Consider the following 57,671-nt stretch of genomic DNA (forward strand, 5'->3'; position numbering starts at 1 on the left):
GCCAAATTTGCCGATTGGAAAGCAGCCAACCCGGCCCTGCTGAGCAACCAGGAAGCCGTGCTCGACTTCATTTTTGAGCACTGCCAGCGCTTTGCCGAGCCCGAGTGGCGGAGATATCCTGTCATTGCCCTGATGTAAATCAAGGCTGTAGCGACTGCAACATCCTGGCGCCGCATCGGAGACCCCGGTGCGGCGCCTCTTTCTGTGCCCTACCCACAAGGTAATCCCATGCACTACGCACTGAACCTGCGCACCTTTATTTACAGCCATTATTTTTACCTGGGCTTGCGCGTGGCCATCGGCCTGGTCGGCCTCGCCTTGCTGGTCCAGGAAATCAGCGACAGCGCCACCGCCATGACGGTATGCATCGGCGCCCTGTGCACGACCCTGATGGACATGCCCAGCCCCCTGCGCCACAAGTTCAACGAAATGCTGGCTTCGGTGCTGCTGTGCAGCGCCGTCACCTTGTTGATCAGCCTGTGCGGGCCCGTGCAATGGCTGTTGATGACGGTGCTGGTCCTCGTCAGTTTTCTTGCCAGCATGATGGTGGTGTACGGCAAGAAATCCATGCCTTTGCAGCTGGCCGCCCTGTTCATCATGACCATGTCGATGGAACACCAGATGACGTGGCAGCAATCGTTCCACCATGCAGGCCTGTTCATGCTGGGGGGCTTGATCTATCTGGCCTACGCCATGGCCATCGCCTGGGTCTTGCGCCACCGCATCAAACAGCAAGTGCTGGCAGAAGCCCTGTTCGAACTGGCCGCCTACATCGACATCAAGGCCGATTTCTACGACACGCGTTTCAATTTGACGGAGCAGTTCAACAAGCTGGTGCGCCATCAAAGCATCCTGGCCGACCGCCAGCAAGCGTCGCGTGATTTGATCTTGCGCAGCCACAAGAACAGCAAGGATGCTATCGTGGTGCAGGTGCATGTGTGCATGCTCGATTTATATGAACTGATCCTGTCCACGCACACGGATTACGCGCTGCTGCGCCAGCACCTGGCCGACTCGGACGTGCTCAAATCCTTGCACGACCTGGCCTACAAGGCGGCGCGCGACATCGAGTCCGTGGCGTATGCCGTCACGCGCAAGCGCGCCTCGTATGCGCAGATCAGCTATGACAAGGAATGGGCCGCCATCGAAGCGGAGATCGCCTGCCTGCACGCACAAGGAAACAATGCGCAGGAAGCGCTGGCGACCCTGCGCGCGCAGCGCAACAAGATCCGCGCCATTCTGAAAATGATCGCCGAGCTGCACCTGGCCACGCAAAAAGTCTATGCCGACGTGCCATTCTGGAGCGGCGCCGACATGGCGCCGTTTTTATCGCAGCAGAAATACGAACTGAAGACCCTGCTGGCGAATCTGCGCCTGGATTCGCCCGTGTTCCGCTTCGCCCTGCGCGTGTCGATGGCCATCTCGGTCGGGTTGCTGATCGGCCACTGGCTGCCGTATGCGGCCCACAGCTACTGGATCGTCTTGACCATCGTCATCATCCTGCGCCCCACGTTCAGCATGACGCGCCAGCGCCGCGCCGACCGCATCATTGGCACCATCATCGGCTGCGTGGTCACGGCCATCGTGATCCGCTTCGTGCACAGCAATATCGTGCTGATGGGCATTTTATTTCTCTCCATCGTGGCCACGCCCACCTTTATTTACTTGCGCTACCGCTACACGGCCATCGCCGTCAGCCTGATGATTCTGTTGCAAATGCACCTGGTGGCGCCCAGCAACCCGAACCTCGTCAGCGAGCGTTTGATCGACACCCTGATCGGCGCGGCGGTGGCGACCGTGTTCAGCTTCGTGCTGGCCAATTGGGAATACCAGAGCCTGCCGCGCCTCGTGCGCCAGGTGCTCAACGTCAACCTGTCGTATATGCAAGCCAGCTTCGAGTTACTGCAGGGAAAATGTTTCGACGATTTCGCCTACCGCATCGAGCGCAAGCGCCTGATGGACAGCCTGGCCGCGCTAAGCTCGGCGCTGGTGCGCATGCTCGACGAACCGGCCAGCAAGCAGCGGGCCGTGGAAGACATCAACCTGTTCATCGTGCAAAATTACTTGCTGGTGGCCCACGTGGCGGCGCTGCGCTCGATCCTCGGGCGCCATGCCAGCCAGTTGCCCGTCGCGCCCGTCAACGCCCTGCTCGGCCACAGCCACACGCAAGTGTGCCTGACCCTGTCGCGCGCGCTGGAGCAGCTCGACGACAAGGCCGCCATCAGCGCCCCGCTGGCGGCCTCTGCCGCACCGCCCGTCAGCGACGTGGCCTGGTCGGGCTGGCCGCTGGTGCAGCGCCGCATCCGATTGTTGCAGGCGGATGCGGACAAGATCGTGGTGCATAGCGCGGCGATCGTGCATATTGTGGCCCCGCGCTAAGCCTGCGCAACTTACTTCAAATATTGTTCGAACCAGCCAATGGTGCGTTTCTGCAAGTCGCGCTGGTGCTCGGGCTTGCGGAAGGAATGGCCTTCGCCGTCGTAGATGAACAGGCTGGACGGCACGCCCATGGCGCGCAAGCCGTGCCAGAATTCCAGCGACTGGGCGGCCGGCGTTTCCACGTCGCGCTCGCCCACATAAATCAGGGTCGGCGTCTTCGCTGCCTTGATCGATTCGATGGGCGAGGCACGGCGGTAGACGTCCGGCGTGTCATACGCGGAGGCGCCAAAGAACGGGATCATCCACTGGTTGATGCCGTTCTGGCCATAATAACTGATCCAGTTCGACACGCCAGCGCCGGCCACGGCCGCCTTGAAGCGGTCGCTGTGCGTGACGCCCCACATGGTCATGAAGCCGCCATACGAATGGCCGATCAAGCCCAGGCGCTGGCCATCGATGGGCGCCACTTTTTGCGCGGCATCAATACCGGCCAGGATGTCGCGCCAGTCGCCGCCGCCGAAGTCGGCCATATTGGCGCGCGTAAATGCCTGGCCCTGGCCAAAGCTGCCGCGCGGATTGGGCAGGAAGACAAAATAGCCTTTTTGCGTCAATTCCTCGATCACGGTACGCGCTTCCACATAACGGGGCGAGGCGGCTGCACCGGGCCCGCCATGCACGTTGACGATCATCGGATACTGCTTGCCTGCTTCCGTCTTCAACGGCCCCAGCAGCCAGCCTTGCACCTTGTATTGTTCGTTGTTCCAGCCCACGTTCTGCACCGTCACCTGCGGCGCAAAGCCGTCATTGTCGCGCGTGATCTTTTTCAGCTGGCCCACCGGTCCCGCCACCAGGTAGGAAGCGTGCGTAAAGTCTTCCTGTGCGGCAGCGGCGTGACGGCCGTCGGCGCTGAACGACAAACGGCCATCGCTGCCGCTGCTGCTCAGTTCTCCAAGCATCACCGGCCGGGCCGGACCCGTTTGCGCATCGACGGGCACCAGCGCCAGCTGCGAGTCGATCAGGGCCGTTGCCAGCAAGCCGGCGCCGCGCCAGACGACGCCATTGAAGGTGCCGCGGTAATCGGGCGTGAGATTGCGCGGCGTGCCGCCGGCCAGCGGGACGGTATAAATATCGCCGCCGATGGAGCCGAAATCGCTCATCAGGCCGCCGATGAAGGCTACCGTCTTGCCGTCCGGCGAGACCGACGGCAAGTTCAGCTGCATGGCCGGCGACGCGATCACGCGCAGGGCGCCCGTGTCGCCGTCAATATGGCTGAGCTTGGCAACCCACCAGTTGCTGTCGCCATTGCCTTGCGCGCTGGTGGCGACAAAACCGTGCCCATCGGGCGTCCAATTATATTCATACACATAGGTGTCGGCGGGTGACAGCAAGCGCAGCTCGCCGCCGCTGACCGGCACGACGGCGATGCGCTGGGCATCGTCTTCGCTGCCCACTTCGCCCACACCTGCGCGCGCACCCGCTTCGACGGCACCCGCCAGCTTGCGCGCGCCCACCGTGGCCAGCAGCGCCAGCTGCTTGCCGTCAGGCGACCAGCGTGCCGTGCTGGCCACGCCTTTGATACTGGTCAACACGCGCGCCTGCGCCTGTGTCATTGTGGCCAGGTACAGATGCGCCGTGCCCGCCTTGGCGTCGTAGCCGACAAAGGCCAGTTGCCGGCCATCGGGCGACCAGCTGGGCTTGTCGTAGGAACACACGGCGCACGGGTCGAATTGCTGCACGATGGTGCCGTTGGCGGCGTCGCGCACGACGATGGCCGCATGCGGACGCTGCGGCTGTGGCTGTTCCGCCCTGCTCGACTCGATGGCGGCGATGCGCTGCCCATTGGCCGACAGGGCAACGGCGCGGTAATCGCGCAATGCCGGCTCGGCTGCAGGAGCGGCCTGCGCCGCGATGCCCAGAAGACTGCTTGCCAGCAAGCCGCAAGCGGCCAGATCAGTTATTTTCATCATGTAAATTCCGGTTAGAAATAAAAAAAACCGCCGGCAAGCGCGGCGGTTTTGGATGGAACAGGCTGCATTAGCGGGTCTTCTTGCCCAGGTGCGAATGCCGCATGCTGTACAGGAAATAAATGGCCACCGTGACCGCCATCCACACGCTGAACACGACAAACGTCGTATGCGGCAAATCGCGCATGATGTACAGGCAAGCCAGTACGCTCAGGCCAGGAATCACGTACGGCCCGAACGGCACGCTGAAGCCTTCGATGCGGTTGGCGCCCTGCTTGTGGCGCAGCACGGGCACGGCGATCGAGACCACCATGAAGGCCGTCAGGGTGCCGATGCTGACCATATCCCACAAATAGGTCGCATCGACGGAACCGGCCACCACGGCCACCACCAGGCAGACGATGATGGTATTGCTGACCGGCACCAGGGTGCGCGGGTGGATCTTCTGGAACGATTTCGGGATCAGGCCGTCGCGGCTGACGGCAAACAGGATGCGCGTCTGGCCGTAGATCGTCACCAGGGTCACGCTGAAGACGGAAATGACGGCGCCGGCCGACAGCACCAATGCGGGCCAGGTCTTGCCCGTGACGTTTTGCAGGATCACCGCCAGGCCCGCTTCCTGGCCTTCGAACAGCTTCGCCTGTTGCGCGCCGAGGGCGGCCACGGCCACCAGCAGGTAAAACACGGTGACGATGAGCAAGGCGCCAAGGATGCCCCGCGGCACATTGCGCGTGGGATTTTTCACTTCATCGCCTGCCGTCGCCACCGTATCGAGGCCGATGAAGGAGAAGAAGACTGTGCCGGCCGCCGCCGTGACGCCCGTCATGCCGGCAAAGCCCTTGCTATTGTCGGTATTGAAGAAGGGGAAGAAATTGTCTGCGTTAAAACCGGAAAACGCGATGACGATGAAAAACACGAGGATCGCCAGCTTGATGATGACCATGATGGCGTTCATCAGCGCCGATTCCTTGGCGCCGCGCAGCAGCAGGAAGCCGCACATGCAGATCAAAAAGATGGGCGGCAGGTTGATGTGGCCGGCATGAAACTCCATGCCATGCGGGCCGGAAACGATCATCGGCGTGCGCAGCATCTCGGGGATATGCCAGCCGAAGGCATTTTCCAGGAAATTATTCAGGTAGGACGACCAGCCGATGGCCACGGCACTGCCCGCCAACCCATATTCGAGCAGCAGACAGGCAGCCATGATGAAGGCAAGAAACTCGCCCACGGTGGCGTAGGCAAATGAATACGAGGAGCCGGAGGCGGGGATGCGGAACGACAATTCCGCATAACACAAGGCCGTCAGGCCGGCCGTGATGGCGGCGATCAGGAAAGACAGGACGACCGAGGGGCCCGCCTTGGGGACGGCTTCGACCATGGTAAAGAAAATGCCCGTGCCGATGGTGGCGCCGACGCCGATCATGGTGAGGGAAAACAGGCCGATGGACCGGCTCAAGCCGCTGCTGCTGAGGCCTTCACCATATTCGACCGTGGTATCGATCGGCTTGGTGCGGCAAAGTTTCTGGACCAGGGTTTGGCTCACTAGCATTCCTTTATGAGGCATGCACTTGAACACCTGCCAAAACCTACTGCGCGTCGCGATTCGCGGCCTGCGATGCTCACTGACTCGGCGTCCCCGTGCATTCGCACAGCCGCGCTTCTCAGCCACAACGCACATTCGCTCGCTACGGTTTTGTTAAGTGTCCTTGATACATGACGGGTAAAAACAAATAAAAACGGCGCTCCGGCCCTACCTGGCAAAAAACCGGAAAGATCGCGTCCATTTTCAAAACTAAGCGATTATAGGGCTTTCACCGGCTCAGCTAAACAGAACTTTGATGCAAGGAAACAACGCCAGGCGTGCGCCAGCAAAGCCGCAACAGTGCTGGCGCAGAAGAAGTTGCTTCTATGAAAGAAAAAGCGCGCCGCTGCGGGGGCAGGGGCGCGCTTCTGGCTCAGCTCAACGACGCTGGCTTACTTCTTGATGTGCGGCGCATCGGCCGCTGGCCAACCCGCTTCGTAGCCTTGCGGCACGTCATCGCGCTTGTCCTTGGGCGCCAGGCCCAGTGCGTAGTACAGCACCGTCAGCAGGATCAGCCAGGCCGGTCCCACCATCAGCGCGATGCGCGTATCGGGGAAATACGCCATCAGGCCGATCACCAGCGCCAGGAAGGCCAGCGAAATCCAGGAACCATACGGCGCGAACGGCATGCGGAAGGCCAGGTTCTTGATTTCCAGCGGGCTCAAGGTCTTGCGGAACTGGATCTGCGTGACCAGGATCACGCCCCAGGTCCAGACGGCGCCGAAGGTGGAGATCGAGGTGACCCAGATAAACACTTTTTCCGGCACCAGGTAATTCAGCAGCACGCCCAGCAGCAGCGCGAAGACGGACACGAGGATGGCGCGGCGCGGCACGCCGCTGGCCGTCGTTTCCGCAAACGCCTTCGGCGCCTGGCCTTGCAGCGCCAGGTTGTACAGCATGCGGCCCGTGCTGAAGATGCCGCCATTGCACGACGACAAGGCTGCCGTCAGCACGACGAAGTTGATGATGCCGGCGGCCGTCTTGATGCCCAGGCGTTCGAACGTCATGACGAACGGGCTGCCGGTGGTGCCGATTTCATTCCATGGGTAGATCGACAGGATGACGAACAATGCGCCGACATAGAAAATCAGGATGCGCCAGAACACGGAATTGATGGCGTCAGGAATCGATTTCTTCGGGTTCGCCGCTTCGCCGGCCGTCAGGCCGATCATTTCCACGCCCAGATAGGCAAACATCACCATCTGCAGCGACATCAGCACGCCCTGCGCGCCGTTCGGGAAGAAACCGCCATGCGTCCACAGATTCGAGATGCCGACGGCCACGCCGCCGTTACCCAAACCGAAGATGATCATGCCCGTGCCGCCGACGATCATCAGGATGATGGTGACCACCTTGATCAGGGCAAACCAGAACTCGAACTCACCGTAGGCTTTCACGGCCAGCAGGTTGATGGCGCCCATGGAGCCCAAGGCCGCCAGGGCCCAGATCCAGCGCGGCACGTCGGGGAACCAGATGCCCATGTAGATGGCGACGGCGGTAATTTCCGCCACGCACGTGACCAGCCACAGGAACCAGTAGTTCCAGCCCGTCAGATAGCCTTGCAGGGGGCCCAGGTAGTCCTGGGCATAGCGGCTGAAGGAGCCGGCAACCGGGTTGTGCACGGCCATTTCGCCCAGTGCGCGCATGATCATGAAGATGACCGCGCCACCGATGATGTACGACAGCATGATGCCGGGACCGGCCATCTTGATGGCGTTGCCGGAACCCAGAAACAGGCCCACGCCAATCGCCGCACCCAGCGCCATCAGGCGGATTTGCCGCTCGCCCAGGCCGCGGTGCAAGCCTTGTTCACTCGTTTTCATTACGTGTCTCCGTTTTTTTCTTGAATACACCGATCCCTCCACCCCAATGGCGGTTCCGCTCTTGCTGGAAAGGAGGAAAAGGCGAGCCGGCGGTTATCGCCGGCATGCTCATGCTCATGTGGTCAGGCTACTGCGTCAGGCCAGTTCAGCGATCAGCTCGATTTCGACGCAAGCGCCCAGCGGGATTTGCGCCACGCCGAAGGCGGAGCGGGCGTGCTTGCCGCTGTCGCCGAAGACTTCGACGAACAGTTCCGAGGCGCCATTGGTCACCAGGTGCTGTTCCGTGAAGTCGGAGGTGGAATTGACCAGGCTCATGACCTTGACGATGCGCTTGACTTTGCTCAAGTCGCCGCCGCAGGCGTCTTGCAGGGTGGCGATCAGTTCGATGGCGATACCGCGCGCAGCGATCTTGCCTTCTTCCGTGGTGACGTCCTTGCCCAGTTGGCCGACCCAGACCTTGCCATCCTTCTTGGCCAGGTGGCCGGACAGGAAGACGGTGTTGCCCGTGCGGGCATGCATCACGTAGGCGGCAGCTGGTGCGGCAACGACTGGCAGTTCAATGTTGAGGGCTTTGAGTTTTTCGTAAAACGACATGCTATTTCTCCAAAAAAAAACAATATAAGCGAAACCAAAATTCATGCACGGCAGGGCACGGAGGAGGACGCCCTGGCAGCGCGGTAGTGACCGACAACAGTGCCAGATTAAACGTCATCATATTGGTGAACCAGCAGTTTTAGTTCACAAATAGGCCCGGTTATTCAGTGGATTATACCGACAATCAAACAAAATTCAGCATCAGTTCATGAAGCATGCTCTACAGGCATCGAGCGTGACTTTTTTCATTAAATTATCACTTATGCAATGTCAAGCCCTCGGGGTCAAGGTTTATCGCCTGCAAAAATGCCTGGTCGTGCGAAACCACAAGTAACGCCCCCTGGTATTGCAGCAGCATCTGCTCCAGCGCCTGCAGGCTGGCCAGGTCCAGATGATTGTCGGGTTCGTCGAGCAGCAGCAGTTGCGGCGGCGCCTGCGCATACAGTTCGGCCGCCAGCGCCACCTTCATGCGCTCGCCGCCGCTGAGCAAACGGCTGGGCATGGTGGCGCGCGCGCCGGCAATGCCCAGCAGCGCCAGCCGCGTGCGCAGCTCGCCTTCCGGCACGATGCTGTTGCGTGCCTGCAAGCGCTGCACGGCGCTCCGCTCGCCATCTTGCAGTCCCGCATGCTGGTCCAGCCACGCCACCCGCGCGTGACACAGCATCTCGCCAATGGCGGGCGCCAGCTGTCCGGCGATCACGCGCAGCAGGGTCGACTTGCCGCTGCCATTGTCGCCCGTCACGGCCAGGCGGCGCGGGCCGTTCAATACCAGGCTGATGGCGTGCGCCTGGCCGTGCGGCAAGACCACGTCGCGCCATTCCAGCAGCAATTTGCCATTCGGCACGGCGCTGTCGGGCGCCAGCAGCAGCCGTTCGGTCTCGGGCGCGCAGCGGGCGCTGGCGTCCATCACCCGTTGCTGGCGCGCCTGCTGCGCCTCTTGCGCGCGCACGCGCAGCTTGCCCTGGCTATCCTGGCTTTTCTCCTTTTTCGCGTCCAGCAGCAGCTTGCTTTGGTTGCCCTTCGCGCCCTTCCCTCTCGCCGCGTCCGACACGGCGCTGCTGGCGCTCGGCCTGCTGCTGCGCTTCGCGCTGCTCGCGTCGGGCACCGGCCTTTTCCGCCTGCAGGGCGGCAGCAAAACCGGCCTGTTCCAGCGCGCGCTGCTGCGCATACAGCGCGTAATTGCCGCCATAGCTGCACAAGCCCTGCGGCGACAACTCGACGATTGCATCGACGTGCTGCAGCAAGCCGCGGTCATGGCTGATCAGCAACAAGCCGCCGGGCCAGCGCGCCATCTGCGCCACCAGGCGGGCGCGTTGATGCGCATCAAGGTGGTTGCTCGGTTCATCGAGCACCAGCCAGTCCGCCTGCGACAGCCAGGCGCCCTGCAGGGCGATGCGCTGGCGTTCGCCGCCGCTCAGGCTGGCCGTTGGCGTGCCGGCATCGACATGACGCAAATCGAGCGCATCGAGCGCCTGGCGCAGGCGGGCGTGGGCATCCCAGCGTTCGCCCACCAGGGCGTAGTCGGCCTCGTCGACGCTGCCTTCAGCGATGCGCGCCAGCGCGGCCAGCAAGTCGTCCATGCCGGCAAGCGCCGCCACGCTGGGATAGCGGTCCGGATCGAGCTCCTGCGCCACGTAATGCACGCTGCCGTCGCAGCGCACGGCGCCAGAAGACGGCTGCGCCCGGCCTGCCAGCAGGCGCGCGAGCACACTCTTGCCCACGCCGTTATCGCCGACGAGGCCGATACGTTGCGGAGCAAAGGAAAATTGCAAATTGGAAAACAGGGCGCGGCCATCGGGCAGCGCAAAGGAAAGACGGTCGAGTTGCAGTAATGCGGGCATGGATACTCCTTGAGCAAGGCTGGCGAACCCGCGCGGCGCAAGGCGCTGTGGCGGGATGGGCGAGGCCGTGCACAGCACGGCAGTATCAATGGCGCATGTCGAAGCGTCCTGGAGAAATGGGAAAGAAGCGTCAGTGTAGCAGAGCAGACCTGTTAGCGCTGGCCCAGGGTCGTGTCGCCGAACAGGTGCTTGTATTCGCGCGGCTGCGAGCGCCAATACTGCGGCGGCGCCGACACGTGCGCGCCCAGCTGGGCCGCCGCATGCCAGGGCCAGCGCGGGTCGAACAGGATGGCGCGCGCCAGCGCCACCATGTCGGACTGGCCGTTGGCGATGATGTCTTCGGCCTGCTGCGCTTCCGTGATCAGGCCCACGCTGATGGTGGGCAAGCCGCTGTCGCGCTTGATGCGTTCGGCAAACGCCACCTGGTAGCCGGGTCCCACGGGAATCTGCTGCTGCGGCGAAATGCCACCGCTGGAGACATGGATGAAGTCGGCGCCCAGCTGCTTGAGTTCCTGCGCGAAACGCACGCTTTGTTCGATGTCCCATCCGCCCTCGACCCAGTCGGTGGCGGAAATACGCACGCCCACGGCCATGCTGGCGGGCACCGCGGCGCGCACGGCTGCATAGACTTCCAGCGGAAAGCGCATGCGGTTGTCCAGGCTGCCGCCATACGCATCGCTGCGCTGGTTGGACAGGGGCGACAGGAACTGGTGCAGCAGATAGCCATGCGCCGCGTGCAATTCGATGCCTTCGATACCGAGCGCATGCACGCGCTGTGCGGCGGCGACAAACGCGCCCTTGATTTGCAGCAAACCCATCTCGTCGAGGGCGAGCGGCACGGTTTCGCCAGGCGCGTGGGCGATGGCGGACGGGGCTACCGTTTGCCAGCCGCCCTCGGCCAGATGCACGCAGGCGCCGCCCTGCCAGGGCGCGCGGCTCGACGCCTTGCGTCCCGCATGGCCCAGTTGCACCACCAGCGGAATCGGCGCATGGCGGCGGATCGCCTGCACCACCTTGGCCAGCGCAGCTTGATTCGCATCCGACCACAGGCCCAGGTCGTCGGCCGAGATGCGCCCCTCGGGCGAGACGGCCGTCGCTTCCGTCATCAGCAATCCCGCGCCGGACAGAGCCAAATGGCCCAGGTGGATCATGTGCCAGTCGGTGGCGTTGCCGTTGTCGGCCGAATACTGGCACATGGGCGCGATGGCGATGCGGTTGGCCACCGGCAGCGGCCCCAGTGCATACGGCGTGAATAACTGGCTCATGGCGGACTCCGGAATAGGGGAAGCACCGATTCTACTGTGCTTTGGAAAGTGCGGCTTACACCTGCTTACGTTTGATACAGCGCAAGGGCTAGCCTTGGGCAGGCAGGGCCGCTAATCTGGACACATCAACAACACCAGCAATACCACCCCAGGAGAACGCATGAACACGACGACTACCGCCAGCCGCATCCACCCCTTGATGGCCGGCGCAGCCATTTCCGTGACGGTTCTGTGCCTGGTGGGCGCGGCGTCCATCGCCGGCATCCTGCCCAATTCGCGGGCAAATGTGCCGGCCGTGCCTGCCGATGTGGCCGCCATGACGCCGGCCGGCGCGGCAGCCCTGGCAGCGCCAGTGGCAGCGCCTGTCGTCGCGCAAGCTGCTCCCGCTCCGGCGCCTGCACCCGTCGTGCACAAGCGTGTCGTAAATCATACGGCGCAGGCCCGTCCTGCCTACCGTGACGATGGCTACCGCGAGACTGCCTACCGCGAACCGGTGCGCCAGCAGCCGCCAGCGCCTGCGCCGGCACCGTCACAACCGAACTACGTGGGCATCGGCACGGGCGCCGTCATCGGCGGTCTGATCGGCAATCAGGTAGGTGGCGGCCGCGGCAAGGCGCTGGCGACGGTGGCCGGCGTGATCGGCGGCGGCATGCTGGGCAATGCGGTGCAAAACCAGGTTCAGCAGCAACCGCAGCAATAATCAGTCTCAGTCGTACGGGCCAAGATAGTCGAGCTTGCCCACGGCCACGCCATTGTTGCGCAGGATGGCGTGGATCATGGCGACGTGGAAATAGAAATTCGGCAAGGCAAAGCTGAGCAGGTAATCGTCGCCCGAGAATTTTGTCCCCTCGTCAGTCCAGTTCAGTACGACTTCCTTCTGGGCGCTACCGGCCATCTGGCCCGCGTTGATGCTGTCGATATAGGCGATGGTGTTGGCGATACGTTCCTGTAACTGCTCGAACGACGCTTCGTTATCCTCGAACTTCGGCGCCGGCACGCCGCTCAGGCGCTCGACCGACATCTTCGACGTATCGCTGGCGCGCTGCACCTGCGCCGTCAAGTCCAGCATGTCGGGCGCCAGCTGCGCACCCAGTAAAATCTCGGGCACGATGCCATCTTCCTCCACATGCGCTTGCGCTTTTTCCAGCAGGGCCGAGACGACCCGCAAGCCGCGGATGAAGACGGGGATGGTTGCCTGATACATGGACACGGACATGGCGGACTCCTGATAGTGAACGATGAGCCAGTGTACCCGAGGCGCCGCCTGCGGGTACGCACACAGGCTTACTTGTCCAGATTCACCTTGCCATCGGGCGCATGGCCGGGCTGTTCAGCCGTTTCCGGCTGCGGTGCTGGCTGCTGCGGCGCCGGCTTTTCCTTGCGCTTGCCGCTGAAGAACTTGACGATGGCCGCGCCGCCACCCACCACGGCCAGGATCAGCACTTTCTTGAAGGCCAGCAGCAGCGCCAGCAGCTTGCCGAACAGGCCCAGCTTGCTGGCCACGCCGCCGGCCACCAGCGCCGCCAGGCCATATTCAGCCACCTTGTCCGTCTTGCTGTCAAAATCCGTGTAGCGGTTACCCTCGGTAAATTCCGTGAACGCTGTCACTTGCTGCATTTCCTTCTTGATCGCTTCGATCTGCTGCATGCTGGCGATCGCGTTCAGGTTCAGCACGCCTTCGCGGCCCAGCACGCGCACGTTGTAGTTCAGCGAGTGTTCGCCGCCATCGACCATCAAATCCTTGGCCCAGTACAGCTTGTGCGTATCCTTGGCATAGCTGGGTTTTTCCGCCCAGCCCATCAAATGGATACCGGGATAGCCCTGCTTCTTGCGCTCCGTATTGTTTTCCAGGACGGACGCCTGCATATCCTTGAGTAATTCGTCGTATTTGATGCTGTCCGCATCGTCATCCTTGATATGCCCTTCCTTTTCATACGTGACGATGACGCCCCAGCTATCGCGCTCGAGCACGCTGGTCTTGGCGGGCACGATCATGCCCAGCGATTCCATGCCCGGTGGATTGCCCCAGGCATCGACCAGCACGCGCTCGGCGTCAGTCGGCGACAGATAACGGAAGTTCGCGGGCAAATCCAGGGTGGCGATGCCGCCCGGCAAGGTAATCTTGCCGCGCTGCAGGTGCAACTGGGCGAGGAACTGCTCGGCCGTCATTTCCGGTGCGGCTGCCTTCTCCTCGGCAGGGGCGGCGGCCGTGAGGCCGGAGAGGGTCAGGCACAGCAGGGCTGTCAGCAGGCGTTTCAACATGATCGGTCCAAAAAATTGCAAAGGGTAAATATTTTAAACCAATCAATTGCTTAATGGATAATTATTTCCGTGCGGCATTTTTTCATGAAAAAAGCGCCAGGCGGGTTTACCCGGCTGGCGCCAAATGCTGTGTGAGGACTGGACGATCAAGCCACGCGCACCACCATCAAACCGGCGCGCAAGCCCACCCGCACGTCCGGGTTCGGGAACACCACCAGCTCTTCCGCGTGCCGCACCGTGTAGACGTGCTCGCCATCGCTGGCGATCACGGCATGTTGCGGCAGCGACGTAAAATTCTGCGTGCTGCGATCAAAAGCCATGCGGAATTCATCGCTGTGCTTGATGATTTCCTGCGCCACCTTGAATACGTGCGGTTGCGCCTTGACGGGCTGCGCAGGCAACCCGCGCAGCAAGCCATTCAGCGCCCGCGACACGTCGTCGAACAGCGATAAATCGTTCTGCCCCAGGGTGCCCACGCGGCCCAGTTCCACCGTGCTGGCGGCCGCGCCGCAATGTTCGGCCGAATAATAACTATACGTGCCGGCCGACTGCGGATTCATGATGATGGCGCCGATGGCCGCCTGGCCCAGCCAGGCTATCAGCTGTGCCTTGGCGTCATCGGCCACCAGGTCGGGCACGATGGCAAACGTGGGGTACACGGAAGGCCGGATTGCCGTGTGCAAATCCAGGTGCCAGCGCACGGGGCCCGCCGCGTCAAAGAACGCTTTGGTCGCGGCGATCATTTCATCGGCGCGCGCGCTTTCCGCCGCTTGCGCCAAACTCCCCCGCACGGGGCGGAACATGCGATTCAGGTCGGCGTCAATAAAACGCTTGCCGGCACGGATCGCATCGACATTGCCCACGCAAACGAGCAAGTCGACGGCCAGTGCCGACGCATCGCGCGACAAGGCGTCGAGCAGATGCGCGAGCACTTCGATCGGCCCCGTCTCGTCGCCATGCACGCCGACAGAAACGGCCACGCTGGGGCGGCCCTTATCGGCTTGCGGCTTGACGACTTGCAGCATGCCGGGTGCCGGCAAGGCCACCGTGAAACCGGCGTTGGCGAACAGCTGCGCCACACCGCTGAAATCGGCCTGCGCCAGCGCCTGCACGGCTGGCGGCAAGCCGCCAGCACCCTGTCCAACTTGTCGTACTTCTTGCGTCATTACACCGCCGCTTCCACTGTCACTTTATTCACGGCCTCGGAGAGCGTCCACACGTCCAGCATGGCTTGCTCCAGTTCCGTCGCCGCCACATAGGCCGACAAGCCCAGCGCGCCCGTCACCGCATCGACGGCCTGGCCCGCATTGCCTTGCTCGGCGCGCGCCAGCACCTGCGTCAGCAGACGCTGTTGCGTGCGGCGCAGGGCTTGCTGCGCATAGTTGCGCAACTGTTCCTGCGACTTGCCTTGCGCGGCCAGCTTCAGGCCACGCTCCAGCGTGTCGATGCCCGCCTGGCTGCGCAGGGCCAGGCCCACTTGCAGGAAGGCGGCCAGGTCCATCGAGGCAGGGCGCGGCACGGACAGGGCCGGGAACAGGAAGCCGGCAACGACTTCCAGCGCATCGACCGCATCCCACGCCTGCACGAAGGCGGGCGTCAAGCCCGGCACCAGCGCCGCTTCCGACTTGATGCCGACGGCTTTGAGAGCAGCTCGCGCTTCGATTCCGCACCAAACAGGCCAGTCAGCTCGGCCAGGCCGGCGCCGCGCAGTTGCTCGGCCGGCACGGACAGCACGCCGGCGATCATCGTCTGCTGCAGCACGCGCGTTTGCGCATCGACCCTGATCGACACGTCGCGCGGCACCGTCAAGGCATCCGCGTCGAGCGCGTCGAACACGGGCGCCAGGTTCAGCGCCACCCATGCCTGGCCCCAGGCCAGAATCACTGCCGACTCGTCCACGCCATGTTCGGCCGCCAGGTTGCGGATCATCAGCGGGCCGCAGCGGTTGATCACTTCATTGGCCAGCACGGTCGCCAGGATGGCGTTGGCCAGCGGGTGGTCGAGCGCCGAGCGCGTTGCCACCAGCAAGGATGGGAAGTAGGGTTTGAGCACCGGCTCGGCCCACGTTTCGTCCGTCAAAGGCAAGGCGGACAGGATGCGCTTGAAGCGGTTCTTCACGTTGGCGATCACCACCGCCAGTTCCGGCGTGGGCAGACCCCGGCCATCTGCCTTGCGACGTGCCAGTTCCGCCACCGACGGCAGTTGCTCCAGTTCGCGCGACAGGGCGCCCTCTTCTTCCAGGCTGGCGATCAGGGCGGCATAGCCATCCTGCACGGTGCTTTCGCCTTGCGCCTGCAACTCGCGCACCAGCAAATGCGTCTGCTGCGTGTTGTCGCGCAAGACCAGGCGTTCGACGTCGTCCGTCATCGCATACAGCTCGCGGTTGCGTTCGGCTTCCGTCAGCTTGCCCGCATTGACTTCCACGTCCAGCCAGATTTTCACGTTCACTTCATGGTCAGAGCAATCCACGCCGGCCGAATTGTCGATCGCATCGGTGAAGATGCGTCCGCCCGCCAGCGCGAACTCGATGCGGCCGGCCTGCGTCGCACCCAAATTCCCCCCTTCGGCCACGACCTTCACGCGCAGCTCATTGCCGCTGACGCGGATATGGTCATTCGCGCGGTCCTTCACCTGTGCGTGCGTCTCGGTCGATGCCTTGATGTAGGTGCCGATGCCGCCGTTGTAGAACAGGTCCACGGGCGACTTCAGGATACGGTGCATCAGTTCTTCCGGCGCCAGCGAGGTTTCTGCGATATCGAGTGCGGCGCGGATCTGCGGCGACAGCTCAATCGTGCGCGCGGAACGCGGATACACGCCGCCGCCTGCCGAGATCAAGTCCTTGTTGTAGTCGTCCCACGAGGAGCGCGGCAAGGCGAACAGGCGCGCGCGTTCGTCGAACGAGACGGCGACGTCCGGTGTCGGGTCGAGGAAGATGTGGCGGTGGTCGAATGCGGCCACCAGTTTCAGCTGGCGCGACAGCAATACGCCGTTGCCGAACACGTCGCCCGACATGTCGCCCACGCCGACCATGGTGACCGGGGTGGTATTGAGGTCGTGGTCCATCTCATAGAAGTGGCGCTTCACGGCTTCGAATGCACCCTTGGCGGTGATGCCCAGCTTCTTGTGGTCGTAGCCGTTCGAGCCGCCCGAGGCGAAGGCGTCGCCGAGCCAGAAACCGCGCTGCACGGCGATGCCGTTGGCGATGTCGGAGAACGTGGCCGTGCCCTTGTCGGCGGCCACCACCAGGTACGGGTCGGCGTCGTCGAAGCAGACGGTGTCGACCGGCGGGACGATATTGCCAAGCGAGCGGTTGTCCGTCACTTCCAGCAGGCTGGAAATGAACAGGCGGTAGACGGCTTCGCCTTCGGCCGCGATGGTTTCACGCACGGCGTCCTTCGGCATCATCTTGCAGACAAAACCACCCTTCGCGCCGGCCGGCACGATGACGGCATTTTTGACCATCTGGGCCTTGACGAGGCCCAGCACTTCGGTGCGGTAGTCTTCCATGCGGTCGGACCAGCGCAAGCGCAAGCCGCCACGGGCGACGGGGCCGCCGCGCAGGTGCACGCCTTCGAAGCGGCGCGAGAAGACAAAAATCTCGCGGTAAGGACGCGGTTCCGGCACCAGCGCCAGGCTGCTGGTGTCGAACTTAGATGATCTTGTCGCCTTGTTGATTGTTCTGGAAGTAGCTGGTGCGCAGGGTGGCGGCCATCAGGTCGGCCAGCGCGCCGAGGATTTCCTCGGTATCGGCGTGGTTCACGGATGGCAGGCCGGCCTTGATGGCGGCGATTGCCTCCAGGGCGGCTGCATGCTGCGCGTCGGACAGCGAAGGATCGAAGCGCTGCAGGAAGGCTTCGACCAGGGCTTTCACGTGGGCTGGCTGCTTGCGCAGGCTTTCGGCGATGTAGCGCACCGAGAAGCGGCTGCCCGTCTGGCGCCAGTAGCTGGTGTAGGCGCGCACCAGCTGCACTTCGCGCGTCGACAAGCCGCCTTCGATGACGAGGCCATTCAGGCGGCCATCTTCGGCCGTGTCGTTGAACAGGGCGGCAAACAATTCCTGCGCCACGGCGACGACCGATGGCTGCGCCAGTTTCGCCGCGCTGGCGGCATCGACCGTCAGGCTGGTGACGAAATAGCGCGTGGTATCAGCAGCGAAACCGAGTATGCCTGTTCGCGGTCGATGGCCACGCCCGCATTGTGCAGGGCCGGCAAAATGGTCGACAGCGGCGGCACCTTGTTGGCCGAGTACAGGCGAATGGTGGTAACGGCGCCCGTCTCGATGCGCACGGCCACGTGCGCCGGATCGGTATTGCGCAGGATGGTGTCGAGGTCGCGGAAGGCGACGGCCGGCGCGGTGGCGGCCACGTAGTCGAGCGGCAAAGTAGCGCAGAGTTTGCGCAGGCTGGCGCGCAGGGCCACGTCGGGCACGGCGTCGGCCACGGCGGCAAAGCCGTTATGCCAGCCATCGAGCACGCCCAGCAGCGGCTGTTCGATATCCGTTTCCAGATCCAGCGGGTAGCGCGCGGCGTGGGCGATCAGGTAGACGCGCGCCAGGGGGCCATCGGCCACCAGGGTTTGCGTGCTCACATGCGTGGCGCCGGAACTGGCTTGCAGGGCTTTTGCCAGGCTCGATGCGACGCTGGCGCTGTAGCGTTCGCGCGGCAGGTAGACCAGCACGTTCAGGTGGCGCGCGTACACGTCGCGGCGCGCGAAGACCTTGGTGCGCGGCTGCTTGTACAGCGAAACGACGGAACCGCACACTTGCGCCAGCCAGTCCAGGTCCGCTTCCAGCGCTTCGGTGCGCGGCAGGGATTCGAGGATTTCGCGGAATTTCTCGGCGCGGAAGCCTTGCTGGCGCACGCCGGCCAGGCTCAATACCTTGGCCACGCGGCCGCGCGCAAACGGCAGCGCCGCCAACGGGGTTGAATTGCCGGCGCGGGTGAACAGGCCGACGAAGCAATGCTCGCCCAGGATCGCGCCTTGCGCATCCATGTCGCGCACGCCGATGAAGTCCAGCTGCTGGTCGCGGTGCAAAGTACCCGCCACGTCGGCCTTGACGATGGACAGCGCCGAGTCGCGCTTGGCCAGGGTGTCGAAGTCGCCGGGAATATTCGCCAGGCAGGTGCCGTACACGGGGTGCGCCGTATCCTGCAGCACGCCGACGCGGCTCGGGATGTCGCGTTCGAGTTCACGCACGCCCGGCTTGACGCGGTAATAGGCGTAGCCGAATACTTCAAAGCCGCCGCTGCGGGCCCATTCCAGGAAGGCGGCCACTTCCGCGCCCTCTTCGCCATGCTGCGCTGCAGCCGTGGCGACGGTAGCCAGGCGCTCGCTCATGGCGGCGGCATCGCGGCGCACGACGGCAGCGTCACGCGCGACCGTCTCCAGGGCGGCGACCAGCGCGGCCAGGGCTTCCGGCGCCAGCTCTTCGTCGAGCAGCACCAGCACATACGATTCGAGCGGGTCGCCCGGCTGGCGCACCGCTTCGACGCTGCCGTCAGCGGCGCGGCGCACGGGCAGCACGGTATTCATCACGCCGCGCACGGCCAGGTGCTGGCGGCGCATGGCCATGACGATGGAGTCGACCAGGTAAGGCATGTCTTCGTTCAGGATCAGCAAGGCGCTCGCCATGCCGCCACGGCCATCCGATATAGCGCAGGGTGGCGATTTGGCAGCCGCTGCCGGTGCGCTTGGCCGCTTGCGTGAAGCCGTCAACCAGCACGGGCGCCAGGCTATCGGGCGCGATGTCGGCCAGGTCTTCGGCGTCGAGCGAGTCGAGCCATGCCTGCACCAGCTGCACGACAGGCGCCGCCGCCTTGCCTGCATTGCCAGCCGCGTTAATCAGCTCCAGCGTTTGTGTACGCAAATCTTGTGGCGTGTGATTCATCTTGCATCTCCATTACGGTAATGTGAATGTCCAACGCTGTCGTTCGGGCTTGTGGCTGGGCGGCAGCGGTGTCAAGAGACGGGGGTCGCCCGTCCAATTCTGTGCTACGGATAGTCTGTCTCGGATTTTTTCTGTGTGTTTTCTATCGCCTACAAGTCGTACAATCCCGGTAAGTTGAGGATGATCGTCAATTCTTCAAGCGCCGCATGCACTTCCAGCGCCAGTTGCGGATCGGCCAGGTCGCCCGGCTCCAGATGGTCGCGGTAGTGCTTTTCCACCCACTGCACCAGCCGATGGTACAGCGTTTCCGTCATGATCACGCCCTGGTGCATGGCGCGCGCCTCGGTTTCCGTCAGGGCCACGCGCAAACGCAGGCAAGCGGGCCCGCCGCCGTTGCGCATGCTCTGGCGCAGGTCGAAATGGATCAGTTCATCAATGGGTCCACCGCTGGCCACCAGGCCTTCCAGGTAGCGCGACACGGCGCGGTTTTCCTGGCATTCCTGCGGTATCACCAGCGCCATCTTGCCGCCCTCTTTCGTCAGCAACTGGCTGTTGAACAGATAGCTGGTCACCGCATCCTGGATCGGCACCTGGCCCGTGTCCACGCGCAGCTCCTGCAATTCCGCCCCGGTGGCGGCAACGGCGCGGCGCAGCTGCGACAGACTCTCCCCTTCATCGGAAAACGCCTGTTCGTGATAGAACAGCACATTGCCATTGCCGACGGCGATGACGTCGTTATGGAACACGCCCTGGTCGTCGATCACTTCCGGATTCTGCTGCACGTACACGGTGCGCTTCGCGTCCAGGCCATGCAGGCGCGCCACGGCTTGCGACGCTTCCAGCGTCTGGCGCGCCGGATAGCGCTTCGGCGACGGAGCGGAAGGATCGAACTCCACCCGGCCATACACGAACAATTCAACGGACGGCGCGCCGTGGTTCGCGCCCAAACGCGTGTGGTTGGCCGCGCCCTCGTCGCCAAAGGCGGGCGTCGACGGCAGCGCGTCGTGCACGGCGAAGTGTTTTTCGTCGCTGAAAATGGCGCGCAGGCTGCGCGCCGACTGCGCGTGCTCGAAGGCGCGGTGCAGCTTGTTATTCAGGTTGGCGGCCGTGAAATGCACGCGGCCATCTTGCGTGTCCGCCGACGGGCTGACCGTGGCGGCATTCGCCGTCCACATGGGCGAGGCGGAATAGGCGCAGGCCAGGATGACGGGCGATTCCTGGTAGGCGCGCGCCAGCACCTCGGCGTCCGTGCCCGTGAAACCGATGGAGCGCAGCAGGCGGAAATTCGGCCGGTCCTGCGGCGGCAGCAAGGCTTGCGCAAAGCCGCGCGCGGCCAGGGCGCGCATCTTGGCCAGGCCCTGCAAGGCGGCCTGCTTCGGATTCGAAGCGCTTTTCACATTGCTGAACGAGGCCACGTTGCCGAACGACAGTCCGGCATAGTTATGCGATGGCCCGACCAGGCCGTCAAAATTGTATTCGCGCGTGCTGTGCATGAGGTTTCCTTAAAAATTCAGGCCGGGCGACAGCTTGGCCGGCATTTCCAATACGCCGTTCTCGATCGAAGCGACCGGGTAGGCACAATAGTCAGCCGCGTAATACGCGCTCGGACGGTGGTTGCCCGACTTGCCGATGCCGCCAAACGGCGCCGTGCTGGCCGCGCCCGTGGTCGGACGATTCCAGTTGATAATGCCGGCGCGCGCGCGCGTCTGGAACGTTTTCCACAGGGCCTCATCGTCGGACAGGAGCGCCGCGGCCAGGCCGAATTCGGTGGCGTTGGCGACCTTCAGGGCCGCATCGAAATCGGCCACGCGTATCACTTGCAGCAGGGGGCCGAACCATTCTTCGTCGGGGATGCCGGCGGCAGCGGTAACGTCGACGATGCCGGCCGTGACAAAACCCGCCTCGGGATTCAACTGGCGCATCTGCAGCAAGGTGGTGCCGCCCCTGGCGACCATGTCCGCCTGCGCCTGCACCAGGCGCGCGGCCACGGCACTGGACACCACTGGCCCCATGAACGGCTGCGGCTGCGCGTCGGATGCGCCGATGCCCAGTTTCGCCGCCACTTCCACCAGGCGCGCCACAAAAGCGGCACCAAAGGCGTTGTCCTGTACCACCAGGCGGCGCGCGCAGGTGCAGCGCTGCCCGGCCGAGACAAAGGCCGAGAAGATCGCGTGGTGCACGGCGGCGTCCACATCCTTCACGTCCCATACGACGAGGGCGTTGTTGCCGCCCATTTCCAGCGCCAGCATCTTGCCCGGCTGGCCGCCGAACTGGCGGTGCAGGCTGATGCCGGTCTGGCAGGAACCCGTAAACAGCACGCCGTCGAGGTGCGCATTGGCGCCCAGCGCCACGCCCGTGTCGCGTCCACCGTTGACGAGGTTGACGACGCCAGTCGGCAAGCCCGCCTGCTGCCACAGCTGCACGGTTTTGATGGCCGTGCGCGGCGCATATTCGCTGGGCTTGAAGACGATGGTGTTACCGGCGATCAGGGCCGGCACGATATGGCCGTTCGGCAGGTGGCCAGGGAAATTGTACGGTCCGAAGACGCCGAACACGCCATGCGGACGGTGGCGCAGCACGGCGTCGCCATCGGCGATCTTGCTTTGCGTGATGCCCGTGCGCGCGTGATACGACTGTACCGAGATATCGATCTTGTTGGCCATGGTGGCCACTTCCGTGCGCGATTCCCACAAGGGCTTGCCCACTTCTTCCGAAATCAAGAGCGCCAGCGCCTCGGCATGCTCCTTGAGCAGCTCGCGAAAGCGCACGCAGATGGCAATGCGCTCGTCGACGGGGGTATCGGCCCACGCTTCAAAGGCCGCGCGGGCGGCCTGGCAGGCTTGTCCGACTTCTTTCTCGGTCGCTTCCAGGCTGGCCCAGGTCTGCTTGCCGTTCGACGGGTCGATGGTGACGAGTTCGCGGCCCGTGCCCGGCAGCCAGGCGCCGTTGATGAAGTTCGATTGCGTGGTATTCACATTAGACATGGGGATGCTTCCTCGGATTGAGTGACAAGGTGCGCACGGTATCGCCGTGATGGCAGCGCAGCAGATGCAGTTCATCGTCGTCCAGCGCGAGCTTGCCGCTGTGCGGATTGGCGCTGGTGACGATCATGCGGAAATCTTTCAGGTCGGTGTTCGACACCAGGTAAGGTTCGGCCTGGGCGGCGTCGCCGCACGCTTCCGACGCAGCCCCGGCGTCGAGCACGGCCGGCATACTGTCGCGCATGGCGCGCAGTTCGGAGACGCGCGCCTGCAGCACGGGACCGGCGTCGAAAATGTCGACATAGCCTTCGAAGTGCAAGCCTTCCTGTTCCAGCAAACGGCGCGCGGGCGCCGTGCTCAGATGCACCTTGCCGATGACTTCCTGCGCCTCGTCGGGCAGGTAGGCCACGTACATGGGCTGGCGCGGCATCAGTTCGGCGATGAACGATTTCTTGCCCAGGCTGGTCAGGTCGTCGACGTGGTGGAAATCCATCTTGAAGAAGTGGCGGCCCAGGCCTTCGTAGAACGGCGAGCTGCCGTCCGGCGCCTGGTAGCCGCGCATCTCCGCGATCAGCTTTTCCGTAAACAGGTGCGGGAACTGGGCGATAAACAGAAACCGGCTTTTCGACAGCAGCTTGCCGTTGTTGCCGCTGCGGTAATCGGGGTGCAAAAACAGCGAGCACAGTTCCGTGCTGCCCGTCAGGTCGTTCGACAGGTACAAGGTTTCCATGCGCGTAAACACGTCGAGTTCGCGGCTGGAATGGACCAGGGTGCCGATGCGGTAGTTATAGAACGGCTCTTCCAGGCCCACGGCGCCCTTGATGGCGCACACGCCGGCCAGGCGGCCCGTGTCGGTATCCTCCATGACGAACATGTAGTCGCGCTTGTCGGGCGCGATGGTTTCGGCGAACGAGGCGCAGGCAATCGCCAAGCGGTCGCCCAGCATTTTCATGTCCGGCTTGAGGGTGGTCATGCCGGTGCCGACCTGGCTGGCCAGGCCGTACAGGGCATCGAGGTCATTGGCGTTGATGGCGCGTACTACTAGCATAATGTTCTCTCGGTTAGATGCGCACGCAAATGACGCTGTCGCCTTCGGCCACGGCCAGCGCTTCCAGCAGCTCTGGCGGCAAGCCAACGGTGTCCTGCGCTTCGAGCGCATCGCAGGTGAAGGTGACGGCGCGGAAGTTGCGCTCCGCGCCCGAAGCGATCGCGTAATGCACTTTCAGGCCCGTGCGGCTGGGCGTGACGCCTGCGACCACGCGGCGCGTGAGCGAGCCCGTAAACGAGCGCAGCGCATGCTTGTGCGCCTGCAGGATCGGGCCGCCATCGAAGATGTCGATGTAATCGTCCGCTTCAAAGCCTTCTTCCGTCAGCAAATTGAACGCCAGTTCGCCGCTCGGGTGGATCTGGCCCATGGCCGCCTGCGCGTCGCCGGGCAGCAGCGGCACGTACACGGGGTAGTGCGGCATCAGTTCGACGATCAGGGTGCGGTTGCGCGCGCCGCCGATGACTTTTTCGGCATCGAGGAAATCCATCTGGAAGAACTTGCGGCCCAACGCGTCCCAGAACGGCGACTGGCCGTTGGCGTCCGTGATGCCGGCCAGCGGCACGAAGAAGCGATCGCCGAAACGGTGCGGCGCAAGCACGGCGAACAGCAGCCGCGCGCGCGACAGCAGGGCCGCTTCCAGGCCCGCCTGCTCCATGTTGCGCACAAAGAAGCCGGACAGCTGCGAGTACGCCGTCAACTCCGAGCACAGGGTCAGCGCATGCACGCTGTGGCTGATGTTCAGGTCGCGCGAGACTTGCTGAATGACGTCGTTGCGAAAGGAAAAATAGGTGCCGTTCGAGCCAGCCGAGGCGAAGATGGCGGCCGTACCGGCAATGCTCTTGTCGAACAGGGATTCAAGCACGAAGAGATACGACTCTTCGCTGGGGATGTCGACATGGGCGGCAAACGAGGCGATGGAGCGCTCGACGGAGGCGGCGATTTTCTCGCGCGTCTTCGGCAGGGTATGGACACCCGGCATGGTTACCGCGGCCAGCGCTTCGAGGGCTGCAATATCCGCAATTTCTACCGGACGGACAACATACATGGGTACTCCTTCAATGCTGACGATGCTGGGGGTAGAACCAAGCCGGCCCGCAGCAAAGCGGCGGGCCGGTGATCAAACAGGGAGCGAGGCTAGCCTCAGGCTTTCAGCATGCCGTCGATGGCGGCGCGCAGCAGACGGCCCGCTTCGGCAATCTGTTCGTCCGAGACGATCAGGGCCGGCGCCAGGCGCACCACGTCCATGCCGGCGATCAGCACCATCAAGCCTTGCGCTTCGGCCGCTTTCTGGATGTCTTTCGCGCGGCCCTTCCAGGCATCGCTGACGACCAGGCCCAGCAGCAAACCGCTGCCGCGCACCACGGAGAACACTTGCGGGTAATCCGTGATCAAGCCTTGCAGCATGGCGATGGTGTTGACGCTGGCTTCCTTGACGCGCGCCAGGAATGCCGGCGTGTTGATCGTCTCCAGCACGGTCAAGGCCACGGTGGCGGCCAGCGGGTTGCCGCCGTAGGTGGTGCCATGGGTGCCGACGGCCAGGGTTTGCGCCAGTTCGTTGGTGGTCAGCATGGCGCCGATCGGGTAGCCGTTGCCCAGCGCCTTGGCGGCCGTCAGGATGTCCGGCGTGACGCCATAGCCCATGTAGGCAAACAACGCGCCAGTGCGGCCCATGCCGCTCTGGACTTCGTCGAAAATCAGCAGCGCGCCCGTCTTGTCGCACAGGGCGCGCAGCTCCTTGAGGAATTCCGGATTACCCGGCACCACGCCGCCTTCGCCCTGTACCGGCTCGACGATCACGGCGCACACGTCATCGCCGATGGCGGCGCGCGCCGCTTCGATGTCGTTGTAGGCGATATGGTCGATCGACGGCGGCAGCGGCTCGAAGCCTTCCGTGTACTTGGCCTGGCCGCCGACGGAGACGGTAAACAGGGTGCGGCCGTGGAAGGAGCTGAAGCACGAGATGATGCGCGACTTGTGCGCGCCGAACTTGGTGTGCGCGTACTTGCGTGCCAGTTTCAGGGCCGCTTCGTTGGCTTCCGCGCCCGAGTTGCAGAAGAAGGCGCGGTCGGCGAAGGTCGCTTCCGTCAGGGCCAGCGCCAGGCGCAGCACGGGCTCGTTGGTGTAGCCGTTGCCCAAATGCCACAAATTATTGATTTGCTTGGTCAGCACGTCGACCAGGGCCGGATAGCAGTGGCCCAGGCTGTTGACGGCGATGCCGGAGGTGAAATCGAGGTAATGCTTGCCCGACTGGTCCCACAGGTCCAGTCCGGAACCGCGCACGGGCACCATGGCTGCAGGGGCGTAGGTAGGAACGAGGACCTGGTCAAAGGTTTCCCGGGTGACTGGACGAGCCGTTACGGTCGAATCAAGCTTGGCATTCATAGCATTTCCCCATCAATATGTTAGGTACTCCGCAGCTACGACAGCTACGTGTGTACTGCATTATAAAAAGCGGGATGCTAAAACTCTTTTGAATCTGCGACAAGGATTTTCACAATTCATCACAGCTCAATGCGCCAGACGTCAGGCCGGCGGCATCAGCTTTCTTTGCCGCTCTTCGCGCGGCGTATTGCCAAACAAGGCGCCAAACGCCGTGGAAAAGTGCGAGCCGGAGGAAAAGCCGCACATCAGGCCCACTTGCACGATGGAATAATGTGTATCAAGCAACAATTGCCGTGAGCGCTGCAGACGCAGCTCCAGGTAGTAGCGCGACGGCAGGCTGCCCAGGTATTGCTTGAACAGCCGCTCCAGCTGGCGCCGCGACAGGCCCACCAGGCTGGCGATGTCGTCGGTCGACAGCGGTTCCTCGATATTGGCTTCCATCAAGGTCACCGCTTCGGACAGTTTCGGCTGCAGCACGCCGAAGCGCGCCTGCAGGGCCACGCGCTGGCGCTCTTCCTTGCCGCGCACCTTGTCCACGCACAACGCTTCCTTGACGAGCGCCTGCACGTCGGCGCCAAAGATGGTTTCGATCAGGGTCAGCGAAAAGTCGATGCTGGCCGCGCCGCCGCAGCAGGTGATGTGGGGGCCGTCGATGTCGAACAGGTGCGGCGTCAGGATGGCCCGTTCCGCCTTCGCTTCCGCATCGGCATACAGGGCCCATGGCAAGGCGATGCGCACGCCATCCATGACGCCCGCGTCGGCCAGCCACAGCACGGCCGCGCCCACGCCGCCCCAGAACGGCGCCGAACGGCAGCGCTCGATCACGGCCCGGCACAGCTCTCGGCGCGCAGCGGCGCCTGCGTTTCGTCGGCCACCAGCAGCGCGATATGCCAGTTGCCGCCCTGCGCGGCCACCTGTTCCGGCGTGCGCACGTCCAATTGCAGGGCATCGGGCCCCAGCGCCCGCGCGCACAGGCGCAGCGGCTGCACCAGGCCAGCCCAGGTGATCGACTCGGCATCGCCGGCATGCACCAGCAGCAAACGCAGCGGTTTGTCGAGGCCGATACGGGAAAGATTAGCGAAGGACATCGGCGGGGGCGGGATCGGGGCAAGGGCTGAGTTGCTCACATGATACCGGACTTCCGCCCCATCCAGCCCCTGCCGCGACAACCCGCCGGGACGCGGCGGAAAAAAGCGGGGCGGAAGGATATAATCACACCCATGGGTGAACGATATTTAAAAAGTATCCGGCTGCTGGCCGAATGCATGCAAGGCTTCGAGCGGTTTTCTAGCGACTTCGTGCGCCAGTACGGCTTGACGCATGCGCAATTCGACATCATTGCCACGCTCGGCAACACTTGCGGCATGTCCTACAAGGAACTGGGCCAGAAAACCCTGATTACCAAGGGTACGTTGACGGGCGTGGTGGACCGGCTAGAACAAAAGGGGCTGGTGATACGCGAACGTTGTCCACGCGACAAGCGTTCCTATTACGTGCGCCTGAGCTGCGAAGGGGAACAGGTGTTCCATGACGTGTTCCCAAAGCTGACACAACAGGGCCAGCGCCTGTTCGACGGCTATACCGAAGACGATTTCATGCGTCTCGAAAGCACCCTGGCGGGCTTGAAACACGCCATCGCCAACGGCCACGGCTGACCATTCACCAAGCACAGACATTCAAACAAGACAAAGGAAACCAAGTTGAAAACCTCACTGCTCGAAGGCAAAAAGCCTGCTCATTTCGATAAACACATCATCGGCAACCTGCTGCTCAACGCCAGCACGCCGGAACTGGTACGCCAGGAAAAACTGATCATCGGCGTGCGCAACGAAGACGGCGAAATCTACCGCCTGATCGGCGCCACCAAGCACAACAGCTTCATGAACGCCGTCGAGGAACTGTTCGACCTGGGCTTGACGGATGAACTGGAAGACAGCGATGAGCTGGTGGAAGGCTGCGACGCGATCTTCAGCGAAGTTCTGTAGTAGCGCTGAACAGGACCTGCTGCGCAGTCGTCCTGTCCAGCGCTGTGACGATCGCTGTCGTTAAAAAAAGGCATGTCAACAATATAGGCATGCCTTTTTCCGTTTACGGGGCTTTACTTGCCTTTTACTCGCTTGTTTGCGAAAAGATCACGGTTAAAAAGTTCCGTACGGAAATATTGCGAGTATAATTTTTTCAATGAACAGACTCGACGCCTTTAAAAGCATCGCCGCGCAAGCCGCTCGTGGCGAGCTGACCTTTCCTGCCAATGTGGACGCTTCGCTCAAGCTGCAAGAGGCGCTGTCCGATCCCGACTGCCATATCGAGGCCGCCGCCAAGCTGGTGCAGGCAGACCCGCTGCTGGCGGCGCGCACGGTGGCCATCGCCAATTCGGCGGCGTTCAACCGTTCCGGCAATGAAATCACCAGCGTGCGCAATGCCGTGCAGCGGCTCGGCGTGCGCACCCTGCAATCGGTGGTGGCATCGCTGATCGTGCGCCAGCTGGGCAGCACCATCACCGATCCCGCACTGCAGGCGAAGGCCAACCAGCTGTGGGAGCATACGGCCCACGTGGCGGCCCTGTCGCAGGTACTGGCCCGCCGCGTCACCAAGGTGGATCCCGATACGGCCCTGTTTGCCGGCATCATGCATGAAGTGGGCGGCTTTTATCTGCTGTCGCGCGCGGCCGAATTCCCCGGCATCCTCGACGGCGAACCGCAGGACTGGGTCGAACATGGCGAACAGGCCATCGGCCATGGCGTCCTGACCAAACTGAAGGTGCCGGAAGCGGTAATGGGCGCCATCGATGCGCTGTGGGAAGGCTTGCGCGCCATTCCGCCCGAATCGCTGGGCGACACCCTGCTGCTGGCGAATGACCTGGCGCCCGTCTCGTCCCCGCTCAACGAAAGCCCGGCCGCCATCGCCGTGCGGGCCGCCCGCGCCGCGCGCAGCATCGATTGCCTGATCGGCGACGATGCGACCTTGTCAAGCATCATGGAAGAATCGGATGATGAAGTGCAGTCGCTGCTGAAGGTGCTCGTGCACTAGCCTGCAGGCTTCTTGGCCGCTGGCGGCGGTGCCGCCGGCTTGACCGTTTCGACGATCAGCACATGCTTGTCCATGGCCTGCGTTCCCTGCTTTTGCTGGGCGACCTGCGTGGCGACCGCCCTGGTACTCAACAGCGGTTTCGGATGGCGTGGCATGAACATGGCGTACCTGCTGGAAGTGGGATGTGCCCATTTGTGCGGCGATTATCAGATTATCAAGCCATTTTTTATACGCCAGACAAAAAAAACCCGCTCGAAAGCGGGTAAAGTCCAAAGCTAGGGATGTCCTGAAAGAGACAGCTCTATCTTATGCGGGCGCGCCGCGCCGGCTCCGTGCGCTGGCACACTTAGCGCGCAGATTATCCCGGCAACAGTTCCACGTCCGTTTCCTGCCAGGCGCGCAGTTGCCGCACGCGGGCAAACCACGCCTGGATATGCTGGTACTGCGCCAGCGGCAGCCGCACGGCCTCGCTGTACATCAGCGGCGCGGCCACGGCGAAATCGGCCAGGGTCAAGGCATCGCCGCAAAGCCAGTCGCGGCGCGCCAGATGCGCGTCCAGCACCACCGCGCATTCATGCAGGTCGCGCTCGCCACGCGCCTCTTCCAGCGGATCCGCCGGACCATTGCCTGTCATGCCCTTCCAGGCGCGTTCCCAGGCCAGCACGCTGATGGCGGGCGCGAAGTGCTGCGCGGCCCAGAACAGCCAGCGGTTGACGTCGGCGCGCGCCTGCGGCGCCTGCGGATAAATCGTCTGGCCCGGCACCTGCTCGGCCAAGTATTGCATGATGGCACACGATTCCCACAGCAGGAAAGCGCCATCGGCCAGCACGGGCACCTTGCCGTTCGGGTTCAGTTCGAGCAGGCGGCGGCGGTCGTCCGCATTCATCAGGTCGACTTCGGCCAGTTCCAGCGGCAGACCGAGGTGGATCGCCGTCATCAGGGCCCGGCGGGCATTCGAGGACATGGGGTGGTGGTACAGGCGCATGATGGATGGCTCCGGTGAGTGAAGAAGCCACCATCGTAGTTGCCGTCACTGACAATTTTTGTCAGGAGCGAAATCAGGATTCGGGGTCGATATCATGCACCTTGCGCCAGGCATCAAGCAGCACATGGCGGCGCGTGGGATAGCGCTCCTCATGCTGCTGCACGCTGGCGATGCGGTCGATGCGGAAATGCCGGTAATCGCCGCGCAACTCGCACCAGGCGGCCAGCAGGCGCTTGCCCTCAAAAAAGGCCAGGGCAAACGGCCACACCGTGCGCGAGGTGGCGCTGCCATGCTCATCCTGATAGGCGAGCGTGAGCTTCTGTTCGTAGCGGATGGCCTCGCGCACGGGCTGCACATACCGGTCGGCCGGGTCGGCCGGCTGCGTGCCGTCGGCGGGGCGGCCCAGCGGCACCCACAGGCTGGTCTCGGCCATGCTGTCGCGCAGGTCGCGCGGCGAGGCGGCCGCGATCTTGGCCAGGGCATTGCTGGCCGCCTGCGCCAGGCCCGCATCGCCCTGGCGGCGCACCCAGCGCGCGCCCAGCACCAGCGCTTCCAGTTCATCGGCGCCGAACATCAGCGGCGGCAGGAAGGCGCCGCGGCGCAGCACGTAGCCGATGCCCGCCTCGCCCTGCAGGGGCGCGCCCAGTTCGGCCAGGGTCTGGATATCGCGGTAAATCGTGCGCTCGGAGACACCCAGCTGCTGCGCCAGCTGGGCCGCCGTGACGGGCACGCGCTTGGCGCGCATGGCGTCCATCAGCAGGAACAAGCGGCCGCTGCGGCTCATGGGCAGGCCCGCAAAGCCTGGTCGCCCATGACGAGGGCGGACAGGGCCGGCACGTACAGATAACCGTCGGGCGCCAGGCGCGATGCGCGCGGCCCCTCTTCCACGCCGGCGATACCGTAGCAGTGCGCCAGGCGGGTTGCGGCCGGCCACCAGTAGACGACGGCCTCCTGGTCAGGAAAGCGCTGGCGCACGCTCTCGGCCTGCGCCGCCACTTGCGGGAAAGCGCGGTAAAAGGCGGAAGCAATGCCCAGTTCCGCGGCAAACGACGCTTCCTGCGCCGCAGTCTCCGTCAACTGAGCCGCCAGCGCCGCCGTGTCGCGCTCCAGGTCCTCGGCCGCCACGCCAGCCTCGGCCAGGGTGCGGCGCATCTGTGCCGGGCTCGCCTGCGCGCGCAGGAACGCCGATTCCTGCAGCGCCAGCACGGCGCCGCCGGGGATGCTTTTGTGCCGCGCGGCCGGGAAGACATACAGGGCGCAGCTGCCCGCACACACCGTGTCGATGGCGATATCGAGCCGTAGCTGGCGCACCAGGCGTCCCAGCTGCATGGCCGCCTGCGGTTCGCCAGCATCGCTATTCACGCGCAACAGCGTCGTACCCGGCGTGGCCAGCTGCCGCAGCGTGTCCACGTCGCCGCCGGCAATCGGGCCGCGCAGGGCGATGGCGCCGCTGTCCACACGGCTCAATTGCGCGGCACTGGCCAAGGTGCCGATGCCTGCCATGATGCCCATCACTATCAAACGCTTCATCGTCATCCACCATAAAAAAAACGACCACCGCAAACGGTGATCGTTCTTCATTCGACCTGCAAAAAACCTGCGCTTACACCACGGCGCCGTCGGTTTCGTCTTTTTCCTTGATCGGCTTGATCAAGTCTTCGCGCTTGACGCCCAGCCACATGGCGATCGAGGCCGCGACGAACACGGACGAGTAAATACCGAAGCAGATACCGATGGTCAGCGCCAGTGCAAAGTGGTGCAGGGTCTGGCCGCCGAAGACCAGCATCGACAGCACCATCATCTGGGTCGAGCCGTGGGTGATGATGGTACGCGAAATGGTGCTGGTGATCGCGTTGTCGATCACTTCATGCACGGAAGCCTTGCGCTGCTTGCGGAAGTTTTCGCGGATACGGTCAAAGATCACCACCGATTCGTTGACGGAATAACCGAGCACCGCCAGGATCGCCGCCAGTACCGTCAGCGAGAATTCCCACTCGAAGAAGGCGAAGAAGCCCAGGATGATCACCACGTCGTGCAAGTTGGCGATAATGGCCGAGACAGCGTATTTCCATTCGAAGCGCACGGCCAGGTAAGCCATCACGCCGAGAATTACCACCACCAGCGCGTTCAAGCCGTTCTGCTTCAGTTCCTCGCCCACTTGCGGACCGACGAATTCAACCTTCTGCAGTACCACCGCTTCATTGCCGGCGGTGTCCATGCAGGCGCTCTTGATGACGTGCTCGCCCTTTTCGGTGACGGTGTCGACGCCCTTGGTCGTGCCTTGCTCGGCCTTGCACAGGGCTTCAAACACGCGCTGCGAGGTGTTCGCGGCGCTGACGCCATTTTCCACCGGCAGGCGGATCATGACGTCGCGCGCCGTATCGAAGCTGGTCACGCCCGGCTCTTCATAACCCAGGCCGATCAAGGTGCCGCGTATGCCTTCAAGGTTGGCCGCTTTCGGGTACTTCACCTCCATCACGGTGCCGCCCTTGAATTCCACGGACAGGTGCAAGCCCTTGTGGAACAGGAAGAAGACGGCGGCAAGGAAGGTCACGGCCGAAATCACGTTGAAAATCAACGCATGGCGCATGAAGGGAATATCTTTTTTGATCCGGAAAAATTCCATGAAATCCTCTGAGTTCTATTCTGTGCATCCGGCGGCTGGGCCACCGGACGCGATCGCTGTTGACGCTATTGGGTAAGGCTGGGCCGTCGCTTATTTGCTGGTGCCCGGCACCCACACCGTGCCGATCGACAAGGTCGTCAGCTTTTTCTTGCGGCCATACCAGAGGTTGACCACGCCGCGCGACACGAACACGGAGGAGAACATCGAGGTCAGGATACCCAGGCAATGCACGACAGCGAAGCCGCGCACGGGACCGCTGCCGAAGGCCAGCAGTGCCAGGCCGACGATCAGTGTGGTCACGTTCGAGTCCAGAATCGTGGCCCAGGCGCGGTCGAAGCCGGCGGCGATCGCCGCTTGCGGCGTATTGCCTGCGCGCAGCTCTTCACGGATACGTTCATTGATCAGCACGTTGGCGTCAATCGCCATGCCCAGCGCCAGCGCGATAGCGGCGATACCTGGCAAGGTCAAGGTCACCTGGATCATCGACAACAAGCCGACCAGCAATAACAGGTTGGTGGCCAGGGCCAGCACGCTGAAGGCGCCGAACAGCATGTAGTAGGCGATCATGAAGATGGCGATGGCGATGAAACCGTACAAGGTCGAGTGGAAGCCCTTGGCGATGTTTTCTGCGCCCAGTTGCGGTCCGATCGTGCGTTCTTCGATGACGGTCATCGGTGCGGACAGGGCGCCCGAGCGCAGCAGCAGCAGCGCCAGTTCATTCGCGTTTTCCGCGCCGCCCATGCCGGTGATCTGGAAGCGCGAACCGAGTTCCTGCTGGATGGTCGCGACCGACAGCACTTCCGGCTTGCCCTTTTCAAACAGCACGATGGCCATGCGCTTGCCCACGCGTTCGCGCGTCGCTTCGCGCATCTTGCGTCCGCCGTCGCCGTTCAGGTCGATCGACACGGCCGCTTGCTGGTTCTGGTCGAAGCTGGCCGTGGCGCTGGAGATATAGTCGCCCGTCAGGATTACGTCTTTCGCCAGCACGACAGGCACGCCCTTGCCGACGGTGAACAATTCCGAGTTGAACGGGATGGCGCTCGACAGTTCCGTGCCGGGCACGATGCTTTCGTCGACCAGGCGCACTTCCAGGGTGGCCGTGCGGCCGATGATGGCCTTCGCGCGGGCCACGTCCTGCACGCCAGGCAGTTGCACCACGATGCGGTCGGGACCTTGCTGCTGGATCAGCGGCTCGGCCACGCCCAGCTCGTTGACGCGCTTGGACAGGGTGGAGATATTCTGTTTGACGCCTTCGTCGATGGTGGCCTTCAGGGCCGCCGGCTTCAGGGTGATGTTCAATTTCAAATCGCTGCCTTCGCCCGCATCGGCGAACGCCAGTTCCGACATCTGGTCGGACAGCACATTTTTTGCCTTCAGGCGCGTTTCCGCGTCGCGGAAGTTGATTTGCACACTGTCGCCCACGCGCTCGATGCCGGCGTGGCGGATATTCTTGTCGCGCAACACGCTACGCGCGGCGGACTGGACGCCCTGGACTTTCTTGTTCAGTACTGCTTTCGCATCGACCTGCATCAGGAAGTGCACGCCGCCGCGCAAGTCCAGGCCCAGGAACATGGGCAAGGCATGCAATTTTTGCATCCACATCGGGGTATTGGCTTGCAGATTGACCGTCACGATATACGCAGGGTCGCTGGCATCGGGATTCAGGTCCTTTTCCAGCACCAGTTTCGCCTTGAACTGGGTATCGGGATCGGCGAAACGCACGCGCACGGAGGCGAGGTTGCCAGCGCCATCCATGGTGACACCTTCCGACTTGACGTTTTCTTTCGTCAATATTTGCTCGACTTGCGTCATCAGCTCGCCCGTCACCTTGACGGTCGACTTGCCGCTGGTTACTTGCAGCGCCGGTGACTCACCGAAATAATTGGGCGCCGTATAGAGTGCGCCCAGCAATAAGGCGACGACGATGATGATGTATTTCCAGGCAGGATAGCGATTCATAGTGATTCAGCGTTCAGTGTTGAGCGTCGGAGGCGTCGCGAGGGGCGGCCGATAGCCGCCCCGGTCATCATTGCCGAAGCAATGACAGCGAGGAATTACAGTGCCTTCAGGGTGCCTTTAGGCAGCAGCAAGGTGGTAATGGAGCTCTTTTGCACCGTGATTTCGGTGCCGGCCGCCACTTCGATGGTGACGTAAGCGTCCACTACCTTGACAACACGGCCCAGCATGCCGCCGGCGGTGACGACTTCGTCACCCTTGGCCAGCGCGTCCATCATCGCCCGTTGTTCTTTGGCGCGTTTTTGCTGTGGGCGGATCATCAGGAAATACATGACCACGAACATCAATACCAGCGGCAGGAAGCTGGTCAGGTTGCCGCCGAGACCCAGGGCTTCGGTTGGGGCTTGCGCATAAGCGTTGGAAATGAAAAACACGGTGACTCCAGTTCTAATCAGTTTGAAAAAATAGCGCTGTATTCTAGCATTGGCTATACGTCATAACCCGAATTGCAGCCATGGCAACTTTAAATGGGGCTAAAAAAGCATTATGCAATGCTTTATCGCCCCCGTCCAAGCACCAATACACAAAACTTCCGGCCATGCTGTTGCCAGAGCGCAAGCTAAGGTTTTCTTAAGTTCCGCGTGCGCGTTCCGCGTGGAATTGCAGGGTAAACGCGTGGAAACGGTCTTCGTCCAGCGCCTCGCGCATCTGGCGCATCAGGTCCAGGTAGTAATGCAGGTTGTGGATGGTATTTAAACGCGCGCCGAGGATTTCCTTGGAGCGGTGCAGATGGTGCAGGTAGGCGCGCGAAAAATTGCGGCAGGCGTAGCAGCTGCAGGTCTCGTCGAGCGGCGCCTGGTCTTCCTTGTATTTGGCGTTCTTGATCTTGATGTCGCCAAAACGGGTGAACAGCCAGCCATTGCGGGCGTTACGCGTCGGCATGACGCAGTCGAACATGTCGATGCCGTTCGACACGCCCGCCACCAGGTCTTCCGGCGTACCGACGCCCATCAGGTAATGGGGCTTGTTGGCCGGCAAGCGCGGACCCACGTGGGCCAGCATGCGCATCATGTCTTCCTTCGGCTCGCCCACGGACAGGCCGCCGATGGCGATGCCGGGGAAATCGATCTCTTCGAGCTTGGCCAGCGACTCGTCGCGCAGCATTTCGAACATGCCGCCCTGCACGATGCCGAACAACGCATTCGGGTTTTCGCCGCGGTGGAACTCGTCCTTCGAGCGCTGCGCCCAGCGCAAGGACATGCGCATGGACTTGGCCGCTTCCTCGATGGTGGCCGGACGGCCCTGAATTTCGTACGGCGTGCATTCGTCGAACTGCATGACGATGTCGGAATTCAGGACGCGCTGCACCTGCATCGACACTTCCGGCGACAGGAACAGCTTATCGCCGTTGATGGGCGAATTGAAATGCACGCCCTCTTCCGTGATCTTGCGCATGGCGCCCAGCGAAAACACCTGGAAACCGCCCGAATCCGTCAAAATAGGCTTGTTCCAGCCCATGAAGCCGTGCAAGCCGCCGAATTTCTCCATGACGGTGTTGCCTGGACGCAACCACAGGTGAAACGTGTTGCCCAGGATGATCTGCGCGTCGATCTCGTTCAGTTCCAGCGGCGACATGGCTTTCACGGAGCCGTAAGTGCCCACTGGCATGAAGATCGGCGTCTGCACGACGCCATGGTTGAGTTTCAAGGTGCCGCGGCGTGCCTTGGTCAGGCCGCTCGTGTCGGTCTTGAGTAGTGTAAATTCCAGCATGGTCAGTCTTTCACGGGAGTATCAAGGTTCAGCGGAGCGCGCGATTGCGTGGTGAGCAGCATCGCATCGCCATAGCTGAAGAAACGGTAGTTCTGCGCGATCGCATGCGCGTAGGCATGGCGGATCGGTTCATAGCCGGCAAAGGCCGACACCAGCATCAGCAGGGTCGACTTCGGCAAATGGAAGTTGGTGATCAGCCGCGTCACCGTTTTAAACGCATAGCCGGGCGTGATGAACAGGGCCGTATCGGCGCTGCCCGCCACCAGCTGGCCGCTTTGCGAAGCCGATTCCAGCGCGCGCAGGCTGGTCGTGCCGACGGCCACCACGTCGCGCCCGGCCTGCTGCGCGGCGCGCACGGCGTCGACGGTTTCCTGCGGCATGGTGTACCACTCGGTATGCATCTTGTGCTCGGCCAGCACTTCCGTGCGCACGGGCTGGAAAGTGCCGGCGCCCACGTGCAGGGTGACATAGGCAAAGTTGACGCCCTTGGCCTTCAATTGGTCGAGCAGGGCCTGGTCGAAATGCAGGCCCGCCGTCGGCGCGGCGACAGCGCCGGGCACCTTGTTGAACACTGTCTGATAGCGCGTTTCGTCGAATGCGTCCGCATCGTGCTCGATGTAGGGCGGCAGCGGCAGGCGGCCATGCGCCTCGATCAGCTCGAACACGTCGGCCTCGAAGTGCAAGGTAAAGAATTCGCCGGCGCGCTGGCCGACCGTCACGTCGAAGGCGTCGGCCAGGCGGATGCGGCAGCCGGGCGGCGGCGACTTCGACGCGCGCACCTGGGCCAGCACGGTGCGGTCGTCGAGCACGCGCTCGACGAGCGCCTCGATCTTGCCGCCGCTTTCCTTGACGCCGAAGAAGCGCGCCTTCAACACGCGCGTATCGTTCATTACCAGCAGGTCGCCCGCCTGCAACAGCCCGACGATATCGGCAAAGCTGCGGTCAACCAGGGCGTCGCCGTCCAGGTGCAACAGGCGCGAGGCGCTGCGCTCGGCCAATGGAGTTTGCGCAATGTTTTCTTGCGGCAAATTAAAATCGAAATCGGAAAGCGAATACATGCGTTTTGCTTCAAAAGTACGTCAAAAATGATTAGGAGTGCGCAATGGAACATCTGGCACTATACTGTGCGCCTATACAGGCATTACAATAATCCGCCGCAACAATTTACAACTGCGGTACGCACAGGGTGTGCCGGACAACCCTCTATTTTACGCTAGCGGCACCAAAACCTTGCATATGTCCGATCCCAAGCCCGATCTTCCTCCCACAGCCAAGCCTGCCGCGAAGCCGAAAGCCGTCAAAAAGGTGGTCAGCACGGAAAGCCGGCTGGCCAAGCTGGGCTTGCGCACGGATATGGACCTGGTGCTGCACCTGCCGATGCGCTACGAGGATGAGACCAAGGTCTACACCATCCGCGACGCCTGCCTGCGCGGCGGCGAGTCGTGGCAGGTGGAAGGGGTCGTCACCAAGTGCGAAGTCAACTTCAAGCCGCGCAAGCAATTGCTGGTGACGATCGCCGACGAAACGGGCAATTTGCTGCTGCGCTTCATGAATTTCTATGGCAGCCAGGTCAAGCAGCTGGCCGAAGGCACGCGGGTACGCGCGCGCGCCGAACTCAAACACGGCTTTTTCGGCGCCGAGATGGTGCACCCGACGTATAAAGTCGTCAACGAGGGCGCGCCGCTGCCCACGGCCCTGACGCCCGTGTATCCGTCCGGCGAAGGCTTGTCGCAGCACGTGCTGCGGCGCGAGATCGCGGACGCCATGCGCCGTATCGACTGGCAGGACACCTTGCCTGATCATCTGCTGCGCGAGATGCAGCTATCGCCGTTCCGCGCTGCCGTGCACCTGCTGCACTATCCGCCGCAGGACATCGATGAAAGCGCGCTGATGGACCGCTCGCACCCGGCCTGGGTGCGCATGAAGTTCGATGAACTGCTGGCACAGCAGCTGTCGCTCAAACGCGCCCAGCGCGCGCGCGCGCTCGAAAGGCGCGGCGTCCTTGCCCGTCGTCGGCACCTTGTCGAACGCCTTCGGCGCCGCCCTGCCCTTCAAGCTGACGGGCGCGCAGGCGCGCGTGCTCGATGAAATCCGCGCCGACCTGCGCCAGCCGTATCCGATGCAGCGCTTGCTGCAAGGCGACGTCGGCAGCGGCAAGACGGTGGTGGCCGCTTTATCCGCCACGCAGGCGATCGACAGCGGCTACCAGGCCGCGCTGATGGCGCCCACGGAGATTCTGGCCGAGCAGCACTTCCGCAAGATCGCCGCCTGGATGGAACCGCTGGGCGTGAAGGTAGCGTGGCTGACGGGCAGCCTGAAGAAAAAGGAAAAGACGGCGGCGCTGGCCCTGATCGAATCGGGCGAAGCGCAGCTGGTGATCGGCACGCATGCGCTGATCCAGGATAACGTGCTGTTTGCGAAACTGGGCCTGGTGATCGTCGACGAGCAGCACCGCTTCGGCGTGGGCCAGCGCCTGACCCTGCGCAACAAGGGCGACAGCGCGGCCGTGCCGCACCAGCTGATGATGTCGGCCACGCCCATCCCGCGCACCCTGGCCATGACGTATTACGCCGACCTGGAAGTGTCGGTGATCGACGAGCTGCCGCCCGGGCGCAGCCCCATCGTCACGCGCGCCATCGACCAGAACCGGCGCGACGAAGTCATCGCCCGCGTGTATGCGGCCGCGCTGGAAGGCCGGCAGGTGTACTGGGTCTGCCCGCTGATCGAGGAATCGGAAGCGCTGCAGCTGCAGACGGCCACCGACACCTACATGATGCTGGCCGAGGCCCTGCCCGCGCTGCAGGTGGGCCTGGTGCACGGCCGCCTGAAGCCAGCGGAAAAACAGGAAGTGATGGATGCCTTTATCGCCGGCCATATCCACGTGCTGGTGGCCACCACCGTCATCGAGGTGGGTGTCGATGTGCCGAACGCCTCGCTGATGGTGATCGAGCACGCCGAGCGCTTCGGCTTGTCGCAGCTGCACCAGCTGCGCGGCCGCGTGGGCCGCGGCTCGGCGGCCAGCGTCTGCCTGCTGCTGTACCAGGGACCGCTGGGCGGCGTGGCGCGCCAGCGTTTGATGACCATGCGCGAAACAACGGACGGTTTTGAAATTGCCCGCCGCGACCTGGAAATCCGCGGACCCGGCGAATTCCTCGGCGCGCGCCAGTCCGGCCAGGCCATGCTGCGCTTCGCGGACCTGGAAACGGATCAATGGTTAGTTGACCAGGCGCGCGACGTGGCGCACGACCTGCTGCACGCCACCACGGCCGCCGCCGCAGCCACCGTGGAAGCCCACCTGGCGCGCTGGCTCGGCGGGAAAGAGGAATTTTTAAAAGTCTAAGAGCGCCCTACATGCACATCCAGAAGCGGTTCGCCAGGTCGAGCATGAAGTCGGGCCGCAGATAGGCCAGGAAGACGATGGCCAGCAGCACGGCGCCGGCCAGGCGCCACAGCCACGTGCGCCAACTCCCCATTATGCCGCCACCGCCACGCGCTTGACGGCACGCTCGTCGATGGGCAGGTTGATCAACGCGGCCAGCAAGCCCAGGCCGATGGTGATCATCCACACGACGTGGTAACTGCCCTGGTGCTCGTACAGATAGCCGCCCAGCCAAGCACCGAGGAAACTGCCCACCTGGTGCGAGAAGAACACCATCCCGGCCAGCATCGACAAATGCTTGACGCCAAAGATGCCGGCGATGATGCCGTTCGTCAGCGGCACGGTCGACAGCCACAGCACGCCCATGCCGGCGGCGAACAGGTACACCGACCACGCCGACAATGGCGCCAGCAGGAATACGGTGATGACCACGGCGCGCGTCACGTAGATGGCCGACAGCAGGTAGCGCTTGGCGATCTTGCCACCGAGTTTACCCGCATAGTAGGAGCCGACGATGTTGAACAGGCCGATCAGGGCCAGCGCCGTGACGGCGATGTTCGGGTTCATCAGGCCCTGGTCCTTCAGGTAGGCGGGCAAGTGCACGCCAATGAACACCAGCTGGAAACCGCAGACAAAATAGCCGGCCAGCAGCAGCCAGAACGAGCGGCTGGCGATGGCTTCGCTGAAGGCGGCACCGACGCTTTGCTGCGGGCCGCTGGCGTGCGACACGGGCGGCTCGCGCAGGTAGAAGGCCATCGGAATCATGGCCAGCAGCACCAGCGCGGCCAGCACGTAAAAGGCGTTTTGCCAGCCCACGGCGGAGATCAGCTGCTGCTCCACCGGCATCATCAGGAACTGGCCGAACGAGCCAGCCGCCGACGAGATGCCGAAGGCCCACGAGCGCTGCTCGGGCGGCGCGCTGCGGCCGATGATGCCGCTGATGGCGCCAAAGGCCGTGCAGGCCAGCGCCAGGCCGATGAAGATGCCGGAACCGACGATGAACAGGGTGGGCTGCGTCATCAGCGCCATCCACACGAGGCCCGCCATGTAGCTGATGGCGCCGACGATGACGACGCGCATGGTGCCGAAACGGTCGGCCGCCATGCCGGCGAACGGGCCGAAGACGCCCCACATCAGGTTTTGCATGGCCAGCGCCAGCGAATACGTTTCGCGCGTCCAGCCGTTCGCTTGCGAGATCGGCTGCATCCAGAAGCCCAGGCCGTGGCGCACGCCCATCGCCAGGGTCAGGACGACGCCGCTGGCGATGAGGACAGTCTTCAGGCTGGGACGCGATGCGTGCAATGTCATGGGATTCCTGTTCACGCCTGGTCGGCTTGGTAAACGAGGCCGATCTGGCCGCGCATGGTATCGAGGTTGCGCATCAGCGCCACGCTGTCGGCGTGCGGCATGACGGGGCTTTCCAGCAGGCCGGCGCGGATGCAGCGCATCGCTTCGATGGCCTCGTGCGCATAGCCATTGCCCAGGTGCGGCGCGGCGACGACGCGGCGTTCGCCATCCATCGTTTCGACGATCAGCTGGTCGGGCTTGTAAAAACGGCTGGGCAGGCGGATGCGCCCCAGGCTGCCGGAAATGGTCATTTCCGTCGGCGTCTGCGCGCGCAGACTGCAGGCGCAGGACGAGGTGCCGCCACCCGCGTGCAGCAGCGAGAACACCACCTGTTCATCGACGCCGGTGGCGCCCATCTCGGCCAGCGCCTGCACCTGCGATACTGGGCCGAGGAAGAAGGCCGCCATCGACAGCGGATAGATACCCACGTCGAGCAGCGCGCCGCCGCCGAGTTCCGGATTGAACATGCGGTGCTCGGGCGGGAAATTGGCGACAAAGCCGATATCGGCCTGCACTTGCCGCAGCACGCCGATTTCGCCGCTGGCGATGATGCGTTTGGCTTCCTGCACGGCGGGCAGGAAACGGCTCCACATCGCTTCCATCAAAAACCGCTTTTTCTCGCGCGCCAGGTCAACCATGGCCAGCGCCTCGGGCGCGTTCATGGTGAACGGCTTTTCGCACACGACGTGCTTGCCGGCGGCCAGGCACATCAGGGCATTTTCCGCATGCAGGGTGTGCGGCGTGGCGATGTAGATTACGTCCACGCCAGGATCGTCAGCCAGCGCCTGGTAGGAGCCGTGACAACGCTCGATGCCGAATTCGGCGCCGAACGCTTGCGCGCCGGCGGCGCTGCGCGAGGCGACGGCCGCCAGCTGCGCTCCAGGCGCGTCGCGCAAGCCATTGGCCATCGCGCGGGCGATCTTGCCGGTGCCGAGGATGCCCCAGCGGACGGTATGCTCCATGCTCTACTCTCTTTCTGTGCCTGCTGCCTTGCGCTTCGGGCGGAACACCGCCGCGTCATTGTAAAAATCGTCGTCCTGGCCTTCGCACCAGCCGGGCAAGCCCAGCACCGGCAGCGGCGTGAAGTCCGCCGTGGTGAGGCCCTGCTGTGCCAGGTCCTGCGCCACCCGCTCGTCGAGCCAGGCGCGCCGTGCCGCGTCGTCGAGCGCAAAGTAAGCGTCGCCGGCAAGGATCACGCGCGTATGCGCCGTGATGGCCTTGCGCGGCGCTACCAGTTTTTCCATCAGTGCGTGGCCGAACAGCCAGACTTCGGCGTCGCCGCCTGCGCCAAATTTATCACGCTGCGCGATGAACGCGCTGCGCCAGTCGTGCCCGCGCAAGGCCGCTTCCAGCGCGCGCCCCGCATCGCTGTCGCGCAGCACCAGCAAGGCGGAGTTTTCATCGAAAATGGTCGCGCCGTCGCGCGCGGGACCACGCGATTTACCGACGCCGGACAGGGCGATCTGCGCGGCCTGCAGCGCATTCAACTGCCGCTTGATGCGCGGGAAAGTGAGCCACACGAGTGCGTTGAAAAAATCGTGCAGATTGTCGCGCGTGGGCACGCCGCCCGTGGCGCCGATGAACTCTTCGTAGGCCATGCCTTCGGGCAGGTCCGCTTGCGGCACGAAGGCCAGCGGCAAGCCGGACGGATTGCGCAAGTCCAGCGCCCGCGCACGTCCGTTCAGCGCCGCGATCACCGTGTCGCGCTGCAGGTCCAGCTGCCGTCGCGCCGGCAGCACCGTGGCAAACCAGGGGCGGGTCCAGTCTATCGATGGCAGCATGAACGCTTAGACCATTTTCCAGTTGATCTGTTCGCCCGCGTTGAGCGGAATCACGTGGCTGTCGCCCAGCGGCAGCGAAGCCGGCAAGGTCCAGCTTTCGCGACGCAAGGTGATGGTATCCGTGTTGCGCGGCACGCCGTAGAAGGCCGGGCCGTGGAAGCTGGCGAACGCCTCCAGTTTATCGAGCGCGCCGGCGCGCTCGAACGCTTCCGCATACATTTCCATCGCGTGCAGGGCCGTATAGCAGCCGGCGCAGCCGCAGGCCATTTCCTTGGCGCCTTGCGCGTGCGGCGCCGAATCGGTGCCGAGGAAGAAGCGCTCGTCGCCGCTGGCGGCTGCCGTCATCAGCGCCAGGCGGTGCTCTTCGCGCTTGAGGATGGGCAGGCAGTAGTAATGGGGGCGGATGCCGCCCTTGAAAATCTCGTTGCGGTTGTACAGCAGATGGTGCGCCGTGATGGTGGCGCGATCGGGCCTTCCGCTTCAGCCACGTACTGCGCCGCATCCTTGGTGGTGATATGCTCGAACACGACGGACAGGGCCGGGAAGGCGCTGCGCAGCGGACGCATCACGCGTTCGATGAAGACGGCTTCGCGGTCGAAAATGTCGATTTCCGGATCCGTCACTTCGCCGTGCACGAGGAAGGGCATGCCCACTTCCTGCATCACTTCAAGCACCCTGTAGCAATTCTTCAAATCCGTCACGCCCAGGTCGGAATTCGTCGTCGCGCCGGCCGGATACAGTTTCACGGCCTGCACGATGCCGCTGTCCTGCGCGCGGCGGATTTCGTCGGGCGAGGTGTTGTTCGTCAGGTACAGCACCATCAGCGGATCGAAGTTCACGCCCTCCGGCACGGCGGCCAGGATGCGCTCGCGGTAGGCGCTGGCATCGGCCGTGGTGGTAACGGGCGGCTTCAGGTTCGGCATGACGATGGCGCGAGCGAACTGGCGCGCGCTGTGCGGCAGCACGCTGGCCATGACGGCGCCATCGCGCAGGTGCAAATGCCAGTCGTCTGGACGGGTGATGGTGATGGAATCGGGGGTGTGATCGGGTGTGGACATGGCGGCTGCTCTCAGGCGGTCATTGCGGATAGCGCCATTTTACCAGCCGCGGGGCTGCCTTTGCGGCCAGGCTGCCGGAGGCAAACCGGACGCAAACCGGACGCAAGCGTGCTGTCAACGCAAAAACGGCCGGTGGAAACCGGCCGCTTTTATCAAGAAAACCTGGGATCAGTGAATGATTTTCGCCAAGAAATCACGCGCACGGTCCGAGCGCGTCGTGTTGAAGAAATCATCCTTGCTGCAATCCTCGATGATTTTGCCCTGATCCATGAAGACGATGCGGTTGGCCACGCGCCGGGCAAAACCCATTTCGTGCGTGACGACCATCATCGTCATACCTTCCTGCGCCAGGCCCACCATCACGTCGAGCACTTCGTTGATCATTTCCGGGTCGAGCGCCGATGTCGGCTCGTCGAACAGCATGGCGATCGGGTCCATCGACAGCGCGCGGGCAATCGCCACGCGCTGCTGCTGGCCGCCCGACAACTGGCCCGGGAATTTATCCTGCTGCGACAGCAGGCCCACGCGGTCCAGGTATTTCAAGCCCTTGGCATTGGCTTCGTCGGCGCTACGGCCCAGCACCTTGATCTGGCCGATGGTCAGGTTTTCGCGGATGGACAAATGCGGGAACAGCTCGAAATTCTGGAACACCATGCCGATGCGCGCGCGCAATTTGGACAGGTTCGTCTTCGGGTGGTTGACGGCGATGCCGTCGACGAAAATCTGTCCCTGCTGGATCGGCTCGAGGCCGTTGACGGTCTTGATCAAGGTCGACTTGCCGGAGCCGGACGGGCCGCAAATGACCATCACGTCGCCCTTGTCGACATTGGTGCTGCAGTCGGTCAGTACCTGGAACTGGCCATACCATTTGCTGACGTTATTGAGTTCAATCATCTTGTTCTTTCTTTTTACGGTTAGCGAATGATGGCGACGCGTTTCTGCAGGCGTTTTACCAGGAATGACAAGGCATAGCACAGCACGAAATACACGACGGCGACAAACACGTACATCTCCACCAGGCGGCCGTCGCGCTGCGCGATTTTCGAGGCGGCGCCGACGAAATCGGGGATCGACAGCACGTACACGAGCGACACGTCCTGGAACAGCACGATGGTTTGCGTCAGCAGCACGGGAATCATGTTGCGGAAGGCTTGCGGCAGCACGATGAAGGCCATGGTCTGCGAGTAATTCATGCCCAGCGCCTGGCCCGCCCACACCTGGCCGCGGGGAATTGACTGTATGCCGCTGCGCATGATCTCGCAATAGTAGGCCGCCTCGAACATGATGAAGGTGATCAGCGCGGAAGAAAACGCACCCACTTTCACGGGTTCGTTGGCGCCGATGACCCAGGCGGCGATATACGGCACCAGGAAGTAGAACCAGAAGATCACCAGCACCAGCGGGATCGAGCGTATCAGGTTGACGTAGCTCGACGCCACGCCCGAGATGAGGCGGCTGCCGGACAAGCGCATCAGCGCCAGCACGGTGCCCAGCACGATGCCGCCGACCATGGCCAGCGCCGTCAGTTTCAGGGTAAACACCATGCCGGTCTGGAACAGGTAGACCCACGAGCGGGAGATGACGTCGAAGTCGAAATTGCCGAACATATCAGTGTCCTCCCGTCTTGGCGCCGGCCACGATGAAGCCCGGGATGGCGACCTTTTTTTCGATCAGGTGCATCAGCACCACCACCAGCAGGTTGACGACGACGTAGATGATGGTGGCGGCCGAAAACGCCTCGAACACCTGGAAGGAAAACTCCTGGATGGCGCGCGCGCTGGCCGTCAGTTCGATCAGGCCAATGGTCAACGCCACGGAACTGTTCTTGATGATGTTTAAAAACTCGCTGGTCAGCGGCGGCATGATGACGCGCGCGGCCATCGGCAGCAGAATGAAGCGGTAGGTTTGCTGCGGCAGGGTCAGGCCCAGCGCCGTGCCGGCCAGTTTCTGCCCGCGCGGCAGCGCCTCGATGCCCGTCGTCACCTGCACGGCCACGCGCGAGGAGGTAAAGAATCCCAGGCACAGCACGGCCGTGACGAACGGCGCATTCGGCAGCGACTTGACCCAGGCGCCCAGATCAGGCGGCAGCAGTTCCGGCATGACGAAATACCAGAGGAACATCTGCACCAGCAGCGGCACATTGCGAAACAATTCCACATACGCATTGGCCACGCCCACCAGCCATTTGTTCGGCAAGGTGCGCACGGTGCCGATCACCAGACCCAATATCAGCGCCATGATCCAGGCCGTACCGGCCGTGGCCAGGGTCCAGATCAAGCCGGACCACAGCGTGTCCATATACGTGCCCACGCCATCGGGAGAAATCTCCCAGAAAATGCGCCAATTCCAGTTGTAATTCATGATCATCCTTCCCGTGCAGCCCAAGGACGGCGGCCAGCCGGCCGACCATCCCGCAAATAAATCGGGAGGCTTGCGCCTCCCGGTTTGTTACGCAATCTTTACTTTTTCCGTTTGTCCGAAGTCTTCTGCGCTTCGGGCACGGCCGCATATGCTGCCGGGTCGCCCGAGTCGGTCGGATTCATGAACACGGCCTTCAGTTGCGGCGGCATGGGGAATTTCAGGTTGATGTTTTTCGGTGGAATCGGCGAGGTAAACCATTTCGCATAAATGCGGTTGATGTCGTCGCTCTTGTACAGGCGGATCAGCGCGTCGTCGACCACTTTCTTGAAGGCCGGGTCGCCCTTGCGCAGCATGATGCCGTATGGCTCGACCGACAGCGCTTCCTTGGTGATTTCGTAGTCGTTCGGGTTCTTCGAGTTGGCCACTTGCGAGGCCAGCAAAATGTCGTCGTTGGCTTCGGCCACCGCGCGGCCCGTTTCCAGCATCAGGAACGACTCGGGATGATCCTTGCCGACGGCAATGTTCATGCCCAGGTTCTTTTCCTTGTTGAGGATGGTCATCTGCTTGATGGTCGACGTGCCGGCCGTAGCGACCAGGGTCTTGCCGCGCAAGTCTTCCAGGGTCTTGATGTTCGAGGATTTTTTCGCCAGGATGCGATTGCCGATGACGAACATGGTCGGGGCGAATGCCACCTGCTGCTGGCGCTCCAGGTTGTTCGTCGTCGAGCCGCATTCGAGGTCGATAGTGCCGTTGGCCATTAGCGGAATGCGGTTGGCCGACGTGACGGGGCTCATCACCACTTTCAGTTCGCTCAGGCCCAGGTGCTTTTGCAGGGCCGTGACGACTTTCATGCACAGGTCGATCGAATAACCCTGGTATTGCTGCTTGTCATCGAGATAGGAGAAGGGCACGGAGCCGTCGCGCACGCCGAGGGTGACGGAACCGGCTTTCTTGATCTTGGCCAATGTGCCGGTCAATTCCTGGGCCTGGACTGGCGACATGCTGCTGATGACACCGACGCTGAGCAGCGTGGCGATGATTTTGGTCAATTTCATAAATTCTCCTGGGCGGACAAACCGGATGGACTCCGAACGAAACAACTGTGGTGCAGACGCCACCAATGGAATTAATTTTATTTCATTTTCAGCGCCGGACCAGCCGTTTTCTGCGATTGCCGTCAAATAGGCGCTATACGCGCGCCTGAAGGGGCGCGGCTGTAGCATTTTTCCTACTGATTTCCCATTCCCGATTTATTTTGCCGGCGCCAGCCCCGCCAACTCGTCCTGTTCGCCGCGCTCTTCATCCTGGTTCGCCTGCTGGCGTTGCCACATCTGCGCGTACAGGCCATCCGCCGCCAGCAATTGCGGATGCGTGCCCCGTTCGACGATGCGGCCATGGTCGAGCACGAGGATTTGCTGGGCGTCGGCCACCGTCGACAGACGGTGCGCGATCACCAGGGTGGTACGGTTTTTGGCGATGTCCTTCAGCTGCGCCTGGATCGCCTGTTCGGCCTTGGAGTCGAGCGCCGAAGTGGCTTCATCGAAGATCAGGATGGCCGGGTCTTTCAGCAAGGTGCGGGCGATGGCCACGCGCTGCTTTTCGCCGCCCGACAGTTTTAAACCCCGCTCGCCCACCATGGAGTTGTAGCCATCTGGCAAGCTTTCAATAAAATCATGGATCGATGCCGCTTTCGCCGCCGCCACGATGGCGTCCTTGCTGGCGCCTGGCTTGCCATAGGCGATGTTGTATTCGATGGTGTCGTTGAACAGCACCGTATCCTGCGGCACGATGCCGATGGCCGCGCGCAACGAATCCTGCGTTACGGCGCGCAAGTCCTGGCCATCGATGGTGATGCCGCCGCCATCGACTTCATAGAAGCGGAACAGTAAACGCGACAAGGTCGACTTGCCCGAGCCGCTGTGGCCCACCACGGCCGTCGTGGTGCCGGCCGGTATCTGGAAATCCACGTCAAACAGGATTTGCCGCTTCGCTTCATAGCTGAAATCCACATGCGCGAAACGCACGGCCGCGCCGCGCGTGACGAGCGGTTTGGCGTCCGGCGTATCGGCGATTTCGCGGTTTTCGTTCAGCAAGGAAAACAGGCGTTCCATGTCGGCCAGGCTTTGCTTGATTTCGCGATAAATAACGCCCAGGAAATTGAGGGGAATATACAGCTGGATCATGAAGGCGTTCACCAGCACTAGGTCGCCCAGAGTCATCGTGCCGGCGATCACGCCCACGGTGGCGCGCCAGAGAATTAATGTCACGGCCGTGGCGATGATCAGCGACTGGCCCGTATTGAGCAAGGACAAGGAAGTTTGCGATTTCACGGCCGCCGATTCGTAGCGCTGCAAGCCCTCGTCGTAGCGCTTCGCCTCGTAATCCTCGTTGCCGAAATATTTCACGGTTTCATAGTTAATCAGCGAATCGATGGCCTTGGTATTTGCCTTCGAATCGAGGTCGTTCATGGTGCGGCGGAAATGCGTGCGCCAGTTCGTCACCAGCACGGTGAACGCGATGTACGACACCAGCGCCACCGCCGTGATCACGGTGAACCAGATGTCGTAATGCAAGACCAGATAGCCGAGCACGAGGGTGATTTCCACCAGGGTCGGCAAGATGTTGAACAGGGTGTAGGAAATGAGCGAACCGACACTGCGCGTGCCCCGTTCGATATCGCGCGTCATGCCGCCCGTCTGGCGGTTCAAATGAAAACGCAGGGACAAGGCATGCAGGTGGCGGAACACTTGCAGGGCGATGGTGCGCACGGCGCGCTGCGTGACCCGGGCGAACAGAAATTCGCGCAATTCCGTAAACAAGGTGGTCGACAGGCGCAGCAAGCCGTAAGCCACGAGCAAGCCGACGGGCAGCACCAGCAGCGCCTGCGGATGCGCCGCCGTGATCGTCATGGCGTCGACGAGTTTTTTCAGGATCAGCGGCACGCCCACGTTGGCCAGCTTGGCGCCCACCAGGCAAAGCAGCGCCAGCAGCACTCGCCATTTGTAGACCCACAGGTATGGCAGCAAGGTCTTGATGGTGGCGAAATCGCTGTGGCTGGCGGAAGCTGGCGAGCGGGGCGGAGGGGGAGTCTGGGAACGGCGCATGGCGAAGGTCGGCTTTTTATGGTTCAATCGCAGCAATTGTAGCCTTTCATGAGAATAAAAGATGAGCACCTCCCCCGCCCGCCCCGACAACTGCCTCGCCTCCGGCCTGCCCGCCGGAAAAATGCCGGAATTGCGCATGATGCCCGCGCCGTCCGACGCCAATGTGTACGGCGACGTCTTCGGCGGCTGGATCATGGCGCAAGTCGATATCGCCGGTTCCCTGCCGGCCACGCGGCGCGCCAACGGCCGTGTCGCCACCATCGCCGTCAACTCCTTCGTCTTCAAAAATCCCGTCTTCGTCGGCGATCTTCTTTCCTTCTACGCCGACATCGTCAAGGTGGGCAATACCTCGATCACCGTCAATGTCGAGGTGTATGCCGAGCGCAACCGCCTGCAGGCGTGCATCGTGAAAGTCACGGAAGCAACCCTGATCTACGTGGCGCGACGGACTCCGACCGCAAGCCGCGCAAGGTGCCGCCCATTGAGACCTTATTGGCGTCCTGATTGTCGTATTAATCCCACGTTTCAGACGGCATGGATAGCCAGCGCCGCATCTTCCTGCACAGCGCCGCCCGCATCGGTGCGCTGGCTGCCGCCGGCAGCGTGCTGTCCGGTTCCAGCGCCAGCGCCGCCACGCGCCTGAACGGCGCGGGCTACCCGTTTGCGCTCGGCGTCGCTTCCGGCTCGCCCCTGCCCGACGCCGTCGTGCTGTGGACGCGCATCTGCTACGACCCGCTGCGGGCTGCCGCCACGCCCGCCATCGCCTTGAACGTGCGCTGGGAAGTGGCCGAAGACGAAGCTTTCCGGCGCATCGCCGCCAAAGGGCAAGCGACGGCCACGCCCGCCCTCGCGCACAGCGTGCATGTCGACGCGGGCGGCCTGGCGCCCGGACGCTGGTACTGGTACCGCTTCATGCTGGGCGACGCCGTCAGCCCCGTGGGCCGTACGCGCACGGCGCCCGAGCCCGGCTCCATGCCTTCTTCGCTGAAACTGGCTGTCGCCTCATGCCAGCACTGGGAATTCGGCGCGTATGCGGCGCACCGGCACATCGCCGCGGCCGGCCCCGACCTGGTGGCCTTCCTTGGCGACTACATCTATGAGTGGGGGCCGTACCAGCTGCAGCACCCAAGCCGCGCCATGCGCACGCATGAAAGCTTCAGCCTGGACGAGTACCGCGCCCGCTATTCGCAATACAAGAGCGACCGGGACTTGCAGGGCGCGCACCTGGCCGCGCCGTGGATCGTCACCTGGGATGACCATGAAGTGGCCAACGATTACGGCAACGACCGCGACGAGTTGCTCACGCCCACCTTCTTGCAGCGCCGCGCGGCCGCCTACCAGGCGTTTTATGAGCACATGCCGCTGCGCCTGCTGCCCTTGGGACGGCGGGGCTTTGTCGACATGCGCATCTACCAGCGCTACGACTGGGGCCGCCTGGCGCGCTTCCACGTACTGGACGACCGGCAATACCGCGCCTACCACGCCTGCGCCAGGCCGGGCCGCGGCGGCTCCAATTCCGTCACCACGCGCAGCTGCCCCGACTTGCTCAAACCGAACCGCACCATGCTGGGCGAGGAACAGCAGCGCTGGCTGCAAACCGGTCTCGATGATTCTCCCGCGCGCTGGAACATCCTGGCCCAGCAAACCCTGATGGCGCAATCGAGCCAGGTGCCCATCCTGCGCCCCGGCGACGAGCGCGTCTGGACCGATGGCTGGGACGGTTACCCGATGGCGCGCCAGCACCTGCTTGACGCCTTGCGCAGCAGCAAGGCCAGCAACCCGCTGGTGCTGTCGGGCGACGTGCACACCTTTTATGCCACGGAACTGAGCCGCAACGCCATGCGCCCCACCGGCAAGGATAATCCCGTGCTGGCCACGGAGTTTTGCGGTACCTCAATCACCTCGAGTTCCCGCCCGCAGGCGCGCACGGAGCAGTACGTGGCGATGAATCCGCACATCCGCTACGGGCGCAGCGACAAGCGCGGCTATATGTTGATGGAAATCACGCCGGAGAAGACCACGACCCTGTTCCAGGGCCTGGAGAACGTGCGCGACAGCGCATCGACCATCGCGACACTGGCCAGTTTCACCGTTCAGGATGGCAAGGCTGGCGTGCAGCGCGTCTAGCCTATGCTTTTCAAGGCCTCGCGGTAGCGCCGGCTGACGGGCACTTCGCCCCCAGTGGAAAGTACCGCGCGCGCATCGCCCGATTCCAGCGGCACGATGGCTTGTACGAAATCAAGATTGACGATATAGCTGCGGTGCACGCGCAGGAAGCGCTTGCTATCCAGGCGGCGCTCGATGGCCGCCATGGTCGAGCGCAACGGATAATCATGGCCGCGCACGTGCAAATTCACATAATTGCCCCAGGCCTGTATCCACTCGATATCGGCGGCGGGCAACAGGAAATCCTTGCCCAGCTTGCGCACTAGGAAGCGTTCCGGCTGCTGCACCGGTTCCACGGCCAGTCCCTCGTCGGGTTCGCCCAGCAGGGTCGCCTCGCCTTGCCAGCGCATCAGCAGCAACTGGTAAAAGCCCGTGAACAATAAAATGGAGAAGTAAGTGCGCACATCCTTGACATATTCATAAGGTAATTCGCGCCACCAGTTACCGAAATCGTAATCGCTGCCGGCGCTCCAGTACGCCAGTTTGCGCAAGGCCACCATGGCCAGCACATGCACGAGGCTGTAGACCAGCGACGCGATCAGGTGCCAGCGCAGGTTCTGGCGCTGGAAAACCAGGTGCAAGGGCCGAAGCTGGTTAGCCAGGATCACCACCGGCACCAGCGCCAGCAACACCAGGTTGCTGCTCCACTCCCACACGGCCACTTCCCAGAACGGTGTCGCGAGCCCGGCGCGTTGGCGGTCCGTCCAGCTGATCCAGCAGTTGAGCGACGTTTGTAGCAGATACAGGACGATCCAGAAAGCTGGCTCGGCGAACTGGCGCCAGCGTTGATATCGTTGCAACAAATCGGTGGAAGACAGGCGCATGGTGTCGGATGGCAAATTAGTTGCATGATTGTAAGGTCCCAAAGCCGTCCCAGTGTCACCGCTCGTCACAAACAGCCCGCAATTGATCACTTTTCGCTGGATCGCCCCGTGTGGCCTGCCTATGCTGGGCTCTTCCTTCACCAGCGGACCCGCGACCATGACCACTGATTCTCGCCGTTACGATATCGATGCCTTGCGCTTTCTTGTCTTCAGCCTGCTGATCGTCTACCACACGGCCATGCTGTACCTGGACGGTGCCGCCTTCCACATGAAGAGCAGCTACTTGACGGAAACATTGAACTTTCCCATGGTCTTTATCAACCGGTGGCGCATGGAAATCGTGTTCCTCATTTCCGGCGTGTCGTGCGCCATGATGGCGCATACCTCCCGCGGCGCCTTCCTGTGGCGCCGGATCAAGCGCCTGTTGCTGCCCCTGCTGTTTGGCGTGCTGGTGGTGATTCCCGTGCAGCCGTATTGCGAGGGCGTCAGCAACGGCCTGGTCGAGCCTGGCTATGGAGCATTTCTGCTGCACTACTTTGGCGGCTACGCCTGGCCGGCCGGCGCATTTACGGGCTGGAAAACCAGTTTTACCTGGAACCATCTGTGGTATCTGGTGTATCTGCTGCTGTACACCATCGTGCTGGTGGCGCTGCAGCCGCTGCTGGCCAAGGCCAGGCCGCTGTTGACGGGGCTGCGCGGCTGGCGCCTGTTGATCCTGCCCGCCCTGCCCGCGCTGGCGGCAACGGCTTTCCTGAAACTGCGCTATCCGGAAACCCATGCGCTGGTGAAAGACTGGTACGCGCACGCCATCTATTTCACCATGTATCTGTATGGCTGGTGGCTGGGCAATGACAAGCGAGTGTGGCAGGAACTGGCGCGCTTGCGCTGGCATGCGCTGCTGCTGGCGCCCTGCACGTTTGCCGTGTATCTGGGCTTTGATCTCGTGTATTCGGAAAACCTGCTGACCTGGGCCTCAGCCGGCTCCTGGCCCATGCGCAACCTGTACATGTGGCTGGCCATCTGCGCCATCCTGGGCTGGTCGCACACCTTGCTGAATAAACCGTTTGCCTGGCTGCCATGGGCGCGCCAGGCCGTCTTTCCCTGGTACATACTGCACCAGAGCGCCATCGTGCTGCTGGCCTACTGGCTGGTGCCGTTAAAGCTGGGCCCCGTGCTGGAACCACTGCTGATACTGGCAGGCACGGTGGCGACTTGCTGGCTGGGAACGTCGCTGCTGATCAGCAAAGTGAACTGGCTGCGCCCCTGCTTCGGCTTGCCCGCCCAGCCACGGCAAGCCGTGGTGGCAGACACAGCCTTGGCGGCAAGTTAAGCCGCTTTCTTTTCGTCGCGCAATTGACGGCGCAAGATCTTGCCGACGTTGGTTTTTGGCAATTCATCGCGGAACTCGATGTATTTCGGCTTCTTGTACGCCGTCAATTCATGCTTGCAATGCTCGCGGATCTGTTCCACCGTCAGGTTCGGGTCCTTGCGCACGACAAACACTTTCACGGCTTCGCCCGAATTGGCATCCGGCACGCCGATGCAGGCACATTCGAGCACGCCCGGGCAGGAAGCGACCACGTCTTCCACCTCGTTCGGATACACATTGAAGCCGGAGACGATGATCATGTCTTTCTTGCGGTCGACAATCTTCACATAGCCGCGCTCGTCCATGACGCCCACGTCGCCCGTCTTGAAGTAGCCGTCGGCCGTCATCGACTTGGCCGTCTCGTCCGGACGCTGCCAATATCCGGCCATCACTTGCGGGCCGCGCACGGCGATTTCACCCGGCTCGCCCAGCGCCACTTCCACGCCGTCGTCGTTGAGAATCGCCACTTCCGTCGACGGGAAAGGCAAGCCGATGGTGCCCGTGAATTCCGTGATATCGACGCGGTTGCCCGTCACCACGGGTGATGTTTCCGACATGCCATAACCTTCGATCAGCGGGCAGCCCGTCAGTTTCAGCCAGCGTTCGGCCACGCTGCGCTGCAGGGCCATGCCGCCGCCATTGCACACTTTGTAGCTGGAAAAATCGAGCTTGGCGAAATCGGCATTATTCAGCAGCGCGTTGTACAAGGTATTGACGGCAGGGAAGACAACGATCTTGTGCTTGCTCAATTCCTTGACGAAGCCGGGGATGTCGCGCGGATTCGGAATCAACACGCACATGCCGCCCAGACGCATGCCCATCAGGGCGCTGACCGTCAGCGAATAGATGTGATACAGGGGCAAGGCGCACATGAAGCCCATCGACGTGGCGCGCATTTCCTTGGTCATCACGGGCGCCATCCACGCCTCGTTCTGCAGCACGTTGGCGATCACATTGCGGTGCAACAACATCGCGCCTTTCGACACGCCCGTCGTGCCGCCCGTGTATTGCAGGAAGACGATATCGTCATGGCCCTGCTCTACCGGCGTCAAGGTCAGGCGGGAACCCTCGGCCAGCACCTTGTTGAAGCTGATGGCGTTCGGCAAGGAAAACGCGGGCACCATTTTCTTGATCTTGCGCACGACGAAGTTGACGATCGTGCCTTTCAGTCCGCCCAGCAAGTCGCCCATGGTGGCCACGATCACGTGCTTGACCTGGGTGTGCGGCAGCACCTGTTCGACCGTGGTGGCAAAGTTTTCCAGCACGATGATGGCTTCGCTGCCCGAATCGATCAGCTGGTGCTGCAATTCGCGCGGCGTGTACAGCGGATTGACGTTGACCACCGTGTAGCCGGCGCGCAGGATCGCCGCCATGGCCACCGGATACTGCAGCACGTTGGGCAGCATGATCGCCACGCGCGCGCCCCGTTGCAGGCCCTTGCTTTGCAGCCAGGCGCCCATCTGCTGCGACAACTTGTCCAGTTCGCGGTAGGTGAGGAATTTATCCATGCACACGAAGGCATTGCGGTCCGCATAATTCTGGAACGACTCTTCCAACAAATGCGTTACGGAACGGTATTGCGTGCAATCAATCTCTGCGGGAACGCCGTCCGGGTACGACTTCAACCAAATCTTGTCCATCTCGCCTCATCTTTATCTGTAAAAGGGATGCGCCCCCTGGCGCATCCACATTGTTTATGCTGCTATCTTTTTCTCGTCGCGCAAGGCGCGACGCAAAATCTTGCCGACGTTGGTCTTCGGCAGTTCATCGCGGAATTCGATGTATTTCGGCCGCTTGTAGCCCGTGAACTGCTCCTTGCAATACGCCGCCAGCACTTCCTGGGTCAGGTTCGGATCCTTGCGCACGACAAACACTTTCACGGCCTCGCCCGAATGTTCATCGGGCACGCCCACGCAGGCGCACTCGAGCACGCCCGGATGGGCCGCGATGACGGCTTCGACTTCGTTCGGATACACATTGAAGCCGGAGACGAGGATCATGTCTTTCTTGCGGTCCACGATCTTCACGTAGCCGCGCTCGTCCATGATGCCCACGTCGCCCGATTTGAAGTAGCCGTCCGGCGTCATGACCTTGGCCGTTTCATCGGGACGGTTCCAGTAGCCGCTCATCACTTGCGGGCCACGGATGGCGATCTCGCCCGTCTGTCCCAGCGCTACTTCCTTGCCATCATCGTCGAGGATGGCGATCTCGGTCGACGGAATCGGCAAGCCGATGGTGCCGGAGAACGCCGTGCTGTCGGCGCGGTTGCAGGTGGCGACGGGCGACGTTTCCGACAAGCCATAACCTTCGATGATGGACACACCCGTCACCTGCAGCCACTTGTCGTTGACAGCTTGCTGCACCGCCATGCCGCCGCCATTGGCGATCTTCAAGCCCGAGAAATCGAGCTTGGCGAAGTCGGGATGATTGACCAGCGCGTTATACAGCGTATTGACCGCCGGCAACAAATTGAACTTGTATTTGCCCAGTTCCTTGATCAGGCCTGGGATATCGCGCGGATTCGGGATCAGGATATTCAGGGCGCCCACGCGCGTGCCCCACATGGCGCACGCCGTCAGGGCAAAGATATGGTACAGCGGCAAAGCGCAGACGATGATCATCTGTTCCTTGCTGTTCTGGTCGAGCGCCGCGCCCGACCACGCTTCGCTTTGCAGCACATTGGCGATCACATTGCGGTGGCTCAAGGTCGCGCCTTTCGACACGCCCGTGGTGCCGCCCGTGTATTGCAAGAAAGCGGGGTCGTTGATGCTCAGCTCGACTGGCGTGAGTTTCATGCGGCTGCCCAGCGCCAGCGCCTGCTTGAAACGCATGGCGTTCGGCAGGGAATACGCGGGCACCATCTTCTTGACGTTACGCACGACAAAATTGACGATCATGCCCTTCAAACCGCCCAGCATCTCGCCCATGCTGGCGACGACGATGTGCTTGACGGCCGTCCTGCTCAGCACTTGCTCGAGCGTATGGGCAAAGTTTTCCAGCACGATGATGGCTTCGCTGCCCGAATCGTTGAGTTGATGCTCGAGTTCGCGCGGCGTATAGAGAGGATTGACGTTGACCACCGTGTAGCCGGCGCGCAGGACGGCAGCGATCGCCACCGGATACTGCAGCACGTTCGGCATCATCAGGGCGACACGCGCGCCCTTCTTCAGGCCGCGGCTTTGCAGCCAGGCGCCCAGCTGGCGCGAATAGGTATCGAGTTCGGCGTAGGTGAGAAATTTGTCCATGCAGACATAGGCCTTGCGGTCCGCATATTTTTGAAACGCCTCTTCCAGCACATGCACCAGCGAACGATATTGATCAGGATCGATGTCGGCGGGGACGCCGGGAGGGTACGACTTCAGCCAAATTTTTTCCATCCTGTGCCTCTTGTCTCGAATCATCGTGGGGGAGCCGGCGCACCTTGCCGGCGCGGATCATTGCTGCGGATTCTGTCGTCCGGCAGTCGGTTTGAGCATTCTGACGAGCAATTGCTCTATGCTACTAATGCGATGCTATCGGGCGCCGCGCTTCCATGCAAGCGCTTTCAACAGTATTCGAGCGGCAACTCTAGGGGTATTTTATGCTGCAATGCAGCATGACAAATACACTGTTGCAGGATCGCTTGCCCTGCCGTGCGGGACAAACTTTACGGGTCACGGGCTGGACAATTGTTCCAGCGCCTGCCTGCGCTCAGGCTTCTTGATCTGGGACATTGTGTGCACTGCAGCATAAAAAGCACGAAAGTTCTTTTTTTCTTCCAGCAATTTTTTGAAGGCAGGCAAAAATTCATTGTAGGTAGACACGGAAGCCAGGTGCGCATTGCTCAAGGGCTGCTCGAACCAGCGGTCGTAACCGGCAAAACCACCCCAGTTTTTCTTCAGCACCTGATACCCGTCTTGCAATGCCG

Annotated in this window: 51 protein-coding genes and 3 pseudogenes (2 of these 54 running past the window's edge); 10 read left to right on the plus strand and 44 right to left on the minus strand. The window is 62.7% G+C overall.

The genetic code is table 11. The features are described from left to right. Positions 1-138: the final stretch of a M14 family zinc carboxypeptidase gene (locus ACQVLG_RS05635; RefSeq protein WP_474293318.1), read on the plus strand. Its footprint begins 1,551 nt before the window's first position; 138 of the gene's 1,689 nt are visible here — the last part of the coding sequence; the start codon falls outside the window, past its left edge; it ends in the stop codon at positions 136-138. Positions 139-228: 90 nt separating this feature from the next. Continuing rightward, positions 229-2,379 carry an FUSC family protein gene (locus tag ACQVLG_RS05640; protein WP_474293319.1) on the plus strand — a complete coding sequence of 717 codons (2,151 nt, stop codon included), beginning with the start codon at positions 229-231 and terminating at the stop codon, positions 2,377-2,379. An 11-nt stretch (positions 2,380-2,390) separates the two neighbouring features. Here ACQVLG_RS05640 and ACQVLG_RS05645 read toward each other — a convergent pair whose 3' ends face one another. The 7 genes from ACQVLG_RS05645 to ACQVLG_RS05675 all read right to left on the minus strand — a co-directional run bounded on the left by ACQVLG_RS05645 (position 2,391) and on the right by ACQVLG_RS05675 (position 11,448). Continuing rightward, positions 2,391-4,346, minus strand: coding sequence for a S9 family peptidase (locus tag ACQVLG_RS05645; RefSeq protein WP_474293321.1), 1,956 nt, complete (start codon positions 4,344-4,346; stop codon positions 2,391-2,393). A 67-nt stretch (positions 4,347-4,413) separates the two neighbouring features. Beyond that, a complete protein-coding gene (locus ACQVLG_RS05650; RefSeq protein WP_230539210.1) occupies positions 4,414-5,886 on the minus strand; it encodes an amino acid permease in 1,473 nt (490 codons plus the stop codon). Positions 5,887-6,317: 431 nt separating this feature from the next. Next, on the minus strand, positions 6,318-7,748 hold the full coding sequence (locus ACQVLG_RS05655; RefSeq protein WP_474293323.1) for an amino acid permease: 1,431 nt from the start codon (positions 7,746-7,748) through the stop codon (positions 6,318-6,320). A 135-nt stretch (positions 7,749-7,883) separates the two neighbouring features. Next, positions 7,884-8,342, minus strand: a complete 459-nt coding sequence (locus ACQVLG_RS05660; RefSeq protein WP_230539212.1) for a RidA family protein — start codon at positions 8,340-8,342, stop codon at positions 7,884-7,886. Between the two features lie 256 nt (positions 8,343-8,598). Beyond that, positions 8,599-9,393 (minus strand): ATP-binding cassette domain-containing protein, encoded by a 795-nt coding sequence (locus ACQVLG_RS05665; RefSeq protein WP_474293326.1) that lies wholly within the window; start codon positions 9,391-9,393, stop codon positions 8,599-8,601. Continuing rightward, positions 9,308-10,183 (minus strand): ATP-binding cassette domain-containing protein, encoded by an 876-nt coding sequence (locus tag ACQVLG_RS05670; RefSeq protein ID WP_474293327.1) that lies wholly within the window; start codon positions 10,181-10,183, stop codon positions 9,308-9,310. The genes ACQVLG_RS05665 and ACQVLG_RS05670 overlap by 86 nt, the downstream gene beginning before the upstream one ends. A gap of 152 nt (positions 10,184-10,335) precedes the next feature. Further along, entirely contained in the window at positions 10,336-11,448 is a 1,113-nt protein-coding gene (locus ACQVLG_RS05675; RefSeq protein ID WP_474293329.1) for an NADH:flavin oxidoreductase/NADH oxidase, read from the minus strand. A gap of 160 nt (positions 11,449-11,608) precedes the next feature. On the opposite strand from ACQVLG_RS05675, the gene ACQVLG_RS05680 reads away from it, so the two are divergent. Then, positions 11,609-12,148, plus strand: coding sequence for a glycine zipper 2TM domain-containing protein (locus tag ACQVLG_RS05680; protein ID WP_474293330.1), 540 nt, complete (start codon positions 11,609-11,611; stop codon positions 12,146-12,148). A 6-nt stretch (positions 12,149-12,154) separates the two neighbouring features. Here the strand turns inward: ACQVLG_RS05680 and ACQVLG_RS05685 are convergent, their stop codons facing one another. The 14 genes from ACQVLG_RS05685 to ACQVLG_RS05750 all read right to left on the minus strand — a co-directional run bounded on the left by ACQVLG_RS05685 (position 12,155) and on the right by ACQVLG_RS05750 (position 27,096). After that, complete coding sequence (locus ACQVLG_RS05685) at positions 12,155-12,664, minus strand: DUF1993 domain-containing protein (RefSeq protein ID WP_474293332.1); 510 nt, start codon at positions 12,662-12,664, stop codon at positions 12,155-12,157. 68 nt (positions 12,665-12,732) lie between these two features. Then, complete coding sequence (locus tag ACQVLG_RS05690; protein ID WP_474293334.1) at positions 12,733-13,710, minus strand: DUF2167 domain-containing protein; 978 nt, start codon at positions 13,708-13,710, stop codon at positions 12,733-12,735. Between the two features lie 146 nt (positions 13,711-13,856). Continuing rightward, positions 13,857-14,876, minus strand: a complete 1,020-nt coding sequence (locus tag ACQVLG_RS05695; RefSeq protein WP_474293336.1) for a succinylglutamate desuccinylase — start codon at positions 14,874-14,876, stop codon at positions 13,857-13,859. Continuing rightward, positions 14,876-15,319 (minus strand): hypothetical protein, encoded by a 444-nt coding sequence (locus ACQVLG_RS05700; RefSeq protein ID WP_474293337.1) that lies wholly within the window; start codon positions 15,317-15,319, stop codon positions 14,876-14,878. Before ACQVLG_RS05700 ends, ACQVLG_RS05695 begins: the two co-directional genes overlap by 1 nt. Continuing rightward, complete coding sequence (locus ACQVLG_RS05705) at positions 15,307-17,334, minus strand: NAD-glutamate dehydrogenase domain-containing protein (RefSeq protein WP_474293339.1); 2,028 nt, start codon at positions 17,332-17,334, stop codon at positions 15,307-15,309. Before ACQVLG_RS05705 ends, ACQVLG_RS05700 begins: the two co-directional genes overlap by 13 nt. A gap of 25 nt (positions 17,335-17,359) precedes the next feature. Next, positions 17,360-17,776: a hypothetical protein gene (locus ACQVLG_RS05710; protein WP_474293341.1), complete on the minus strand. Its 417-nt coding sequence runs from the start codon at positions 17,774-17,776 to the stop codon at positions 17,360-17,362. A gap of 50 nt (positions 17,777-17,826) precedes the next feature. Continuing rightward, positions 17,827-19,536 carry a hypothetical protein gene (locus ACQVLG_RS05715; RefSeq protein ID WP_474293343.1) on the minus strand — a complete coding sequence of 570 codons (1,710 nt, stop codon included), beginning with the start codon at positions 19,534-19,536 and terminating at the stop codon, positions 17,827-17,829. 210 nt (positions 19,537-19,746) lie between these two features. Continuing rightward, positions 19,747-21,090, minus strand: a complete 1,344-nt coding sequence (gene astB / locus ACQVLG_RS05720; RefSeq protein WP_474293345.1) for an N-succinylarginine dihydrolase — start codon at positions 21,088-21,090, stop codon at positions 19,747-19,749. A 9-nt stretch (positions 21,091-21,099) separates the two neighbouring features. Beyond that, positions 21,100-22,581: a succinylglutamate-semialdehyde dehydrogenase gene (gene astD, locus ACQVLG_RS05725; RefSeq protein WP_474293347.1), complete on the minus strand. Its 1,482-nt coding sequence runs from the start codon at positions 22,579-22,581 to the stop codon at positions 21,100-21,102. Continuing rightward, complete coding sequence (gene astA / locus ACQVLG_RS05730) at positions 22,574-23,626, minus strand: arginine N-succinyltransferase (RefSeq protein WP_230539221.1); 1,053 nt, start codon at positions 23,624-23,626, stop codon at positions 22,574-22,576. Before astA ends, astD begins: the two co-directional genes overlap by 8 nt. Before the next feature lie 13 nt (positions 23,627-23,639). Continuing rightward, complete coding sequence (locus ACQVLG_RS05735) at positions 23,640-24,671, minus strand: arginine N-succinyltransferase (protein WP_474293348.1); 1,032 nt, start codon at positions 24,669-24,671, stop codon at positions 23,640-23,642. A 95-nt stretch (positions 24,672-24,766) separates the two neighbouring features. Continuing rightward, a complete protein-coding gene (astC, locus tag ACQVLG_RS05740) occupies positions 24,767-26,008 on the minus strand; it encodes an acetylornithine/succinylornithine family transaminase (RefSeq protein ID WP_230539223.1) in 1,242 nt (413 codons plus the stop codon). A 141-nt stretch (positions 26,009-26,149) separates the two neighbouring features. After that, positions 26,150-26,833 carry a GlxA family transcriptional regulator gene (locus ACQVLG_RS05745; protein WP_474293350.1) on the minus strand — a complete coding sequence of 228 codons (684 nt, stop codon included), beginning with the start codon at positions 26,831-26,833 and terminating at the stop codon, positions 26,150-26,152. Then, positions 26,830-27,096 carry a hypothetical protein gene (locus ACQVLG_RS05750; protein WP_474293352.1) on the minus strand — a complete coding sequence of 89 codons (267 nt, stop codon included), beginning with the start codon at positions 27,094-27,096 and terminating at the stop codon, positions 26,830-26,832. Before ACQVLG_RS05750 ends, ACQVLG_RS05745 begins: the two co-directional genes overlap by 4 nt. Before the next feature lie 132 nt (positions 27,097-27,228). On the opposite strand from ACQVLG_RS05750, the gene ACQVLG_RS05755 reads away from it, so the two are divergent. From ACQVLG_RS05755 to ACQVLG_RS05765, 3 genes are all read left to right on the plus strand, one after another. Continuing rightward, a complete protein-coding gene (locus ACQVLG_RS05755; RefSeq protein ID WP_230539225.1) occupies positions 27,229-27,663 on the plus strand; it encodes a MarR family winged helix-turn-helix transcriptional regulator in 435 nt (144 codons plus the stop codon). Positions 27,664-27,708: 45 nt separating this feature from the next. Continuing rightward, complete coding sequence (locus ACQVLG_RS05760; RefSeq protein ID WP_230539226.1) at positions 27,709-27,993, plus strand: hypothetical protein; 285 nt, start codon at positions 27,709-27,711, stop codon at positions 27,991-27,993. A 196-nt stretch (positions 27,994-28,189) separates the two neighbouring features. After that, a complete protein-coding gene (locus ACQVLG_RS05765; RefSeq protein ID WP_230539227.1) occupies positions 28,190-29,038 on the plus strand; it encodes an HDOD domain-containing protein in 849 nt (282 codons plus the stop codon). Here the strand turns inward: ACQVLG_RS05765 and ACQVLG_RS05770 are convergent. The 9 genes from ACQVLG_RS05770 to queA all read right to left on the minus strand — a co-directional run bounded on the left by ACQVLG_RS05770 (position 29,035) and on the right by queA (position 37,433). Then, positions 29,035-29,199, minus strand: a complete 165-nt coding sequence (locus tag ACQVLG_RS05770) for a hypothetical protein (RefSeq protein WP_230539228.1) — start codon at positions 29,197-29,199, stop codon at positions 29,035-29,037. The genes ACQVLG_RS05765 and ACQVLG_RS05770 overlap by 4 nt on opposite strands. A 197-nt stretch (positions 29,200-29,396) precedes the next feature. After that, positions 29,397-30,023: a glutathione S-transferase family protein gene (locus ACQVLG_RS05775; RefSeq protein WP_268993795.1), complete on the minus strand. Its 627-nt coding sequence runs from the start codon at positions 30,021-30,023 to the stop codon at positions 29,397-29,399. 73 nt (positions 30,024-30,096) lie between these two features. Further along, the gene (locus tag ACQVLG_RS05780) at positions 30,097-30,807 is read right to left on the minus strand and encodes a helix-turn-helix transcriptional regulator (protein WP_474293355.1); all 711 of its coding nucleotides are present in this window, start codon (positions 30,805-30,807) and stop codon (positions 30,097-30,099) included. Next, a complete protein-coding gene (locus ACQVLG_RS05785) occupies positions 30,804-31,553 on the minus strand; it encodes a hypothetical protein (protein WP_474293357.1) in 750 nt (249 codons plus the stop codon). The genes ACQVLG_RS05780 and ACQVLG_RS05785 overlap by 4 nt, the downstream gene beginning before the upstream one ends. 73 nt (positions 31,554-31,626) lie before the next feature. Next, a complete protein-coding gene (gene secF / locus ACQVLG_RS05790; RefSeq protein ID WP_230539232.1) occupies positions 31,627-32,649 on the minus strand; it encodes a protein translocase subunit SecF in 1,023 nt (340 codons plus the stop codon). A 90-nt stretch (positions 32,650-32,739) separates the two neighbouring features. Continuing rightward, entirely contained in the window at positions 32,740-34,608 is a 1,869-nt protein-coding gene (gene secD, locus ACQVLG_RS05795; protein ID WP_474293359.1) for a protein translocase subunit SecD, read from the minus strand. 95 nt (positions 34,609-34,703) lie between these two features. After that, the gene (gene yajC, locus ACQVLG_RS05800) at positions 34,704-35,039 is read right to left on the minus strand and encodes a preprotein translocase subunit YajC (protein ID WP_474293361.1); all 336 of its coding nucleotides are present in this window, start codon (positions 35,037-35,039) and stop codon (positions 34,704-34,706) included. Between the two features lie 196 nt (positions 35,040-35,235). Beyond that, positions 35,236-36,375, minus strand: a complete 1,140-nt coding sequence (gene tgt / locus ACQVLG_RS05805; RefSeq protein ID WP_034745502.1) for a tRNA guanosine(34) transglycosylase Tgt — start codon at positions 36,373-36,375, stop codon at positions 35,236-35,238. Between the two features lie 2 nt (positions 36,376-36,377). Then, on the minus strand, positions 36,378-37,433 hold the full coding sequence (gene queA, locus ACQVLG_RS05810) for a tRNA preQ1(34) S-adenosylmethionine ribosyltransferase-isomerase QueA (RefSeq protein ID WP_230539233.1): 1,056 nt from the start codon (positions 37,431-37,433) through the stop codon (positions 36,378-36,380). Between the two features lie 178 nt (positions 37,434-37,611). On the opposite strand from queA, the pseudogene recG reads away from it, so the two are divergent. After that, positions 37,612-39,715: pseudogene (recG, locus tag ACQVLG_RS05815) on the plus strand (ATP-dependent DNA helicase RecG). A 7-nt stretch (positions 39,716-39,722) separates the two neighbouring features. On the opposite strand, the gene ACQVLG_RS05820 reads toward recG, so the two are convergent. The 10 genes and pseudogenes from ACQVLG_RS05820 to ACQVLG_RS05865 all read right to left on the minus strand — a co-directional run bounded on the left by ACQVLG_RS05820 (position 39,723) and on the right by ACQVLG_RS05865 (position 49,405). Beyond that, on the minus strand, positions 39,723-39,848 hold the full coding sequence (locus ACQVLG_RS05820) for a hypothetical protein (RefSeq protein WP_474293364.1): 126 nt from the start codon (positions 39,846-39,848) through the stop codon (positions 39,723-39,725). Further along, complete coding sequence (locus ACQVLG_RS05825) at positions 39,848-41,062, minus strand: MFS transporter (protein ID WP_474293365.1); 1,215 nt, start codon at positions 41,060-41,062, stop codon at positions 39,848-39,850. The genes ACQVLG_RS05820 and ACQVLG_RS05825 overlap by 1 nt, the downstream gene beginning before the upstream one ends. Positions 41,063-41,073: 11 nt before the next feature. Then, on the minus strand, positions 41,074-42,063 hold the full coding sequence (locus ACQVLG_RS05830) for a Gfo/Idh/MocA family protein (protein WP_474293367.1): 990 nt from the start codon (positions 42,061-42,063) through the stop codon (positions 41,074-41,076). Positions 42,064-42,066: 3 nt separating this feature from the next. Continuing rightward, complete coding sequence (locus tag ACQVLG_RS05835) at positions 42,067-42,882, minus strand: DUF3025 domain-containing protein (protein WP_230539237.1); 816 nt, start codon at positions 42,880-42,882, stop codon at positions 42,067-42,069. Positions 42,883-42,888: 6 nt separating this feature from the next. Next, positions 42,889-43,940: pseudogene (gene pyrC, locus ACQVLG_RS05840) on the minus strand (dihydroorotase). A gap of 168 nt (positions 43,941-44,108) precedes the next feature. Beyond that, entirely contained in the window at positions 44,109-44,834 is a 726-nt protein-coding gene (locus ACQVLG_RS05845; protein WP_474293369.1) for an amino acid ABC transporter ATP-binding protein, read from the minus strand. 20 nt (positions 44,835-44,854) lie between these two features. Continuing rightward, positions 44,855-45,547 carry an amino acid ABC transporter permease gene (locus ACQVLG_RS05850; protein WP_230539240.1) on the minus strand — a complete coding sequence of 231 codons (693 nt, stop codon included), beginning with the start codon at positions 45,545-45,547 and terminating at the stop codon, positions 44,855-44,857. Between the two features lies 1 nt (position 45,548). Continuing rightward, the gene (locus ACQVLG_RS05855) at positions 45,549-46,301 is read right to left on the minus strand and encodes an amino acid ABC transporter permease (RefSeq protein WP_474293371.1); all 753 of its coding nucleotides are present in this window, start codon (positions 46,299-46,301) and stop codon (positions 45,549-45,551) included. Positions 46,302-46,399: 98 nt separating this feature from the next. Then, positions 46,400-47,356 (minus strand): amino acid ABC transporter substrate-binding protein, encoded by a 957-nt coding sequence (locus ACQVLG_RS05860; protein WP_230539241.1) that lies wholly within the window; start codon positions 47,354-47,356, stop codon positions 46,400-46,402. Positions 47,357-47,551: 195 nt separating this feature from the next. Further along, complete coding sequence (locus ACQVLG_RS05865; RefSeq protein ID WP_474293374.1) at positions 47,552-49,405, minus strand: ABCB family ABC transporter ATP-binding protein/permease; 1,854 nt, start codon at positions 49,403-49,405, stop codon at positions 47,552-47,554. 136 nt (positions 49,406-49,541) lie between these two features. Between ACQVLG_RS05865 and ACQVLG_RS05870 the strand changes: the two are divergent. Both ACQVLG_RS05870 and ACQVLG_RS05875 read left to right on the plus strand, forming a co-directional pair. Next, a pseudogene (locus ACQVLG_RS05870) lies at positions 49,542-49,909 on the plus strand (acyl-CoA thioesterase). A 30-nt stretch (positions 49,910-49,939) separates the two neighbouring features. Continuing rightward, positions 49,940-51,532, plus strand: a complete 1,593-nt coding sequence (locus ACQVLG_RS05875; RefSeq protein ID WP_474293376.1) for an alkaline phosphatase D family protein — start codon at positions 49,940-49,942, stop codon at positions 51,530-51,532. Here the strand turns inward: ACQVLG_RS05875 and ACQVLG_RS05880 are convergent. After that, positions 51,529-52,395: a LytR/AlgR family response regulator transcription factor gene (locus tag ACQVLG_RS05880; RefSeq protein WP_474293378.1), complete on the minus strand. Its 867-nt coding sequence runs from the start codon at positions 52,393-52,395 to the stop codon at positions 51,529-51,531. The genes ACQVLG_RS05875 and ACQVLG_RS05880 overlap by 4 nt on opposite strands. 157 nt (positions 52,396-52,552) lie before the next feature. Here ACQVLG_RS05880 and ACQVLG_RS05885 point away from each other — a divergent pair, with 157 nt between their 5' ends. Beyond that, positions 52,553-53,725, plus strand: a complete 1,173-nt coding sequence (locus tag ACQVLG_RS05885) for an acyltransferase family protein (protein ID WP_474293380.1) — start codon at positions 52,553-52,555, stop codon at positions 53,723-53,725. Here ACQVLG_RS05885 and ACQVLG_RS05890 read toward each other — a convergent pair. From ACQVLG_RS05890 to ACQVLG_RS05900, 3 genes are all read right to left on the minus strand, one after another. After that, positions 53,722-55,404 (minus strand): long-chain-fatty-acid--CoA ligase, encoded by a 1,683-nt coding sequence (locus ACQVLG_RS05890; RefSeq protein ID WP_474293382.1) that lies wholly within the window; start codon positions 55,402-55,404, stop codon positions 53,722-53,724. The genes ACQVLG_RS05885 and ACQVLG_RS05890 overlap by 4 nt on opposite strands. 54 nt (positions 55,405-55,458) lie before the next feature. Further along, a complete protein-coding gene (locus ACQVLG_RS05895) occupies positions 55,459-57,141 on the minus strand; it encodes a long-chain-fatty-acid--CoA ligase (protein ID WP_474293384.1) in 1,683 nt (560 codons plus the stop codon). 276 nt (positions 57,142-57,417) lie between these two features. Further along, positions 57,418-57,671, minus strand: partial view of an aminopeptidase gene (locus ACQVLG_RS05900; RefSeq protein WP_474293386.1) — the 3' portion only. It continues 796 nt past the right edge of the window; only the last 254 of its 1,050 coding nucleotides appear in the window; the start codon falls outside the window, past its right edge; the stop codon is at positions 57,418-57,420.

This window comes from Janthinobacterium sp. TPC_1, from assembly GCF_056037845.1.

Bases quoted from the DNA above. Each gene is read 5' to 3' on its own strand.
- ACQVLG_RS05640 (WP_474293319.1), top strand. From the start codon at position 229: ATGCACTACGCACTGAACCTGCGCACCTTTATTTACAGCCATTATTTT.
- ACQVLG_RS05645 (WP_474293321.1), bottom strand. From the start codon at position 4,346: ATGATGAAAATAACTGATCTGGCCGCTTGCGGCTTGCTGGCAAGCAGT.
- ACQVLG_RS05655 (WP_474293323.1), bottom strand. From the start codon at position 7,748: ATGAAAACGAGTGAACAAGGCTTGCACCGCGGCCTGGGCGAGCGGCAA.
- ACQVLG_RS05660 (WP_230539212.1), bottom strand. From the start codon at position 8,342: ATGTCGTTTTACGAAAAACTCAAAGCCCTCAACATTGAACTGCCAGTC.
- ACQVLG_RS05670 (WP_474293327.1), bottom strand. From the start codon at position 10,183: ATGCCCGCATTACTGCAACTCGACCGTCTTTCCTTTGCGCTGCCCGAT.
- ACQVLG_RS05675 (WP_474293329.1), bottom strand. From the start codon at position 11,448: ATGAGCCAGTTATTCACGCCGTATGCACTGGGGCCGCTGCCGGTGGCC.
- ACQVLG_RS05680 (WP_474293330.1), top strand. From the start codon at position 11,609: ATGAACACGACGACTACCGCCAGCCGCATCCACCCCTTGATGGCCGGC.
- ACQVLG_RS05685 (WP_474293332.1), bottom strand. From the start codon at position 12,664: ATGTCCGTGTCCATGTATCAGGCAACCATCCCCGTCTTCATCCGCGGC.
- ACQVLG_RS05690 (WP_474293334.1), bottom strand. From the start codon at position 13,710: ATGTTGAAACGCCTGCTGACAGCCCTGCTGTGCCTGACCCTCTCCGGC.
- ACQVLG_RS05695 (WP_474293336.1), bottom strand. From the start codon at position 14,876: ATGACGCAAGAAGTACGACAAGTTGGACAGGGTGCTGGCGGCTTGCCG.
- ACQVLG_RS05715 (WP_474293343.1), bottom strand. From the start codon at position 19,536: ATGCAGGCAAGGCGGCGGCGCCTGTCGTGCAGCTGGTGCAGGCATGGC.
- astB (WP_474293345.1), bottom strand. From the start codon at position 21,090: ATGCACAGCACGCGCGAATACAATTTTGACGGCCTGGTCGGGCCATCG.
- astD (WP_474293347.1), bottom strand. From the start codon at position 22,581: ATGTCTAATGTGAATACCACGCAATCGAACTTCATCAACGGCGCCTGG.
- astA (WP_230539221.1), bottom strand. From the start codon at position 23,626: ATGCTAGTAGTACGCGCCATCAACGCCAATGACCTCGATGCCCTGTAC.
- ACQVLG_RS05735 (WP_474293348.1), bottom strand. From the start codon at position 24,671: ATGTATGTTGTCCGTCCGGTAGAAATTGCGGATATTGCAGCCCTCGAA.
- astC (WP_230539223.1), bottom strand. From the start codon at position 26,008: ATGAATGCCAAGCTTGATTCGACCGTAACGGCTCGTCCAGTCACCCGG.
- ACQVLG_RS05750 (WP_474293352.1), bottom strand. From the start codon at position 27,096: ATGTCCTTCGCTAATCTTTCCCGTATCGGCCTCGACAAACCGCTGCGT.
- ACQVLG_RS05755 (WP_230539225.1), top strand. From the start codon at position 27,229: ATGGGTGAACGATATTTAAAAAGTATCCGGCTGCTGGCCGAATGCATG.
- ACQVLG_RS05765 (WP_230539227.1), top strand. From the start codon at position 28,190: ATGAACAGACTCGACGCCTTTAAAAGCATCGCCGCGCAAGCCGCTCGT.
- ACQVLG_RS05770 (WP_230539228.1), bottom strand. From the start codon at position 29,199: ATGTTCATGCCACGCCATCCGAAACCGCTGTTGAGTACCAGGGCGGTC.
- ACQVLG_RS05775 (WP_268993795.1), bottom strand. From the start codon at position 30,023: ATGCGCCTGTACCACCACCCCATGTCCTCGAATGCCCGCCGGGCCCTG.
- ACQVLG_RS05780 (WP_474293355.1), bottom strand. From the start codon at position 30,807: ATGAGCCGCAGCGGCCGCTTGTTCCTGCTGATGGACGCCATGCGCGCC.
- ACQVLG_RS05785 (WP_474293357.1), bottom strand. From the start codon at position 31,553: ATGAAGCGTTTGATAGTGATGGGCATCATGGCAGGCATCGGCACCTTG.
- secF (WP_230539232.1), bottom strand. From the start codon at position 32,649: ATGGAATTTTTCCGGATCAAAAAAGATATTCCCTTCATGCGCCATGCG.
- secD (WP_474293359.1), bottom strand. From the start codon at position 34,608: ATGAATCGCTATCCTGCCTGGAAATACATCATCATCGTCGTCGCCTTA.
- tgt (WP_034745502.1), bottom strand. From the start codon at position 36,375: ATGCTGGAATTTACACTACTCAAGACCGACACGAGCGGCCTGACCAAG.
- queA (WP_230539233.1), bottom strand. From the start codon at position 37,433: ATGTATTCGCTTTCCGATTTCGATTTTAATTTGCCGCAAGAAAACATT.
- ACQVLG_RS05820 (WP_474293364.1), bottom strand. From the start codon at position 39,848: ATGGGGAGTTGGCGCACGTGGCTGTGGCGCCTGGCCGGCGCCGTGCTG.
- ACQVLG_RS05825 (WP_474293365.1), bottom strand. From the start codon at position 41,062: ATGACATTGCACGCATCGCGTCCCAGCCTGAAGACTGTCCTCATCGCC.
- ACQVLG_RS05830 (WP_474293367.1), bottom strand. From the start codon at position 42,063: ATGGAGCATACCGTCCGCTGGGGCATCCTCGGCACCGGCAAGATCGCC.
- ACQVLG_RS05835 (WP_230539237.1), bottom strand. From the start codon at position 42,882: ATGCTGCCATCGATAGACTGGACCCGCCCCTGGTTTGCCACGGTGCTG.
- ACQVLG_RS05845 (WP_474293369.1), bottom strand. From the start codon at position 44,834: ATGATTGAACTCAATAACGTCAGCAAATGGTATGGCCAGTTCCAGGTA.
- ACQVLG_RS05850 (WP_230539240.1), bottom strand. From the start codon at position 45,547: ATGTTCGGCAATTTCGACTTCGACGTCATCTCCCGCTCGTGGGTCTAC.
- ACQVLG_RS05855 (WP_474293371.1), bottom strand. From the start codon at position 46,301: ATGAATTACAACTGGAATTGGCGCATTTTCTGGGAGATTTCTCCCGAT.
- ACQVLG_RS05860 (WP_230539241.1), bottom strand. From the start codon at position 47,356: ATGAAATTGACCAAAATCATCGCCACGCTGCTCAGCGTCGGTGTCATC.
- ACQVLG_RS05865 (WP_474293374.1), bottom strand. From the start codon at position 49,405: ATGCGCCGTTCCCAGACTCCCCCTCCGCCCCGCTCGCCAGCTTCCGCC.
- ACQVLG_RS05875 (WP_474293376.1), top strand. From the start codon at position 49,940: ATGGATAGCCAGCGCCGCATCTTCCTGCACAGCGCCGCCCGCATCGGT.
- ACQVLG_RS05880 (WP_474293378.1), bottom strand. From the start codon at position 52,395: ATGCGCCTGTCTTCCACCGATTTGTTGCAACGATATCAACGCTGGCGC.
- ACQVLG_RS05885 (WP_474293380.1), top strand. From the start codon at position 52,553: ATGACCACTGATTCTCGCCGTTACGATATCGATGCCTTGCGCTTTCTT.
- ACQVLG_RS05890 (WP_474293382.1), bottom strand. From the start codon at position 55,404: ATGGACAAGATTTGGTTGAAGTCGTACCCGGACGGCGTTCCCGCAGAG.
- ACQVLG_RS05895 (WP_474293384.1), bottom strand. From the start codon at position 57,141: ATGGAAAAAATTTGGCTGAAGTCGTACCCTCCCGGCGTCCCCGCCGAC.